This window comes from Pigmentiphaga litoralis (genome assembly GCF_013408655.1).
In the GTDB taxonomy this organism is placed as follows: Bacteria; Pseudomonadota; Gammaproteobacteria; order Burkholderiales; family Burkholderiaceae_B; genus Pigmentiphaga; species Pigmentiphaga litoralis_A.
This window is the reverse complement of sequence record NZ_JACCBP010000001.1, coordinates 2,342,538-2,398,511: the sequence shown is the minus strand read 5'-3', so window position 1 is coordinate 2,398,511 and position 55,974 is coordinate 2,342,538. Positions and strand designations below refer to the sequence as shown.

The following is a 55,974-nucleotide window of genomic DNA, read 5'->3' as shown; positions in this document are numbered from 1 at the left end:
GCTGCGGGCCAGGCCGTCGGCCACGAAGCCAGACGCCTTCATCTCTTCGACAAACGCATGCACATACGCGAACGCTTCCGGACGGCCCTTGGGCACGGCCATGGCCTGCTCGATCGCCGTGAAGCGGCCTTCGATCACACGCCAGCCCGGGTGCGCCGCAGCGTACTTGATCAGCGGCTGTTTTACCCCGGCGACGGCCTCGAGCTTGTCCGCCACGAACAGGTCGATGGCATCGGCCGACGTCGCCGCACGCACGATTTCGGCGTGCTTCAGCGTCCGGCTCAGGAACAGGTCGTACGCCGCGCCCTTGCCGACGGCCACGCGCACGCCGCTGGCATCCACATCGGCAATCGTCTGCAGCGGCGAATCGGCCGGCACCAGGTAGCTGCCCTCGATGATGACGTAGGGCGCCGTGAACGAGATGCCCGTGGCCCGTGCGGGATCGCGCGCCATGAAGCCGATGTCCCACACGCCATCCTGCGCCTGATCCGCGACCACGCCCGCCGATTCATACGACAGGAAATCGACTTCGAGGCCGAGGCGGCGCGCCAGTTCACGCGCCAGATCCACCGTCACGCCGGCAGGCTGGCCTTGCGCGTCACGCTGCGCCAGGACGATGTTGCCGAAGTTGAGCGCGGCGCGCAGGCGGCCGGTTGGGGCCAGTTCACGGATGAGATCGGGGGATGCGGTCATGGAGTCTCCTTGAGCGGTGGAAAGTGCTTGTCAGCGTCACTGTACCCGCTGTCGGTTGCTGGCGGCCACCGGGTGGATCCAGAAGCGGCGGCGTCCGGCGCGTTCCGATGTGCAAGGGTTACCCCGCGAGGCCTCATCAGGGAGGTATCCGAATGGTTCACGATTAGTCACCGCTGCCGTCCGTGATTCGCGTCTATGACGTATCGCGCGCGATCGAATAGACCGGTACGCTGGGTGCCTTCTCTGTCGCTTTGCCGACACCGTCATCGATCGCCCTGCGACGCCACTTGTTACCTTGCTCGCCCCGGCGCGTTGCGTGTTGCCCCACGTTGCGAACCCGATCTTGTGACCTGCACGCCCTGTCCGTACCTTGGTCTTGGTGTCTTAACCGGAAGTGCCATGAAACAACACCCCGTCGAACACTACGGCGGCGACTCGTACGTCATGCTCGTCTACCGCTGCGCTGCCGGCTACGCCGTCGATTGCTGGATCACCGAAGGTGACTCGGGCGTGTCCCAACGCAACCCCTGGTTCGGGGGCAAGGGCGTGTCCGTGTTCAGGAAGGAACCCGAAGCGGAAGAGGGCGGCCGCGCGCTCGCAAAGCGCTGGATCGATCGGCACCGGCGCAAGCCTGCCTTTGTGAATGTGGTGACCGTGTCAGCTCAAGCCAACGCCTAGGTCCAGCCGGCCACATCGGGTGGTGATCGACCGCCACCTGATGTGGCCGCGCACCGCTATTGCGCCGGCTGCAGCTGCCGCAGTGCCGACTCGATGCGTTCCTGGTGAAGATTGGTCATCTGTATCTTGGCCGAGATCTCGGCCAGCGACGATGCCATTCCCTTGCCTGAATCGAAACTGGCGACCATGTTCGACAGCAGCGTGGCATTGAAGGCCGCAAGCCCCAGCAGGATCGTCAGCGTCGCCCCGATCGCCGTCACGATGATCGTCATCTGCACGTTCCGGAGTGCCGTCCGCATTTCGCGGATGGACTCGATCATGAACGACATGGAATCCTCCCCCCGCCGCATCCGCCCATCGACGCGCGCGTCGATCGTCTCCAACCTGGCGTTCATCTCATCTCGCGCAAGCGCTGTTGTCCCCTGCGCGTCGTTGGCGCGTTGGCGGTGGGTCTGGCGTTGACGGCGTAGGGATGGGGCAAAACGCAGGCGCATTGCGGGTCCTTGAAGCGTGCAGTCACGCAAGGTGACTGGATCAAGGTCATTCTATCGTCGGCCGGTGGGATGTTGCGTCGGGGGTATGCCGCATTTGTCCTCGTGCTGAGGGTGAACGACCCACGACATCTTGGCAGGGCGGATACGAGCGAACCAGCGTGCCAGACGCAAAAAAGCCACCATTGCTGGTGGCTTTTTTACCTGCCTGCATCACCCCACTTTCGTGGACCAACGCATAACAAAAATACTGGTGGGTCGTGCGGGGATCGAACCCACGACAAACGGATTAAAAGTCCGCTGCTCTACCAGCTGAGCTAACGACCCGAAGCCATAGATTATGGCAAAGGTAGATGCGCCTGTCAAATCGAAACAGGCGCTGCTACCTAATTACTTCAGCAACTCAAGCCTGTCCTTGGCCGTCTGGGCCGCGGGCACGCCGGGGTAGTCCTTCACGATGCGTTCGAGCGTGGTCCGCGCGCCGCGCCGGTCGTTCAGTTCGACCTGGCTGCCGGCAATGACCAGCAACGCGTCGGGGGCCCGCACGTTGGTCGGGAAGTTCTTGACCAGCGCCTGCTGCTGCGCGATTGCGGCCTTGTAGTCCTTGAGCGCGTACTGGCTGCTGCCGATGTAGAACTGGGCGGCGGGCGTGTACGGGCTTTGCGGGTACTGGCGCACGAAGGCGGACAGCGCGGGGATCGCATCGGCGTAGGCGCCGCTTCGGAACATGTCGATCGCAGCGTCGTACGACCGTTTTTCACCCGGATCGACCATCGCCTGCTGGCCGTCGATCGACGCGGCTTGCGGCTCGAGCCGCTTCAGCCGGGTATCGACGTCCAGGTAGATGTCTTTCTGGGCTTGCTGCGTGTCGGCAACCTGCTTCGTCAGGATTTCGATCTGCCCGCGCAAACGGGCGATCTCTTGCTGCTGCGATTCGATCTGACCGGCGAGCTGCAATTGCGCGCGCTGGTTGTTTTCGAGGCGCGACAGGGCATCCTGAAGCTGCTGGGCCTGCTGGTCTGATCGGTCGCGCGCTTCCTTGCGCAGGTCGATGATGGCCTGGCGCGCGTCGTCATCGGAAAACAGCGCAGCGTGGGCCGGGACACTCGACAGCGCGGCGCTCAAGAGCACGGCTGCCAAGACCTGATTGCGGGAAGCGCGAAACATCATTGCGGCAGATCCTTAACGGTAAACGATATCGGCACGGCGGTTTTCGGCGCGCGACGAGTCATCGCTGCCGGTGGACTTGGGCTTTTCCTTGCCGAACGACACGGCTTCGACCTGGTCGTCACGGACGCCCAACAATACCATCATGCGGCGCACGGCTTCCGAACGGCGCTGGCCCAGGGCCAGGTTGTATTCGCTGCCACCCAGATCATCGGTGTTGCCTTCGATGACGATCTTGCGGTTGCGGTTGGAGTTCAGGAAACGCGCATGGTTTTCGACCAGCGGCTTGAACTTGTCGCTGACGGCGTAGCTGTCGAAGTCGAAGTAGACCGAACGCTGGGCCAGCACGCCCTTCGGGTCGTTCAGGGGATCGAGGCCGCCTTGGGTAGTGTCGACACGAGCAACGCCACGTGGGTCGGCGCCGGACTGCGAGCCTGCGGTACGGTCTTCAACCGGCACGTTCGAGCTTTCATCGAGCTTGACCGGGCTGGAGCAAGCGGTGATGACGGCAGCGAGGCCGGCAACCATAAACATCTTTAATGCACGAGTAGACATGATCGATTCCTTGGGTTTTTTCAGAGATGAAAGCGTGGGTAGAAAACGAATTGCCGGATTAATCCAACCCGTTACGTGGCAGTGTCACATGGACTACGCGCCGCCGCTCGTTGCAAGGCGTGACAACGATGCGGCGGCGCGACATTTCGCCAAGGTGGGTGGTATCAGTTGGTGAGGAAAGGCCCCCAGGTAGGTTCGCGCACGTCGCCGCTCAGAACCGAAAGCGTCTGCGTGATGCGGCCGTCGGATGACACGGCGGCAAGCACGCCACGGCCGCCTTGGGACGTTGCATACAGAATCATTTTTCCGTTGGGAGCAAAACTTGGTGACTCGTCCTTGCCGCTGCTGGTCAGCAGCATTTCGTTGCCGGAGGCAAGGTCGAGCGATGCGATCTGGTAACCGGCACGGCGGGTGACATACACCAAGGTTTTGCCATCAGGCGACAACTGGGGAGAGATATTGTAAGTGCCTTTGAAGCTCACGCGCTCGGCAGAACCGCTGTCGATGCTCAAACGATAGATTTGTGGCGCGCCGCCGCGATCGCTGGTAAAGAGCAGCGACTTGCCATCGGGTGTGAACACTGGCTCAGTGTCGATCCCGGGGGATTGCGTCAGGCGGCGCAGGCCGGAACCGTCGGCGCCCATCAGGTAGATCTGCGACAGGCCGTCCCGGGTCAGCACGACCGCCAGCTGGTTGCCGTTGGGCGACCAGGCCGGGGCGCTGTTGTTGCCCTTGAAGTTGGCGACCGGCACGCGCTGGCCGGTCTGGATGCTGTGCACGTACACGACCGGCTTGCGCGATTCGAAGCTGACGTAGGCCAGGCGCGAGCCGTCGGGCGACCAGGCGGGCGAGATGATCGGCTCGCGCGAGCGCAGGGCGGTCTGGGCGTTCTGGCCGTCGGCATCGGCGATCTGCAGTTCGAACAGCGGACCTTGCTTGAGCACGTAGGCGATACGTGTCGAGAACACGCCGCGATCACCGGTCAGCTTTTCGTAGATACGATCGGCGATCTGGTGCGCGGTGCGGCGAATTTCGTTGGGGTTGTTGCCGGCGGCGAAGGCCACGCCGTCGATCTGGGCCTGCTTGACGGTGTCGACCAGGCGATAGCGGATGTCATAGCGGCCATCGGCGCCGCGCTGCACGCTGCCGACCGACAGCGCGTCGGCGCCGCGGGTCTTCCAGGCGGCAAAGCCGATCGTGGACGAGTCCGACAGGTTGGCGCCGGTGGCGTCGATCAGCTTGAACAGGCCGGTGCGGCCCAGGTCGGCACGGATCACGTCGGCGATCGCCTTGCCCTGGGGGTCGGACGATTCGAAGTCGGCGATGGCGATCGGATACTGGTTGGCGCCGGCGCCCGAGATCTGCACCGTCAATTGGGCATGGGCGGCGTTGGCGGCCAGCCCGATGGCAGCGGTCATCATCGACAGGACGGCCGTCCGCAGACGGCGTTTCAGGGACAGGCCGAGGCCGTGGCGGCGCGCCGCGCTGGGCGGTGGCGTGAGGGCGAGGGTATGTGCAAGGGTCATTAGTCGAACATCCGATATTGAACTTCTATGTTGGACTCGAACCGGCCGGAAGGCGGGCGCGGGAACGGATCGCAGCGCCGGATGCCGTTCTCGACGGCGCGGTCGAACGCGGGTACGCCTGAGCTGCGAATCAGGCGTGGGGCTCCGGCCTGGTCGCCGGAAGGTAGTAACTGGACTCGGAACACGGCCGTCGGGTTCCCGTTGGCCGAGCTGCCGGTCGCGGCGTAGATCACGCCCGGACGCACGCACGACCGGATCAGGTCGGCGTATCCGGGGTTGCCACTGGCGCCGGCTGCCTGGTTGCGATCGGCGTTGCCGCCTTCACGCCCACCCTCGCGGCCACCTTCGCGTCCGCCTTCCAGGCCGGCTGCGCGCGCGGTGTCGCTACGGAAGGCTTCGCGCAACTTGCGGTCGCGTTCGTCGGACGCACGCTTTTCGGCAGCGGCCTTCTTGTCGGCGGCGACCTTCTCAGCGGCAGCCTTTTCGGCAGCCGCCTTGTCGGCGATGGCTTTCTGGGCCTTCTCGGCCGCCAGGCGATCGGCTTCCTTCTTGTCAGCCAGCTTCTTGTCCGCTTCTTTCTTGTCCTGGTCGCGGCGTGCCTGTTCGGCCTGCTGACGATCGGCTTCTTTCTTGTCGGCCGCTTTCTTGTCGGCCAGCTTGCGATCGGCTTCCTTGCGGTCGCGTTCGCGCTGCTCGGCGGCGTCCTGGTCGGCCTGGCGTTTCTTTTCGGCTTCGCGGCGCTTCTTTTCCTGCTCGATGGCGATATCGGGCTTTTCCGGCGTCACGCGCGTTTCGGGCGGTGGCGGCGGAGGAGGAAGCGGCTTGGGCGTGGGGGCAGGCGTAGGACGAGGCGCCGGCGCGGGCGTCGGATCCGGCGTCGGGTCGGGTTCAGGCCGGTTCGGGGGCGGCAAGGCCGTCCACAGTTCGGCCTGCACCGGGCCCGGCGCCGTCGTGTTCCACGACAGGCCGAAGATGAAGGCGAGCGCCAGCATCAGGTGCATGAGCACCGCCAGGCCTATCGCGGGCCACTTCCCGGGCTCGGGCGGGACCGGCAGGGGACGGCGTGAATTGTCGTTCGGCACCATAGACGATCAGGAACCTTGCTTCACGAGCAGTCCGACGCGCGCCACGCCTTGTTTCTGGAGGTCGTCCATGACGGTCAGCACGGATTCGTACTGCGACTTGCGGTCGGCGGAAATCACGACCGGCTGGTTGGGATGCTCGGTCTGGCGTTCGCGGGCGATGCGCGCCAGATCGGTACGCGCCACCGTTTGCGGACGGCTGTCGCCGCGTTCGCGGTCGCGGATCTGCACGGTGCCGTCGGCGTTGAGCAGCACTTCGAGTGGCTTGACCGGCATTTGCGCGGCGCGGCCGACCGTGGGCAGGTCGATGACGCCCGGGGGCGCCATCGGTGCAGTGACCATGAAGATCACCAGCAGCACCAGCATGACGTCGATGTAGGGAACGACATTGATGTCGGTCATCGCGCGACGGCCGCGACGGCTTCCGGAGCGGACGGACGGCATCAGCGCACCTGTCTTTGCAGGATGTTCAGGAACTCGTCGATGAAGCTGTCGAAGCGGATGGCGATCCGGTCGATGTCATGCGAGTAGCGGTTGTAGGCCACCACCGCCGGGATGGCGGCGAACAGGCCGATCGCGGTGGCGACCAGCGCCTCGGCAATCCCTGGCGCCACGCTGGCCAGCGTGGCCTGCTGCACATTGGCCAGGCCGCGGAAGGCGTGCATGATGCCCCACACCGTGCCGAACAGGCCGACGTACGGGCTGACCGAACCGGTCGAGGCCAGGAAGTTCAGGTGCGATTCAAGCGCGTCCATTTCCCGCTGGTAGGCCGCACGCATGGCGCGGCGCGAGCCGTCGAGCAGCGTGTTGGTGTCGGCCATCTTGACCTGGCGGCCCTTGACGAATTCGGCCATGCCGGCTTCGAAGATACGTGCCAGCGCGCCATGTTCGGTACGCCGCGTGGCCACGGACTGATGCAGCATGTTCAAGTCGCCGCCCGACCAGAAGTCGGATTCGAACCGGTCGGTCTGTGCCTTGGCCTGCTTGAGCGCGATGGCCTTGCGGAAGATAAACGTCCAGGACATCAAAGAAACAACCGCCAGGATGCCCATCACGATTTGCACCGTGAAGCTGGCCTGGGTAATCAGAGACAGGATCGACATGTCCTGGGTGGCGTTCATGCAAAGTCCTTGTAGATATTCGAAAGAAGATGACGGATCAAATCGGGGCAACCGGGGATTCTAGCCGGGCCAGCGCCGCAGCGATGCCAATCGGCATGGCGGTGGGGCGCAGGCTGTGGCGGTCCACGCACCCTACCTGGACCTGACCGGACGCGAGCAGTTCACCGTCACGCAGGCAGGTCTGTGAAAAATCCATGGAAGCCTTGCCGAGCCGCGACACGCGGCTGGCGATGACGAGGTGGTCGTCGAGCCGGGCCGGTTTTCTGTATTGCATGTCGAGGCCGCGGACGATGAAGATGCAGCCCGTGCTTTCGGCCAGCGCAGTCTGGCCAAAGCCCAGGGACCTCAGCCATTCGGTGCGCGCGCGCTCGAAGAACTTGAGGTAGTTGGCGTAGTAGACCACTCCTCCGGCATCCGTGTCTTCGTAATAGACGCGGACGGGGAAGTGAAATTCGCCGGAAGGGGAGGCGGGTTGCGCTGCGGACACGGCGGGCACTGCTGCGGACACGTTATCGAAAGCCTTGCTCAGGTCGGACCGGCGACGGGCCGGGACGCGAAATTGTAAACAACCCGGACGGCGTCCGCATTGGCGCATGCACTTCATGCACGAGTAAATGTGACGGCGTGTAAAGCAGCGAACTTTGGCGCAACGGGGCCGTCTGACATTCAGGAAGCGTTGATTTTGCGCCTGTACGGCTTCGGGTGCGTGGGTGGCGCCGTCCGGGTCTGTTGACGCTTCCGCCTCTTTACGAGTGCTTGCTTTCTGTCACCGCGGTGTCACGCGGCGTCGATATCATTCACTTCGCAGTGTTCACAGTCACTGCACCAGTCAACTGCGCTTGTCGCAGCGAGCACGTGACCTGGGGGATGCCCAGGCACGGCGCTCACATACACCGACGGCCGGATCGTGATGATCCGGCCGTTTTTCTTTGGGCGGGCGCTTGTTCGGGCCGCCGCGTTGGGCGGCGCGTTTACAGCAACAGCTCGCCCGTGCCGCCGCTCGACGGCGCCGCCAGTCCAAGATGCCGGTAGGTGCTGAGCGTGGCCACGCGGCCGCGCGCTGTGCGCTGGATGTAGCCGTTCTGGATCAGGTAGGGCTCGATCACGTCTTCGATCGTGTCGCGTTCTTCGCCCACCGCGGCGGCCAGGCTGTCCAGGCCCACCGGCCCGCCATCGAACTTGTGCACGATGGCTTCAAGAATCTTGCGGTCCATGACGTCCAGGCCTTCCGGGTCCACATCAAGCATGGCCAATGCCGCCTTGGCCACATCGCCCGTGATGATCCCTTTTGCCTTGACCTCGGCATAGTCGCGCACCCGCCGCAGCAGCCGGTTGGCGATCCGCGGCGTGCCTCGTGAGCGCCGCGCGATTTCATGCGCGCCGTCTTCCGAAATCTGCGCGTTCAGCAACCCGGCGCTGCGCGTCACGATCTTGGTCAGTTCCGCGGCCGTGTAGAACTCGAGTCGCGCGATGATCCCGAAGCGGTCGCGAAGCGGATTGGTCAGCATGCCCGCGCGCGTGGTGGCGCCGACCAGGGTGAAGGGCTGCAGGTCGAGCTTGACGCTGCGGGCCGACGGGCCTTCACCGATCAGGATGTCGATCTGGAAATCTTCCAGCGCCGGATACAGGATTTCTTCGACGACCGGCGACAGCCGGTGGATCTCGTCGATGAACAGCACGTCGTTGCGTTCCAGATTGGTCAGCAGCGCGGCCAGGTCACCGGCGCGCTCCAGCACCGGGCCCGAGGTGTGGCGCAACTGCACGCCCATCTCGCGCGCGACGATGTGCGCCAGGGTCGTCTTGCCCAGGCCCGGGGGGCCGAACAGCAGCACATGGTCCAGCGATTCGCTGCGCTGGCGGGCGGCGGTGATGAAGATTTCGAGCTGTTCGCGGATCCGCTGCTGGCCGACGTATTCGTCCAACGCCTTGGGCCGCAGCGCGCGTTCGATCGCCTCTTCATTGGGCGAGGCCGGCCGCGGCGAGATGATGCGCGCGTCGGCGACCGGGTCCCGCTTGGGGTCCTCGCGAACGGAAAGTTTGTCTGACTGGATCGCCATAAAAGGATTCGCCTAGTGAAGAGGGCGCCGGGCCGGAGGCCTAGCGCGCGAGCGCTTTCAGGGCCAGCTTGATGCCGTCCGAGACACCCACGCCGGCCGGCAAGGTCTTGAGGGCCGCGACGGCCTCGCGATCAGAGTACCCCAGTGCGATCAATGCGTTCAGGATGTCGGCCTGGCTGTCGGGCACGGACGTGGGCGTCGTGCCCAGGTCGGCGCCGAGCTTGCCCCGCAATTCCAGCAGCAGGCGTTCGGCGGTCTTCTTGCCGATGCCCGGCACGCGGGTCAGGCGGCCGGCTTCCTGCAGCGTGATCGCCTGCGACAGTTCGGTCACGGTCATGCCGGACAGCACGGCCAGCGCAATCCGCGCGCCCACGCCGCTGATCTTGATCAGTTCGCGAAACGCGCTGCGTTCATTCGCAGTGGCAAAGCCATACAGCACATGCGCGTCTTCGCGGATGGCAAGGTGGGTCAGCAGCGTCGTCTTCGCGCCGACATCGGGCAGCGAATAGAAGGTGCTCATGGGCACGTCAATTTCGTAGCCCACGCCTTGCACGTCCAGGCACACCAGGGGCGGAAACTTTTCGACGAGCGTTCCGGTAAGACGTCCAATCATGGTCAGGGATTTCCAATCATCCGGCCGTTGCGCATGCGGGTGCCGCGACGGCCGAAGGCGGGTTGGTCGAGCACGCCCGCGGCCCGCAGGCGATCCGCCAGTGGCGCGGCATGGGCGTGACAGATGGCGCAGGCCAGGGCATCGGCCGCATCGGAAGCCGGCGCGCCATCCAGCGCCAGCAGGTGCTGCACCATGGACTGCACCTGCTCCTTGGCGGCGCGTCCGGTGCCCACCACCGATTTCTTGATCTGCAGCGCGGTGTATTCCTGCACGCCCAATCCGCAGTCCACCAGGGCGCAGAAGGCCGCGCCGCGCGCCTGCCCGAGCAACAGGGTGGAAGTGGGATTGCTGTTCACGAAAACTTTTTCGATGGCCGAGGTCTGCGGCGCGTATTCACGAATGATCTCGCGCAGGCTATCGAGTATGACCTTCAGGCGCGGCCCGAGTTCGTCGTCGGTGGGAACGACGATCGTGCCGCTGGCCACATACCGCATGCGTGGACCGTCGACATCGATCACACCGAAGCCGGTGCGCCGCAAGCCGGGATCCACGCCAAGGATACGCATCCGGTCAGTGGCGGAAATGACGCGTGGCGGTCAGCACCATCGCGATGCCACGTTCGTCGGCGGCGGCAATGACTTCGGCGTCGCGCATGCTGCCACCCGGCTGGATGACGCAGGTGGCGCCGGCGTCGGCCACGACATCCAGGCCGTCACGGAACGGGAAGAACGCGTCGGACGCCACGGCCGAACCGGCCAGGCTCAGGCCGGCATTGGCCGCCTTGATGCTGGCGATGCGGGCCGAGTCGATACGGCTCATCTGGCCCGCGCCCACGCCCAGGGTCATGCCGTTGCCCGTAAACACGATGGCGTTCGACTTGACGTACTTGGCCACTTTCCAGGCAAACAGCAGGTCGTCCATCTGCGCGGCGGTTGGCGCGATCTTGGTGACGACCTTGATCTGGTCGCGCGGCACATTGAAGTTGTCGGGCTGCTGCACGAGCCAGCCGCCACCGACGCGCTTCACTTCGAAATCATTGGCGCCGTCGCCCATCGGCACTTCGAGCAGGCGTACGTTCTGCTTGGCGGCAAAGATGGCGCGCGCGCCTTCGTCGTACGACGGGGCCAGCATCACTTCGACGAACTGCTTGCTGACTTCCTGCGCCGTGGCGGCGTCGACCGGGCGGTTGAAGGCGATGATGCCGCCAAAGGCCGAGCTGGGGTCGGTCTTGAACGCTTTCTGGTAGGCGGCGAGCGGGCTGTCGGCCACGGCCACCCCACATGGGTTCGCATGCTTGACGATGACGCAGGTGGGCGCATCGAACGTGCGCACGCATTCCCAGGCCGCGTCGGCATCGGCGATGTTGTTGAACGACAGTTCCTTGCCCTGCAGCTGCGTGTAGTTGGCGAGCAGGCCGGCGGCTGGCGCCGCGTCGGTATAGAACGCCGCGGACTGGTGCGGGTTTTCGCCGTAGCGCATTTCCTGGGTCTTGCGGACCTGGAAGGTCAGCACGTTCGGGTAGGCGGCGCGTTCGGGCACGGCCGTCTGTTCCGGGTCGGCCGTCATGCTGGTCAGGTAGTTGGCGATCGCGCCGTCGTACGCCGCGGTGTGCGCGTACACCTTCTTGGCCAGGTCCAGCCGCAGGCCGAACGACGTGACGCCGTCACGCGTGTCCATCTCGTTCAGCACACGGTCGTAGTCGCTCGGGTCGATCACGACCGTGACGCCACCGGCTTCGGTACCGTGGTTCTTGGCGGCCGCGCGCAGCATGGCCGGGCCGCCGATGTCGATGTTTTCCACGGCGTCTTCAAACGCGCAGTCCGGCTTGGCGACCGTTTCGACGAATGGGTACAGGTTCACGACCAGCAGGTCGATGCGGCCGATGCCGTGCTCGGCGATCGCAGACAGGTGCGACTCGGCATCGCGGCGCGCCAGCAGGCCGCCATGAATCTTCGGATGCAGCGTCTTGACGCGGCCGTCCATCATTTCGGGAAAGCCGGTGTAGTCGGACACTTCCTGCACGGGCAGGCCGGCCTGGGCGAGCAGCTTTGCCGTGCCACCGGTGGACAGCAGTTGCACCCCGCGTTGGTTCAACGCCTGGGCAAATTCAACGATGCCGGATTTATCGGAGACGGAAAGCAGCGCGCGTTCGATTTTCATGGTCAGCTAAGCAAAGGTGCCGCGCGGGAAGCGGCGGTGAACGGAATGGCGGAGACGGGCACGAGGCCGCGGAGCCGGACCGGAAGCGGGCGCTTCGGGGGTCAGGCCTTGATCTGGTAGTGGTCGAGCTTCTTGCGCAGTGTATTGCGGTTGATGCCGAGGATCTCGGCCGCCCGCGACTGGTTGCCCTGCGCGCGGCCGAGCACCACTTCGAGCATGGGGCGCTCGACGGCCGACAGCACCATCTCCCAGACACCGCTGGTGGTCTCGCCTTCCAGGTCCTTGAAGTAGCGTTCCAGCGTCTGGCGCACGCATTCTTCAAGCGTATGTTCTTTCATTTTTTTATCCTTGATGCGGGGTTCAGGCAGCGAGCAGCCGGTCGGACGCGTGGGCTATCGCGTGATCGAACCAGTCCGCGACGGCCTGCCACTGCTCGCGCGTGTTTTCTATCAGGTTCATGCGTGCGCAGAACGCCGGGCCGCCCTCAAGCGATCCCAGGTACCAGCCGATGTGCTTGCGCGCCGTCCGGACCCCGGTGAATTCGCCGTAGAACCGGTAGTGATCGTCAAGATGCTCGAGCAGCAGGTCGCGGATCTCGGTCGGGGTGGGCGGCGCGTGGTGGCTTCCGGTGCGCAGGTAGGTGTCGATTTCGCGGAACAGCCAGGGCCGTCCCTGGGCAGCCCGGCCGATCATGACGGCATCGGCACCGGTCACGTCCAGCACATGGCGCGCGTCTTCGGGGGTGCAGATATCGCCATTGGCGATGATCGGAATTGTCAGTTCGGCCTTGACCATCGCGATGGTCTCGTACTCGGCCGTGCCGGTGTACAGGTCTTCGCGCGTGCGGCCGTGCAGCGCCAGCGCCGCGATGCCGATGTCCTGCGCCCGGCGCGCGACGCGCAGCACGTTGCGGTTGGCGCGGTTCCAGCCGGTGCGGGTCTTGAGCGTGACCGGCACGCCATGCGGCGTGCAGGCGGTGACGACAGCGTCAAGAATGCGGGCGACCAGGTCTTCGTCGCGCAGCAGGGCCGAGCCTGCCAGCACGTTGCAGACCTTCTTGGCCGGACAGCCCATGTTGATGTCGATGATGCGCGCGCCCTTGCCGATGTTGAACACGGCGGCTTCGGCCATCATGGCCGGATCGCTGCCGGCGATCTGCACGGCGATCGGTTCGCTTTCGCCATCATGGTCCAGCCGTCGCGCGGTTTTCACGCTGTGCCAGAGCTGCGGATTGCTGGCGGCCATTTCCGAGACGGCATGCCCCGCGCCCAGGCGTTTGCACAACTGCCGGAAAGGCCGGTCCGTCACGCCAGCCATGGGCGCGACAAACACATTGTTGGGCAGATCGTAGGGACCGATACGCATGACGTGTGGCGCCACGTTCCCGCAGGGTGGGGAAGGGCGCGCCGGAGGAAAGTTGGAAATGGGGGTGGATTGTACCGCTACGCGCCGGCAGGTGGTTGTAGCGATGCCCCATGGCGCCGCCGGGTTACCACCGCCGGTTACGCCCGGGCGCCTTCCATCATCTGGCGGGCAAGCGGCGTGCGAACCGTGCGCGACAGGTCCAGCGTCAGCAGAGCCAGGCCGCAGGCATGCTCGATGGGCGAAAAGCCCGTGGCGAAGATGCGCGGCATCAGGTCGGTCAGGCCGGCTGTCAGCCATCGGTCGGCACGCCGCGCCAGGGCATACTGCGCCAGCAGCGGGCGCGGGTCGCCGCCAGTCTGCCGCAGCGCCGGGGCCAGCGCCTGGGCCAGCCTTGCCGCGTCGCGCAGGCCCAGGTTCAGGCCTTGGCCGGCCACCGGGTGCAGGGTCTGAGCGGCGTTGCCGATCACCGCGAGACGGCGGTCGACGATCTGCTTCTTGACATTGATGCCCAGCGGGTAGCTGTGGCGCGGGCCCGCAACGGACAGCGTGCCAAGCCGCGTGCCAAAGGTGGCATTCAGTTCGGCGGCAAAGGCAGCGTCGTCCATGGCTGCAAGCGCGGCGGCACGGTCTGGCTGGCAGCACCAGACCAGGGCGTAGCGGCCGGATGCGGTTGCGCCCCCGCCTGCGCCCGGGTGGCCCGGATGGCTTTGATGGTTCAGATGGCTCGGGAAAGGCAGCAGCGCCAGTGGACCTTCGCGGGTGAAACGCTCGAATGCCCACCCCTGGCGCGGACGTTCCGCCGTGACAATGGCCAGGACCGCATGCTGGTCGTATTTCCGGTGGACGTCCTTGGCTTCCTGCTGGTCGAACGTGCCGCCTTCGGCTTGCACGACGGCCGCGCTTGTCCAGGCGAGATCGCCCTGGATCAGGTGGACGGCGGAGTCGTCCTGCGAAACGATGCTGGCCGCGCCGGCCCGCACCGTCACGCCCGACGCAGCCAGCGGGTCGGCCAGCGCCTGCATGATGGCGGCGTAGGACTGGACGGTGCCCAGGGCGTCCACGCCAAAGTCGGCGTGCGAGATGTGCGTGCGCCCCAGCCGTCCGCGTTGCGACACGTGGATGTCGGCGATGTCTGCGCCGCCTTCCGGCCAGGCGCCCAGGCTCTGCAGCAACACGCGGCTGCCATGGTTCAGCGCCATCACACGGGGGTCCGGGCTGGAGGTGTCGGCCACTGCAGGGCCGGGTCCGACCGCCCGTTCCGGCCGGCACAGCACGATGCGTTCGGGCCGGGGCGTGAGCCGGGCCAGCAGCAGCGCAAGCGTGGTGCCGACCGGGCCGCCGCCCAGGATCGTGATGTCGCTGTCGGGAACCATGGCCATCACCCGCGCATCAGCGCTTCGATCTCGCCGGCGTCAACGGGCACACCGCGCGTGATCAGCTCGCAACCGTCCTTCGTCACGACCGCATCGTCTTCGGTGCGGATCCCGATGTTCCAGAAAGCCTCAGGCACGTCGTCGCCAGGCCGGACATAGATGCCCGGTTCGATCGTCAGCACCATGCCCGCTTCCAGCTTGCGCCAGGGGCGAGGGGTCTCGGCAGAATGCGGTGCGCCGGGCTCGCGGTAGTCGCCCACGTCATGCACATCCATCCCGAGCCAGTGGCCGGTGCGGTGCATGTAGAAGCGGGTGTATTGCTGCGATTCGATCACGCCATCAAGCGTGCCGGTCAGCAGGCCTTCATCGATCATGCCCTGGGCCAGCACGCGCACCGCAGCCTCGTGGCCTTCGTTCCAGTGCGCGCCTGGCCGGGTCAACGCCGCGGCCGCTTCTTGCGCGGCCACGGTCAGGTCGTACAGGGCGCGCTGCGGGCCAGTGAACCGGCCGTTGACCGGATAGGTGCGGGTGATGTCGGACGCATAGCTGTCCAGTTCGCACCCGGCGTCGATCAGCAGCAGGTCGCCGTCTTGCAGCACGGCGTCGCCTGCGCGGTAATGCAGCACGCAGGCATTGGCGCCCGTCGCGACGATGGAGTTGTAGGCCACGGCCTGGGCCCCATGGCGGCGGAATTCATGCAGCAGTTCGGCTTCGACTTCGTATTCGTGCATGCCGACGCGCGTGCGCTGCATGGCCCGCACATGGGCGCCGGCAGAGATCTGCGCGGCGCGTTTCATGATGGCGATTTCGGATGCGTCCTTGAACAGGCGCATTTCGGCCAGCAGGCTGCGCAGGTCCAGCGTGCGCAGCGGGATCAGCGTGCCCGAACGGCCCAGGCCGCGCACGGCGTCGAGCCACGTGCGCAGGCGGCGGTCGAACGCGGCGTCGCTGGCCAGCGGCGTGCACAGCAGTGGCTGGTTGGCGATCAGCTTGGGCAGTTCGGCGTCCAGCTGGTCCACGGGATACGCGGCGTCAAAGCCGTAGACTTCCTTGGCGGCATCGGGGCCGACGCGATAGCCGTCCCAGATTTCGCGTTCCAGGTTCTTGCTGCGGCAGAACAGGATGCTGCGGTCGGTGTCGCCGGCAATCAGCACCAGCCAAGCCTGCGGCTCGTGAAAGCCGGTCAGGTAATAGAAGTCGCTGTCATGCCGGTAGTCGTACTCGGCATCGCGGTTGCGGACCACTTCGGGCGACGTTGCCAGGATGGCGATCCCGCCCCCCTGCGATCGCAAGGTGTCGAGCACGCGCGCGCGGCGTGCGGCGAAAGGCGAGAAATCTTGCGCGGGAATGCTCATGGGGCAGGTTCCGGTAATCGGGGACTATCTTGATTGTAGGCGGGTGCCGGGCGGCATGCAGCGCAGAGCCAGGACAATTCCAGCCAGGCCGCCAGGCCGTTCGCCTTCAGAGGCTGGCGTCCAGCGCAGCCAGCCGCTCAGGCGTACCGACATCGACCCACCGGCCGTCATGCCGCGCGCCATGCACCCGGTTGTCGTCCATGGCAGCCAGCAGCACTGGCGCCAGGCGCGCGCCGTGGCCGGGTTCGACGCCATCGAACAAGGACGGCGCGTAGATGCCGATGCCCGAAAAGGTCAGCGCGGCGTCATTCCCCCGCGGCAGCACGGAGCCGTCCCGGCGCAGCACGAAGTCGCCGTCGGGATGGTGTTCGGGGTTGTCCACCAGCAGCAGCCAGGCCTGATCCTGCCTGGCCGTCAGATCGGCTGCGATGGCCTGGGCCTGCTCGGGCGACCAGTCGCACCAGACATCGCCATTGATCACCAGGAAGGGCTGATTCCCCAGCAGCGGCAAGGCATTCTTGATGCCCCCGGCCGTTTCCAGCGCGGTCGCCTCGGGCGAATACCGCAGGCGCACGTGCCACCGGGCGCCATCGCCCAGGGCGGCTTCGATCCTGTCGCCCAGCCACGCATGGTTGATGACGATGTCCTGGATCCCGGCCGCCGCCAGCCGTTCAATGTGCCAGACGATCAGCGGCTTGCCGCCCACCGTCAGCAGCGGCTTGGGAAGGGTGTCGGTCAGGGGCCGCATGCGCTCGCCGCGGCCCGCCGCGAGGATCATGGCGTGCATCAGAACGTGTACCCCGTCGTGATCTGCGTCTGGTCCAGCTTGTCGAGCAGGCGGATCAGCGGCTTGAAGGCGATGTAGCGCTGCGCCACCTGGCGCACGTAGCCGTTCACGCGCGGAATGTGGGCCAGATAGGCTTCCTTGCCATCCCGATGCGCCAGGCGCGCGAACACGCCCAGAATGCGCAGGTTCCGCTGCAGGCCCATCCATTCATAGGCTTGATGGAATTCGGCAAAGTCGTTCGGCACGGGCAGGCCGGCCGCGCGGGCCATTTCCCAATAGCGGATGCCCCAATCCAGCTGCTGCGGCTCGTCCCAGGTGGTGCGGGCGTCGGTCAGCAAGGAGGCCAGGTCGTACGTGATCGGGCCGACGACGGCATCCTGGAAGTCGATCACGCCCGGGTTGGGGCCGAAGTCGGCGCCCGCGCCCAGGGCTTCGGTGATCATCAGGTTGGGCGAGTGGAAGTCGCGGTGCACCAGCACGGTTGGCTGGGCCAGGTTGGCTTCGATCAGGGTGGCAAAGACGGTTTCCAGGTCGGCACGGGTCTTCTCGTCCAGCTCGAACTTGCAGTGGGTGCCCACATACCATTCGGGAAAGAGGCCCAGTTCGGCGTGAAAGCGGTCGTAATCGTAATGATCGAGGCCGGTTGTCGCGCTTTGTTGTATCTTTACCAGCGCGCGCAAGGCGTCCAGATAGAGACGATGCGTGTCCTGTGCCGACGGCGATGCCTGCAGATAGTTGTAGTAGGTGGTGTATCCCAGGTCGGACAGCAGCAGGAAACCCTGTGCCAGGTCCTGCGCCAGGATGTCGGGCACGTTCAGCCCGCCGTCTTTCAGCAGGCCGGCCACGTGCAGGAAGGGGCGGCAGTCTTCCTTGTCGGGCGGCGCGTCCATGACGACCAGCGTGCGGTTGGCGGCGTCGACCCGGAAATAGCGGCGGAAGCTGGCGTCGCTGGACGCGGGCCGCAGGCTGTCGGCATCGATGCCAAGGTCGGCGGGCAGGGTGCCCAGCCACGTGATGAGTTGCCCGATACGCGGGTCTTGGCCGGGCTGACCGGCACGGGGAGAAGTAACAGGTTCCATGCCTCCTATAATACCGAGCGATACCGTTTCCGAGGTATCTAGTTTGTAGCCGCGCGCGTCCCTCAGTCGCGTATCCTTCCGTTTCGATTTTTGTGTTCTCCCGATACCCGTGCGATTGATCCGGTGGTTCAGCCTATTTACCGCAGTGACTGCGACCCCTTTTGCCTATGGGCAATCGCCGACGTATGGGCAGTCGGCCACTTACGGGCAGATGCCTTCGTATGGGGGATCGCCCTTCGGGCAGGAAAGCCTGTTCGGCCAGGATGATCCGCCGGTCCGCGAGATCCCGGTGACGCCCGAGCAGCAGCGCACCAATGCGTCCGCGCCCGAAGCCGCGCAGGGGCAGGCGCAAGGGCAGGTGAGCGGCCCGGGCCTGCGCCTGTCGCCGGCGTTGCAGCCCCGTCCGCTGCGTGATCCCGATGATCTTCCTGTCTATCTGGAAGCCGACAGCCTGACGGGCGACGGCGAAAGCAATCTGCGGCTGGACGGCAATGCCCAGATCCGCCGCACCGACACGGTATTGAAGGGCGACAGCATCGAATACCGCCAGGTGGAAGGCGAGGTCGAGGCGACCGGCGGCGTGCGCCTGGCGCGCGACGGCAATGTGGTCAGCGGACCCCGGCTGAAGCTGAACCTGAACACCGGCGTCGGCGAACTCGACAATGCCCGTTTCTTTTTTGGCTTGAACGGGGGCCGCGGCACGGCCGACCACGTCGAACTGCTGGGCCAGGGCCGTGTCCGGGCCGACAACGTCAGCTATACGGGTTGCGACTGCGAAGAACCGTCGTGGGAAATGCGCGCGCGCCGCATCGATTTCGATTACGACGCCGGTGAAGCCACCAGCTACGGCAGCACCCTGTACTTCAAGAGCCTGCCCATTCTGGGCGCGCCCAAGATGTCGTTCCCGATCAGCGACGCCCGCAAGTCCGGCTTCATTTCGCCCACGTTCGGCATCACCAGCAAGAGCGGTCCCCAGCTGCTGACACCGTACTACTTCAACATCGCGCCCAACCGCGATGCGACGATTTCGCCGCGCTACATGGAACGCCGCGGCTTGCAGCTGGGCGGCGAATTCCGCTACCTGGAACCGAACTACAGCGGTGAAGCGCGCGCCACGTACCTGAGCAACGACCGGGTCACGCAAACCGACCGCTACTTGTATTCGTTTGCGCACCGTCAGCGCCTGACCGACACGCTGGGCCTGAATTTCAACATCAACGGCGCGTCCGACGACAACTACTTCCGCGACTTTTCCGTGGCCGGAACGGGCCTGGCGTCGACCGCCACGCTGGAACGGTCGGCCGCGCTGACCTGGAAGAGCGGGTACTGGGACGCCTTTGGCCGCGTGGTCAAGTTCCAGACCCTGCAGGATCCGCTGCTGCCCATCATCCCGCCCTACGATCGTGAACCGCAACTGCGCCTGAATGGCGCGCGCTACGACTGGAACGGGTTTGACGCGCGGGTCGAAGTCGACACCACCCGATTCAAGAACAGCCGCCTGATTTCGGGCACCCGCAGCTACGCCTATCCGTCGGTCGCCTATCCGATCATCCGGCCGGGCGGCTTCCTGATCCCCAAGATCGGGATCAACACGACGCGGTATGACGTGGATGCCTTCCAGGGCGCCGATGCCTACCGGGCCAACCGCACGACGCCGATCGTGTCGCTGGACACCGGTCTGATCTTCGAGCGCGACGGCCGCATGCTGGGCCAGGACGTCACCCAGACCCTGGAACCGCGCCTGTACTACCTGCGCGTGCCCTATCGCGACCAGTCGCGCCTGCCCGTGTTCGACACGGCGCTGGCCGACTTCAACTTTGCGCAGATCTTTTCTGAAAACATCTACGCGGGGAATGACCGGATCGCCGAAGCCAACCAGGTGACGGCGGCGCTGACCTCGCGCTGGCTCGATCCCAAGACCGGCGTGGAACGCGCCCGCGTGACCGGCGCCCAGCGCCTGTACTTCAGCGACCAGCGCGTGACGCTGCCGGGCGACGCGGTGCGGTCCGACGGCCGGTCGGATTATCTGGCCTCGGTCTATGGCGCGCTGACCTCCAGTCTGAGCGGCGAGACCACGGTGCAATACAATCCCCAGATCAGCCGGGTCTCGCGCTCGACCGTGGGCGCGCGTTTCAGCCCCGCCCGCGCAAGCACGGTGGCCCTGTCCTACCGCTATCAGCGCGAGTCGGTCAGCGTGCTGGGCCGGGAACAGATCGACCTGGCCTTCCAGTGGCCGCTGGCGCCACGCTGGTTCGGCGTGGGCCGCTTCGACTATTCGCTGCTGCAGAACCGGATTGCCGAAGTGGTGGCGGGTGTCGAGTACAACTCGGCCTGCTGTTTTGCCGTCCGTGCGGTGGTCCAGCGCTATGCGGTTGCGACGCGGGATACGACCACGGCGTTTTTCCTGCAACTCGAACTAAACGGCTTCGCACGGGTCGGTACAAGTCCCATCAACACACTGCGCCGGAGTATTCCGGGGTATCAGGTGATCAACCCGCCGCCTGAGAAAGGCACGGGTTTCGAAAGGTACGAATAAATGCATTCCATGGTTACGCCTCATCCTCTTCGCCTGGCCCGTCGCGCCGTGATGTCCTCTCTGCTGGCTGCCTTGCTGGCCAGCAGTGTGGGCGCCCACGCGCAGGGCCTGCGCCTTCCCGGTGGCATGTCGGGCGGCGGGGACAGTGGCATGTCGTCAGGCAGCGGATCGATGATCACGCCGCAGGTGACCGAGCCTCAGAGCCCGCTGCCGCAATCGCCGACGATGACGACCAATCCGCGCAATGCGCAGCAGCCGCTGCGGTCGGCCCCGGCGCCAGGCAGCGCGCCGCGTAAAAGCGGCACGCAGGCTGGCGACTCGATCGCCGCCGTGGTGAACAGCGAGGCCATCACGCGCCGCGAGCTGGAACAGCGGGTGCAGGCCGCGATCGCGACGCTGTCGCGCCAGGGCATTCCGCAGCCGGACCCCGAGTCGCTGGAACGCCAGGTGCTGGAGCGCATGATCGTGGAACGCACGCAGATGCAGGAAGCCGCGCAGACCGGCATCCGCATCGACGACTTCCAGCTGGACCGCGCGATCAGCCGCATTGCCGAACAGAACAAGGTCTCGGTCACCGAAATGCGTGACCAGATCGAAAAGGAAGGCCTGCCTTTCGCGCTGTACCGCGAAGACCTCCGCCAGGAAATCACGCTGGTGCGCCTGCGTGAACGCGCCGTGGACAGCCAGGTGCAGGTGTCCGAATCCGAGATCGACAACTTCCTGACCGACCAGAACCAGACGACGCCGTCGCAACTGACGCTGGCGCAGATCCTGGTGCGCGTGCCGGAAGGCTCGTCGTCGGAACGGGTGGCTGAACTGCGCCGCAAGGCCGAAACGCTGCTGAACCAGGCGCGTGGCCCATCCGACTTTGCGCGGCTGGCGGCATCGGCGTCCGACGGCGAAGAAGCGCTGCGGGGCGGCGATCTGGGCACCCGGCCTACCGACCGCTGGCCCGGCATCTTCATTGAAGCCGTCGCCAAGCTGCAGCCGGGTCAGATCAGCGGCATCGTGCAAAGCGGCAACGGTTTCCACATCGTCAAGCTGATCGACCGCAAGACCGGCACCGCCGCAGGCGAAGCATCGGCCGTGCCGATCCAGCAGACGCAGGCCCGCCATATCCTGATCCGCACGTCGGAAATCATGCCGAATGAATTGGCCCGCCAGCGCCTGAGCGATATCCGCAACCGGGTCGTGGCCGGTAACGTCACGTTTGCCGACATGGCGCGCCAGTATTCGAACGACGCATCGGCGCCCCAGGGCGGCGATCTGGGCTGGCTGTCGCCCAGCGAAACCGTGCCGGCGTTCGAGCAGGCGATGGATGCGCTCAAGCCGGGCGAAATCAGCCAGCCCGTGCAGTCGCCCTTCGGCTGGCACCTGATCCAGGTCACGGGCCGCCGCACGCAAGACGTTGGCCGCGAGCGCCAGCGCGCCGCTGCCCGCCAGGCGATCTACCAGCGCAAGGTGGACCAGCAGTACGAAGACTGGGCCCGCCAGCTGCGCGACCGCGCTTATGTGGAAGTGCGCCTGGGTCCCAACACGGACGCGCCCCTCAATTGATCCCGTCGGCCGCCACGCTCGCCCTGACCACCGGTGAACCCGCCGGGGTCGGACCGGAACTGTCGGTCGCGGCCGCGGCGTGGTTCGCGGGGTTGCGCACGGGCGCCGTGTCGACCGAAGGCTGGTCGGACGCCGATCTGGCCGTGTTGCCCCGCTTGCGTGCCGCGCAACTGGTGCTGATCGGCGACCCGGCCTTGCTGGCGTCCCGGGCGCCGCACATCGACATCGGCGCGCTGGATGGCGTGTCGATCGCCGCCGTGCCGCTGCGCGCGCCGTCGGAAGCAGGTGTCCTGGCGGTCGACAACGGCCGCTACGTGCTCGATACGCTGGATGCCGCCATTGCCATGATCGAGGGCGGCAAGGCCGCGGCGATCGTGACGGCGCCGGTGCACAAGGGCGTGATCAACGATGCCGGCGTGGCGTTTTCCGGCCACACCGAGTATTTCCAGGAGCATGCCGGCGTCGACAAGGTGGTCATGATGCTGGCGGGCGGGGGACTGCGCGTGGCGCTGGCCACCACCCACCTGCCGCTGCGTGACGTGCCGGATGCCGTCACGCACGACACCCTGATGCAGGTCATGACGATCCTGGATGCCGACCTGCGGTCACGTTGGGGCCTGGACAGGCCGCGCATCGCCATTTGCGGGCTGAACCCGCATGCGGGCGAAGGTGGCCACCTGGGTCATGAAGAGATCGACGTCATCATCCCGGCCGTTGCCGCGGCCCGCGCCGCCGGCATTGACGTGACCGGACCGTTCCCCGCCGACACGCTGTTCGTGCCCAGCCATGTGGCCGGTTACGACGCGACCTTGGCCATGTTCCATGACCAGGGGCTGCCGGTGCTCAAGCACGCCAGCTTCGGGCAGGGCGTCAACATTACCCTTGGCCTGCCGTATGTGCGCACGTCAGTCGACCACGGCACTGCCCTGGATCTGGCCGGCACCGGCCGGGCCGACGCCGGCAGCATGCAGCACGCCATTCTTACTGCGTTACAGATGATCCCCGCCACCGACTTCGAATTGCCTTCCCAGGCCGCCGCGCCGTCCCCCGCCACCCGCGGAGCCGCGGCATGAAGCACCAGGCGCGCAAGCGCTTTGGCCAGCACTTCCTGATCGACGACAGCATTCCCGACGCCATCGTGCGCGCCGCAGCCTTGCGCCGCACCGACAACGTCGTGGAAATCGGTCCGGGCCTGTCGGCCCTGACCAGGCCGCTGCTGGAAAAACTGGACCGTCTGCAAGTCATTGAAATTGACCGGGACCTGGCTGCCCGGCTGCGCAAGCAGCATACCGAAGACCGCCTGCAGATCACCGAAGCCGACGTGCTGACGGTGGACTTTGCGCAGTTTGGCGATCGTCTGCGTATCGTGGGCAACCTGCCGTACAACATTTCCAGCCCGCTGCTGTTTCACCTGATGCCGTTTGCCGATCAGGTGTTCGACCAGCATTTCATGCTGCAGCGGGAAGTGATCGACCGCATGGTCGCGCGGCCGGGTGATTCGGACTATGGCCGCCTGTCGGTCATGCTGCAGTCGCGCTACGACATGGAAAAATTGTTCGATGTGCCCCCCGAAGCGTTTGATCCGCCACCGCGCGTGGTGTCGGCGGTGGTGCGCATGATCCCGCTGCCGCAGGATCGTCCACGTCCGGTCAGCGACGAAGCCCTGTCGTTGACGGTGCAGAAGTCGTTCGCGCAGCGCCGCAAGATGCTGCGGCGGGGACTCGGCGAATGGGCGGCGCTGGTGCCGTGGGAAGAACTCGGCATTGCCGACAGTTCACGTGCCGAAGAGCTGTCGGTGGCGCAGTTCATAGCGCTGTCGGACGTGCTGCACAAGGCTGGCGTGGTCTGAGTCCCTGGCCGCCAGCCCGTCACCCAAAAAACCAGTAACACACCAGCACCGACGCCACGACACCGGCCACGTCGGCGATCAGCGCGCAGCTGACCGCGTGGCGCGTGCGCTGGATGCCGATCGCGCCAAAGTACACGGCCAGCACGTAAAAGGTCGTCTCGGTGCTGCCCTGCACGGTGGCGGACACGAGGGCCGGAAAGCTGTCCACGCCAAAGTTCTGCATGGTCTCGATCATCATGGCGCGCGCCGCGCTGCCGGAAAACGGCTTGACCAGCGCCGTGGGCATGGCATCGACAAAACGGGTGTCCAGGCCCATTCCGCTTACCAGCCAGCGCAGCCCGTCCAGCGCAAGATCCAGCGCGCCTGACGCCCGCAGCACGCCGACTGCGCACAGCATGGCCACCAGATAGGGCAGCAGGCTCTTGGTGACGTCAAACCCTTCCTTGGCGCCGTCAATAAAGCTTTCGTAGACCGGCACCTTCTTGATCGCGCCCGCGATCAGGAACAGCAGGATCAGCCCGAACAGCGTCACGTTACCCAGCAAGGACGACAGCGCGCTCAGGGCGGTGACCGACAAGGTGGCCAGCAGCGCCATGAAGCCGCCCATCAGCAGCACTGACGAGCCTATCCACGCGATCACGACCGGGTCCCACAGCTTGAGCCGCTGCACCAGCGCCACGCTGATGAAGCCGGCCAGGGTCGACGCGCTGGTGGCCAGCAATATCGGCAAAAAGACCAGGGTGGGGTCGGACGCGCCTTGCTGCGCGCGGTACATGAAGATGGTCACCGGGATCAGCGTGAGCGCCGAGGCATTCAGCACCAGGAAGAAGATCTGCGCGTTACTGGCGGTGGTCGTACTGGGATTAAGGGTCTGCAGCGACTTCATTGCCCGCAGTCCGATCGGCGTGGCGGCATTGTCCAGGCCCAGCGCATTGGCGGCAAAGTTGAGCGTGATCAGGCCGATGGACGGATGGCCGCGCGGCACATCGGGCATCAGGCGCGCGAACAGCGGTCCGAGCAAGCGCGCCAGCGCATCCACCAGGCCGGCCTGCTCGGCAATGCGCAGGAAACCCAGCCACAAGGTGATGGTGCCGAACAGCAGCACCATGACCTCGACCGACAGCTTGGCCATGGCGAACAGGGCGGTGACGATGGCGGGGAATACCGACGGGTCGCCGGCAATGGCCCAGCGGCCAAAGGCCGCCACCGCCGCGGTCAGGAAGAATCCGAACCAGAGTTTGTTGAGCATGAAGGGCCCGTCGTGGCGTCACGCCGCGCCGCGCGGCGGGCAAGGAAGATGAAAAAAAGGCGCCGAGGATGCCACCCGGCGCCTGCGGTGCACGCAGCGATCAGTCGCTGGCGCCCTTGCGCGATCCGCGCTGGATGAATTCGATCTTGTAGCCGTCCGGATCTTCGACAAAAGCAATCACGGTGGTGCCGTGCTTCATGGGGCCGGCTTCGCGAACCACCTTGCCGCCCAGTTCGCGCACCTTGTCACAGGTTTCGGCCGCGTTGTCGACTTCCAGCGCGATGTGGCCGTAGGCCGTGCCCAGTTCGTACGACGACGTGTCCCAGTTGTGCGTCAGTTCCAGCACGGCGCCGTCTTTCTCGTCCTGGTAGCCGACAAACGCCAGCGTGAATTTGCCTTCCGGATAGTCGCTTTTGCGCAGCAGGCGCATGCCCAGCACGTTGGTGTAGAAGTCGATGGAACGCTGCATGTCGCCGACGCGCAGCATGGTGTGGAGAAGTCGCATGATAGGGTCCTTGGAAGAGAACGCCGGCCGCTAGACGAACTGCGGCAGGCTGGTCGGGTCGTGGCGGCGCAGGGCTTCCCGCGCGCTTTCGAAGCCCGGAAGCAGATGGCCGACTTCGGCCCAGAAGTCGGCGCTGTGGTTCATTTCGCGCAGATGCGCCAGTTCGTGCGCGATCACGTAATCGATCACGTTCATGGGGAAGTGGATCAGGCGCCAGTTGAGCCGGATGTTGCCGGCGCTGGTGCAGGAACCCCAGCGCGTGGCGGCCGACGACAGGCTCCACCGGTTGATGGTCAGGCCAGTGCGGTCCAGGAAGTCCTTCAGGCGCACGTCAAAGATTGCGCGGGCCCGCGATTGCAGCCAGGCCTGGACCGAGTCGCGCACCCGCGCGGCGCCGGCATCGTGCGGCAGTGGCAGCCACAACACGTCGCCATCCTGCGGCGCCAGGGCGTCGCCTTCCAGCAGCAGGCTGCGATGCGCGTCCAGCCGGATGGTGATGCGTTTGCCCAGGTACGGCAATTCGCCACCGTCTTCCCACTTGGTCTGATTCAGCGCCAGGCGTTCCTTGCGGTTTTGCCAGTCGTTGAGCTTGGACAGGATCCAGCGCGACTTTTCCAGCACGGCCGTGTCAATGTCGGCCAGCACCACCCAGCGGGGCGCCGTGACACGCAGGCCGTCGTCGCCGATCACGAAGCCGATGCTGCGGCGGCGCGAGCGTTGCAGCACGAAGCGGATCACCTGGCCGTCGGCCGTCACTTCGCGCCAGCGCGCGCCCGGGGGCAGTTGCACGGCCGGATCGGGCGGTGCAACCGGCGGCGTCGATGCCACCGGGGTCGGGGACGGCGGGTTCAGCAGCAATTCGAGCTGGGGCGGCGGGTCACTTTTGCCCGGCGCACGTGCGGCCGCCGCGCTCGCCGGACGGACGCGCGGGCGGGACGGATCAGGATGCACGGAATCGGGACGACGGGAACCAGCCATGTTCAGCGACAGGACTACCTGGGCGACGGGCGCTCGGACGGGCGACCATCCTTGTAGCGCTCGGGGTTGAGAACACGCATTTCGCCTTCGATCCAGGCTTCGACCTGCCGGTTCAATGCGTCGGCGGTGAGCCCTTCGGAATTGATGGCCGGTCCGATGGACACCGTGATCACACCGGGGCGTTTCACGAATGCGTTGCGCGGCCAGCATTCGCCGGCGTTGTGCGCGATCGGCACCACCCAGGCGCCGGTCCGCACGGCCACGCGAGCACCACCGCTTTTGTACTTGCCTGCCTTGCCCGGAGCAATCCGCGTGCCTTCCGGGAACATGATCATCCAGCGGCCAGCCGCCAGTTTTTCACGTCCTTGGGCCACGACCTGTTCAAACGAATCGCTGCCTTTCTTGCGGTTGATCGCGATCATCTTGAGCAGCGCCAGGCCCCAGCCAAAGAAGGGCACCCAGTGCAGTTCGCGCTTGTAGACAAAGCACAGTTCGCGCGGCATCCACGCGATCAGGAACATGGTTTCCCATGCCGACTGATGCTTGGACAGGATGACCACCGGCTTGTCGGGCAGGTTTTCCCAGCCCTTGATCTGCCAGCGGATGCCCACGATGAACCGTGCGCCCCAGACGGCCAGCCGTGGCCAGCCGACGGTCAGGCGATAGCGCCACGACAGCGGCAACGGAGACCAGAGCACGCTGCCCAGGGCAAACGGAATGACGGTAACCAGCAGGAAAACCGCATACAACGCCGAGCGTAACCACGCCATATCAGTGTTCCTCCGCCAGGTTGGCGGTTTCCAGCGCTTCGGCCACGGCCGTCAGCGATTCCCAGACCACCGTAGTGGGGGGCAGGTTGCCCTGCGCCTGGGTCTTGAGTCCATTGCCCGTCAGCACCAGCCACGGGGTGCAGCCAGCGGTATAGGCCGCCTGCAAGTCACGCGCCGAATCGCCCACGGCGGGCAGGCCCGCCAGGTCGATGTCGAAGCGCTGCGCGATCGAATAGAACAGGCCGGGCAGGGGCTTGCGGCAGTCGCATTCATCGTCAGGCGCATGCGGGCAGATAAAAATGGCGTCCACCGTACCGCCCACCTTGGCCAGCTGCGTTTTCAGCTTGATGTGGATGGCGTTGAGCGTGGCGGCGTCGAACAGCCCGCGGCCCAGGCCCGACTGATTGGTGGCGATCACCACCCGGTAGCCGGCCTGGTTCATGCGCGCGATGGCCTCGAGCGCGCCCGGCAGGGGGATCCACTCGTCGGGCGACTTTACGAACTCGGGGCTGTCCTGGTTGATGACCCCATCACGGTCCAGGATGATCAGCCGGTTGCGCGGCATGCCGCTGCTGGCGCCGGTCTTGCCCGCGGGCTTGCCAGCCGGTTTGTTGGAGACGGGCTTGATCACGCGGCCGCCAGACGGGAAAGGTCCGCCACGCGGTTCATCACCCCGTGCAGATCGGCCAGAAGCGCCAGGCGGTTGGCGCGCAGCGCCGGGTCTTCTGCCATGACCATCACATCCGCAAAGAAGGCATCCACCGGGCCGCGCGCTTCGGACAGCACCGTCAGCGCACCCGAAAAATCGCCTGCCGCAAAACGCGATTCGGCTTCGGGCCGCAGGCGTTCCACCGTGGCCGCCAGGGCCTGCTCGGCCGGATCCACCAGGCGGGCCGGATCAACCTTGCCGATCTTGCCTTCACCTTCGTTCTTTTTCAGGATATTGCCGATCCGCTTGTTGGCGGCCGCCAGGCTGGCGGCTTCGGGCAGGGCGCCGAAGGCCACGACGGCGCGCACGCGGGCGGGCACTTCTTCCAGCGGCGGCGTGACGGCAATGACCGCGTCCACGGCCGACCGGTCGTACGTCGCGGCCAGCTGGTTGCGATAACGCTCGAACACAAAGGCGCGCACTTCAGTCACGATGACAGCCGCTGCCGACGTGCCAAAGGTGGCCGCCGCGCGTTCCAGCAGCAGGTCCAGCGTAAACGGTTCGCCGCCCGTGCCCAGGCGATCCCCGGCGGCCAGCTGTTCAAAGGCGCTGATCAGGCCAAGCGCCGCGCGGCGCAGACCAAACGGATCCTTGTCGCCGGTGGGCACCAGGCCAATGCTCCAGATCCCGACCAGCGTCTCGGCGCGGTCGGCAATGAACAGCGCCGCCGCCACGGCGGTTTCGTCTTCCACCGCATCATCGAAACGGATGCGGTACTGATCGCGGATCGCGGCCACCACGGCCGGGTCTTCCCCATCGGCCACGGCGTAGTAGGAACCCATCAGGCCCTGCAGTTCCGGAAATTCGCCCACCATGCCGGTGACCAGATCGGTCTTGGCCAGCAGCGCGGCGCGGTCCGCCAGCTTAGGGTCGGTGCCGATGCGTTCGGCCACCCACGAGGCCAGTTGGCGCACGCGCTGTACACGGTCCAGCTGCGAACCCAGCTTGTTGTGATAGACGATGGTGCCAAGCTGATCGACCCGCGAGGCCAGCGACGTCTTTTTGTCGGTTTCGAAAAAGAAGCGCGCGTCGGCCAGGCGTGGGCGCACGACCCGCTGATTGCCGTCAACGATGTTGGCCGGATCGGTCAGCGCCATGTTGCTGACGATCAGGAAACGGTTGGTCAGCTTCCTGCCGTCCGATTCGAACAGCGGAAAGTACTTCTGGTTCAGGCGCATGGTGAGGATCAGGCATTCCTGCGGCACGGCCAGGAATTCCGGTTCGAACTCGCCCACGTACACGGTGGGGTACTCGACCAAGGCATTCACTTCGTCCAGCAGGGGGCCGACGTCACTTTCGTCACCCAGCGATGCGTTCAGGCGCGCGGCATGGTCGCGCAGCTGCTTTTCAATATTGTCGCGGCGCGCGTCGAACGCGGCGATCACGCGGCCCTGGCCGGCCAGCTTGTCTTCATAGCTGTCGGCCGACGGCAGGTCGATCGTGCCGCTGGACTGGAAGCGGTGACCGGTCGTGCTGCGGCCCGACTTCAGGCCCAGAATGGAAATGTCGACCACGTCGTTGCCGTACAGCGCGACCAGGCCATGGGCCGGGCGCACGAACTTGACGGTGGTTTCACCATCGGCCAGCTGATAGCTCATGACCTTCGGGATCGGCAACTTGGTCAGCGCGTCTTCGACGATGCCTTGCAGCACTGCCGTCAGCGCCGCGCCGGGCGCCACACCGCGATAGACCAGGTTCTCGTTTTTGCCATCGGACTCGCGCGCGAGGGTCGACACGTCCAGGTCATGCAGGCCCTTGGCGGCCAGCTTCTTGAGCAGGGCGGGCGATGCCTTGCCGTCGGCCGTCAGGCCCACGCTGGCAGGCATCAGCTTTTCGGCAAAGGCGGCGTCAGCGCCTTGCGCCAGCACGGCCGACAGGCGCACGGCCAGGCGGCGCGGCGACGCAAACGGCGTGACGGTATTGCCGTCAGCCAGCAGGCCGCGGGCCGACAGGCCGGCCGCCACGCCATCGGCAAACGCATGACCCAGGCGGTTCAGCGCCTTGGGGGGCAGCTCTTCGGTAAACAGTTCGATCAGCAGGGGCTGGGAAGCGTGCGCCATTTATGCAGCCTCCTTGCGCGCCAGCATCGGGAAGCCCAGGCGTTCGCGGGACTCGTAATAGCTCTGCGCAACGGCGCGCGACAGATTGCGGATGCGGCCGATGTAGGCGGCGCGCTCGGTGACGCTGATCGCGCCGCGCGCATCCAGCAGGTTGAACGTGTGGGCGGCTTTCAGGACCATCTCGTAGGCGGGCAAAGCCAGGGGCACCTCGACAAGGTGCTTGGCCTGGGTTTCGTAATCGGTAAAGTGCTGGAACAGGATATCGGGCGACGAGTGCTCGAAGTTATAGGTCGACTGTTCCACTTCGTTCTGGTGATACACATCACGGTAGGTCAGCTTGCCGTGCGGGCTGTCGGTCCAGACCAGGTCGTACAGGCTTTCAACGCCCTGCAGATACATGGCCAGGCGTTCGATCCCGTAGGTGATCTCGCCGGTGGTCGGCTTGCAGTCGATGCCGCCGACCTGCTGGAAGTACGTGAACTGGGTCACTTCCATGCCGTTGAGCCAGACTTCCCAGCCCAGGCCCCAGGCGCCCAGCGTGGGGTTTTCCCAGTCATCTTCCACGAAGCGGACGTCGTGCTGCTGCGGGTCGATGCCAAGCGCCTTGAGCGAGCCGATGTACAGCTCGAGGATGTCGGTGGGCGCCGGCTTGAGCACGACCTGGAACTGATAGTAGTGCTGCAAGCGGTTGGGGTTCTCGCCGTACCGGCCGTCGCTGGGGCGCCGCGAGGGCTGCACATACGCCGCACGCCAGGGCTCGGGGCCAAGTGCACGCAGGAAGGTCGCGGTATGGGACGTGCCCGCGCCGACTTCCATGTCGTACGGCTGCAGCAGCGCGCAGCCTTGTTGGGCCCAGTATTCCTGGAGTCGAAGAATGATCTGTTGAAATGTCAGCATGGTGTTCGCGGTGAATTCGGCGCTTGCTTGCCGAGGGTACGTCCGGTCCTGCCCGGCGAGGGCGGACCGCAAGACGAAAGGGGGGATTTTAACTGCGCCGGGCCGATCGCGCCGTCTTTGTCTGGGCGGGGGCCTTGCGGCGCTTGCGGTGCCATGTCAAAAAGGCCAGCAGGGCAAGCAGCACGCCCAGCACCGGGGCGTTGCCGGTGCGCGCATACGGCGTCAATCCGGTCGTGCCCTGCACGGTTGCATCAAGCGCGCCGACGGTCAGCGGACGCAGCTGCGACTGCACGTTGCCGGTGGCGTCGATGACGGCGGTCATGCCGGTATTGGTCGCGCGCAGCATGGGCCGTTCGGTCTCGCGCACCCGCATCCGCGACATCTGCAGATGCTGCGGCAAGGCGAGCGAATCGCCGAACCACGCCAGGTTGCTGACGTTGGCCAGAATGGTGGCGCCGGCTTCCAGATCGGCGTCGTCGTCGGGCGCCTGTTCGGGCGCATCGTCGTCATCGCCACTCCACGGCCGGATGGCGGGCAGCAGTTCTTCACCGAACACGTCTTCGTAGCAGATGTTCATGGCGACGTGCTGACCCGCGATCGCGAACGGCCGCTGGCGTGGCGCGCCGCGGTCGAAATCGCCCAGCGGCATCACCATGGCATTGACGAACCACTTGAAGCCGGGTGGCACGAATTCGCCAAAGGGCACCAGGTGGTTCTTGCTGTAGCGATGTCCGGGGCGGCCGGCCACCAGCGCGTCTTCGGACGTATTGCCGTCCAGTTCCACGACCCCGTTGTAGAAGTATTCGCGGTCAGGCCGCACGTCGCGCAGCGCCACGCCCAGCACGAAGGTGCTCTTGGCGGTGGCCGCGCTGCCGACCCATTCGCCCCAGGCGGCGGGCGTCAGCTGGTCCTGGAACACCGGCACGGCGGTTTCGGGCAGCAAAGTCAGGTCGATGGGGCGGCCATTGGCCGTCGGCATCTCGGCCAGGCGGCGGTGGGCGTCCATGCCTTGCCAGATGAAGGCCGGATCGAATTTGTCGTCGAGCGGAATATTGGCCTGCACCAGGCGCACGGTGATGGGGTCGCCATGGGGCGTGACCCACGAAATCCGCCCCGCGCCCGCGCCCAAGAGACAGATCAGCACGGCCAGCGCCAGCGGCAGGCCCGCGCCGCGCTGCGTCTTGGCGTGCATCACGAACGCAGCAATGCCCGCCGCGGTCAGGGTCGCCAGGAAGGCCACGCCGTACACGCCGACCAGCGATGCCCAGCCGTGCAACGGCCCGTCGACATGCGCGTAGCCCGCGTTGAGCCACGGAAACCCGGTGAACAGCACGCCGCGTACCCATTCGGCCGCGGTCCAGGCCGTGGCCATCGCGACGGTGGACAGCAGGGCAGTCCAGCGCGTGGGAACCCCGGCAGGAGCATCCGGCCCCCGCGACACCCAGCGCGCGAAGGACGTGGCCGCCGCCGTGAACATCGACAGGTAGGCGGACAGCAGCACCACGCCCATGATGGCCAGGGGCGCGACCATGTGCGCGTACACATGCAGGCTGGTGTAGATCCAGGAAATGCCGACGCCAAAGTGCCCCATGCCGAACACGAAGCCCAGCACCGTGGCGCGCGGTACGGAGGCCGAGCGCCACGTCAGAACGCAGAGACCCGCGAACGCGGCGATCTGGACGAAAGGCAGGAGCCAGGCAGGGAACGGAACAGGCGCAAAGGCCAGGCCGTGGAGCGCGCCCAGCAGCAGGGCGCCCACGAGCGACGCGGAAGGACGACGCACGGCGGCCGGCCTATCGCTCGTCGATCGGCGTCGGCTCGGACCCGTCGTTGGGCAGCCGCGCCACACGCAGCCACAACGCGCGGCGCGCGTCGGCCCGGATCACGTCGAGCTTGAGGTTGTCGCGTTCGATATGGTCGCCGCGGCGGGGGATGCGGCCCAGATTGCCGGCCATCCAGCCACCCACGGTGTCGTATTCGTCGTCGTCCAGCGAAGACCCGAAGGTCTCGTTGAACCGGCGGATGCTGGTCGTGGCCATCACGCGCCAGCGGTTCTTGCCGTCGGGCAGGATGGACTGTTCGACGTCGATGTCGTCGTACTCATCTTCGATCTCGCCAACGATCTGTTCCAGCACGTCTTCGATCGTGATCAGCCCGGCGGTACCGCCATGCTCATCCACCACGATCGCGATGTGGTTGCGGTTGCTGCGGAATTCACGCAGCAGCACGTTCAGTTTCTTGGATTCGGGAATGAACACCGCCGGACGCAAGAGCGTGCGCAGTTCGAGGTGGCGGTCCACCACGCAGCGCAGCAGGTCTTTGGCCAGCAGGATGCCGATCACGTTATCGCGGCTTTCTTCATATACCGGAAAGCGCGAGTGGGCGGTTTCGATGACGCCCGGCAGCAGGGCTTCGATGGGTTCGCTGACTTCCAGCATGTCCATGCGCGACCGCGGGATCATGATGTCGCCGGCGGCCAGTTCGGACACGGCCAGCACGCCTTCGATCATCGACAGCGCTTCGGCGTCGAGGAGGTCGCGACCATAGGCCGCTTCCAGCACCGCCTTCAAGTCTTCGCGGTCTTCCGGCTCGCGATGGATCAGCGCCGAGAGTCGCTCGAAGAAGGTTTTGGGAGGATGTTTGGGCGCACGCGATGCGTACGCCGGACTAGGGGAGGAGTCTGACATCGTCCTGACAGGACAGTTTGTGAAGGTCTCAGGATACCCGATACGGGTCGGGTATTGCCAATTCGGCCAAAATGCGGGTTTCCAGACGCTCCATGCGTGTGGCTTCCCGCGCGTTCAAATGATCGTAACCCAATGCGTGTAGGACGCCGTGAATCACCAGATGCGCGGCGTGATTCAGGAAGGGCTTTTTCTGTTCGCGTGCTTCTTTGACCAGCACCGGCAGGCACAGCACGATGTCACCGCTGGTGGTGCCCGACGGATCGTCGCCGTATTCGAAGGTCAGCACGTTGGTGGCGTAGTCGCGCTCGCGAAAGTCGCGGTTCAATCGACGCCCTTCGGCCGCGCCCACGATCCGCAGGGTCAGGTGGACGGCGGTCGGCGCCGACTTCGACGTGCGCAGATGCTTGAGCGTCAGCGCCACCCAGCGGCGCACGCGCCACCGGGGCAGGCGGTCGTCGTCGACGGCGTACTGCACGGACAGGCTGAGCGGCGTGACAGTGGGCGAAGCCTCGGTCATGTCAACCGCGGCCTGCGGTGTCGTCACTTTCTTCGTTGCCGCCTGCTTTGCCGCCACCTTACTTGCCACTGCTGCTCGCGCCATGCTTTTCATACGCATCGACGATCCGCGCCACCAGCGGATGGCGGACCACGTCGCTGCTTGTGAACTGCGTGAACGAAATGCCTTTGACCGCCGACAGGATGTTCGCAGCGTCCACCAGACCGCTGCGATGGCCCTTGGGCAGGTCGACCTGCGACGGGTCGCCGGTAATCACCGCGCGGCTGCCAAAGCCGATCCGGGTCAGGAACATCTTCATCTGTTCCGGCGTCGTGTTCTGCGCTTCGTCCAGGATCACGAATGCGTTGTTCAGGGTGCGGCCGCGCATGTAGGCCAGCGGCGCGATTTCGATCGCCTGCTTTTCAAACAGCTTGCCGACCTTCTCGAAGCCCAGCAGGTCATACAGCGCGTCGTACAGCGGACGCAGATAAGGGTCGACCTTTTGCGACAGGTCGCCCGGCAGGAAGCCCAGACGTTCGCCGGCTTCCACTGCCGGACGCGTCAGCACGATGCGTTTGACCGATTCGCGTTCCATCGCGTCCACCGCGCAGGCCACGGCCAGATAGGTCTTGCCGGTACCGGCCGGACCCATGCCGAACGAAATGTCGTGCGACAGGATGTTGCGCAGGTAATCGCGCTGGCGCGGCGTACGGCCCTTCAGGTCCTGCCGGCGCGGAATGCGCAGCACGATCTCGGATTCGTTGCCGGTGCCGGGCACCAGGGCGGGCACGTCGCGCGGATCGTGCTGCGTGTCCATGGCGCCCAGTTCGACCAGGGTCAATTGCAGGTCGTCGATGGAAATGGGTTCCTGCGCGCGCTGGTGCAGGAACAGCACGGCTGCGGCGGCATCGTCGGCACGGTCGCCGTCGAAGGTCAGCCGCGTGCCCCGCCGCGTCAGTTCGACGCCATAGGCCGCCGCCAGCTGGCGCAGATTTTCGTCGAGCGGACCGCACAGGTTCGCAAGACGGACATTGTCTTCATCCAGCGTCAGGACGACGGGCAGGTTGCGGCGGGCAGGGGAAGCGGAACGGGGATCTGTCATGCGTGCGAGGGACTCGATTCGGTCATGGCGCCGGAGTGGGCGCCGGGGCTGACGGGGTCGTGCGTCACGACCTCGCCGCGCAGGGTGTGGGACATGGCCGCCGTGATGCGGATGTCGGCCAGGGTTCCGAGCAGCCGCGCGGGCGCCGGGAAGTTGACGATGCGGTTGTTTTCGGTGCGGCCCATGAGTTCGTCGGCGCGCTTGCGCGACACGCCTTCGACCACCACGCGCTGGATCGAACCGACCATGGCTTCGCTGATCGCGGCCGCCTGCTGGTTGATCAGGGCTTGCAGCCGCTGCAGCCGTTCGAGCTTGACCTCTTGCGCCACTTCGTCGTGCAGGTCGGCGGCGGGCGTGCCCGGGCGGCGCGAATACACGAACGAGAACGAGGCATCGAAGTTCACGTCTTCGATCAGCTTCAGGGTCTTGCCGAAATCTTCTTCGGTCTCGCCAGGAAACCCGACGATGAAGTCCGACGACATGACGAGGTCGGGCCGCACGGCGCGCAGGCGTCGCACGATGGACTTGAATTCCAGCGCGGTGTAGCCACGCTTCATGGCCATCAGGATGCGATCGCTGCCGGCCTGCACAGGCAGGTGCAGGAAGGACGTGAGCTTGGGCAACTTGCCGTAGGCGTCGATCAGCCGCTGCGACATCTCTTTGGGATGCGACGTCGTGAAGCGGATGCGTTCGATGCCCGGGATGTCGTGCACGTATTCCAGCAGCAGGGCAAAGTCGGCGATTTCCGCCGTGTCGCCCATCTGGCCGCGGTACGCGTTCACGTTCTGGCCCAGCAACGTGACTTCCTTGACGCCCTGGTCCGCCAGGTCGGAAATTTCGGTCAGCACGTCTTCGAACGGGCGCGACACTTCTTCGCCACGGGTATAGGGCACCACACAGAAGCTGCAGTACTTGCTGCAGCCTTCCATGATCGACACGAAGGCCGACGGGCCGTCAATCCGCGCGGGCGGCAAGTGGTCGAACTTTTCGATTTCGGGGAAACTGATGTCGACCTGCGACTGGCCGGTCACGCGGCGCTTTTCCATCAGCTGGGGCAGGCGGTGCAGCGTTTGCGGGCCGAAGACCACATCGACATACGGCGCGCGCGCCACGATGGCCGCGCCTTCCTGGCTGGCGACGCAGCCGCCCACGCCGATCACCAGGCCAGGCTTGTTGCGTTTGAGCTGCTTGACGCGGCCCAGGTCCGAGAAGACTTTTTCCTGCGCCTTCTCGCGCACCGAACAGGTGTTGAATAGAATCACGTCGGCGTCTTCCGGCGTGTCGGTCAAGACGAGCGGGGAGTCGGCATTGAGCACATCGACCATCTTGTCCGAGTCATACTCGTTCATCTGGCAGCCGAAAGTGCGGATATAGAGTTTGCGGGGTTCGGTCATTGAAGGTGCCGTAACGGGAATTAGCCCGGGGGCAAGCCGGCCAGTTTATCACGCGACCCCGCATGGGCATTGGGGATGGCGGCATCACGAAGCCAGCAATGGCATACAACTTGCGTCGCCGGAAGCGACGGGGAACAACATGCTCAATGTGGTACTGATTAACGACGGATCGGGCAGGGCGGTGTCGCTGCGGAAGACACTGGCCGAAGCGGGCGTCAATGTGATTGCCGAGATCGAGGCCAGCGTCGGAATGGCGAGCGTCATCGCCAAGCTCAAGCCCGATGTCGTGCTGATCGATTCGGACGCGCCCTCGCGCGACACGCTGGAAGACGTCTGTGTGGCAAGCGAACACAGCGCGCGTCCGGTCGTCATGTTCACGGGAGACGGCGGCCGCAATACGATCCGGCTGGCGCTGGAAGTCGGCGTGGCGGCCTATGTCGTCGGTGAAGTGCCCGCCACACGTATCCAGACCTTGCTGGACGTGGCGATCGAACGCTTCAGTGTCGAACGTGAACTGCGCGAAGAGCTGCAGGACGCCAAGAAGAAGCTGGCCGAACGGCAGTGGGTCGACAAGGCCAAGGGCCTGTTGATGCAGCTGCGCGGCGTGTCCGAAGACGAAGCCTACAAGCTGCTGCGCGAACGGGCGATGCAAAGCCAGCGGCGCATCGGTGACGTGGCGCGCGAAATGGTGGAAGTGGCGGGGTGGCTCAAGCCGTGATGCGGCGGCGGCCGGCGCCTTGCGTTGACCGTTTCTGGTGCCTGTATGCATGGGTTTGGTGCACGGCGACCGGAAGCCGCCCTTCGCAGATCGCCTGGCCAACCCAGGAAGGCGGCCAGGCTCCGGCCCGGGTCCCCGCCCTTGCTGGCCAGCCAGCTCAACCGCCGCACACTGGCACGCGCTTTGCATGATGATCAACGAGCGTGGCTCGATGCACCAATGACGGCGCATCGTGACAGCCGCGTCACGGACAACGGCGTCCGTTCAGGTCAGGAAGGTTTCCTGGCGTGGACGGGCGCTTTTTCATTCCGGAACCGAGTGAGCAAGGCATGACATCCCCTCTTTCCCGGCGCGCCGATGGCGACGCCCCAGAACTCGACACCGTCCGGCTAGGCTTCATCCCGCTGGTGGACTGCGCGACCGTTGTCATGGCCGCCGAACTCGGGTTCGACCGGCGCTACGGCATCCGCATCGAACCGGTCCGTCAGGCCTCCTGGTCGATGGTGCGCGACGGTCTGGCCAATGGATCGCTGGACGCATCGCACGCGCTGTACGGCATGGTGTACGGCGCGCATCTGGGCATCGGGTCGGCCGCCACGCCCATGTCGATATTGATGGGCCTGAACCACAACGGCCAGGGCATCACGATCGGCAAAAGCCTGGCGGAGCAGGGTGTGCGGGATGGCTGGTCCATGGCGCGCGCAGTGCGCGACGGCGCCGGCCTGACGTTGGCGCATACCTTTGCCACGGGCACGCATGCAATGTGGCTGGCCTACTGGCTGGCGGCGCACGGCATCGATCCGGCGCGCGATGTGGACCGCGTGGTGGTGCCGCCGCCGCGCATGGTGGCTGCCGCGCAGGAAGGACTGGTACATGCCTTCTGCGTGGGCGAGCCGTGGAACACCCTGGCCGCGCAGCGCAACGAAGGAATCATTGCGTGCACCAGCCAGGCCATCTGGCCGGACCATCCCGAAAAAGTCCTGGCCGCGACCGACGACTGGGTCACGCGCCATCCGAACACCGCGCGCGCCCTGGTCGCCGCGCTGCTGGACACCGCCCGCTATCTGGACACGATGCGCGCCCGCGACGGCGTGGCCCGCCGCCTGGCCGCGGCCGATGCCATCGACCAGCCCTACACGCTGCTGGCCGATTGCCTGCAGGGCATGTCCAGCGATGCGCAGGGCCGCCGCTGGCGCGATACGCACCCGCTGACCTTTTTCAATGACGGGGAAGTGACCTATCCCTTCGTGTCGGACGGCATGTGGTTCCTGACGCAGTTCGTGCGCTGGGGCCTGCTGCGCGACGTGCCGGACTACGAGGCGGTCGCCCGCGCCGTGCATCGGATCGATGTGTACCAGGATGCCGCGGCCATGGCCGGGGTGGCCGTGCCGGCAAGCCCGTGGCGCAGCGCGGTGCTGCTGGACGGCGTCACGTGGGACGCGCGCCATGCCGATACGTATCTGAGCCAGTTTGCCGCTGCTGCATCGACGCCCGCATCGACTTCCAACGAGGTGACGTCATGACATCCGCCCTGATCACGGATCTGCCTGTGTCCGCACTGCCAGCGACGGCGGTGGTGTCTGACGCCTTGTCGTTCAACCCGCTGCCGTCGTCGACGTTTTCGTCCGAGCCCGTGCGGTCCGTGCCCTGCCGCGGCAAGGTCTGGCTGGTCGGCGCGGGCCCGGGGGATCCGGACCTGTTGACCGTGCGTGCCGTCAAGACGCTGGCTGCCTGCACCGTATGGCTGGTCGATGATCTGGTTGGCCCGGGCGTGCTGGAGTTGGCAGCGCCCGGAACCCGCATCGTGCGCGTCGGCAAACGCGGTGGCTGCAAATCGACGCCGCAACCCTTCATCTTGCGGCTGATGCTGCGCTACGCCCGCCAGGGCGAAACCGTGGCGCGCGTGAAGGGCGGCGATGCCTTCATCTTTGGCCGGGGCGGCGAAGAATGGGCGTGGCTGGCCGAACGCGGCGTGCAGGTCGAAGCGGTGGCCGGCCTGACGGCCGGGCTCGCGATCGGCGCGCAGATGGGATTGCCCATCACCCACCGCCAGGTCGCGCGTGGCGTGGCCCTGGTCACGGCGCACACGGTGGACGAAACCGGGGCAGGGTCCCAACCGTATTGGAAGGCCCTGGCGCAAAGCGGCCTGACGATCGTTTGCTACATGGGCATGAGCGACCCGGGCCGCCTGGCGCGCATGCTGATGGCATCCGGCTTCCGGGCCGACCTGCCGGTCGCGGTCGTGCAACGCGCCACCTGTGCGGATCAGCGGCATCTGACGACGACCGTGGCGCACATGGCGGCCGATATCGAGACGCACGACATGGGCAGTCCGGCCGTGATCGTGCTGGGCGATGCAGTGTCCCATGCCATGGCGATGGCGAATGATGTGCTGGACCGCGCGCCGCTGGCTGAAGCGCGGTTGATGACGGCCGGCTGAGCCCGGCGCAGCCGATACAACGCGTGACATCGCGCTGCAGCAATGTTCAGGTTGATGTCAGAGGGTTGGATCTAGACTGCAAGCTCTGAGACGCGCACGGCGTCAAGGGCCATGGCGGAATCCGCAGATCCCCCGATTGGCTCGCTGTGCTGCGACTCTGACACCGATATCGCGCTTCCCCCGCGAGCATATTGAGGCGCGATATTGTGTGCTCCCTATTGGCCCGACAGCAATGTCGGGCCATTTTTTTTGCGGTGTTCCCGATGGGCAGTCGCGACATTCGCGCAGGCAAGCCAATTACTTTACGACGAAACCGGCACGAATTGCGCACGGCAAAAAAATTAGGTATAGTTCGGCCTCTGCATTTGGCGCATTAGCTCAGTCGGTTAGAGCGACGGAATCATAATCCGCAGGTCCGGGGTTCGAATCCCTGATGCGCCACCAAGAATACCGTTGTAAATCAAGCATTTAACGCCACCCTAGCCGGTGGCGTTTTTGCTTCTGGCGCTGGTTGTGCCCAAAACGTGACCGCGCCTGCGTACGCGGCCAGGTGTTCAGGGTTCAGGTGGGCGTACTTCTTGACCATCTCCAGCGTCTCCCAACCCCCAAGCTCCTTGAGTACAAACAGCGGCGTTCCTGCCTGGACATGCCAGCTTGCCCAGGTATGCCGAAGGTCGTGGAAGCGCAAATCCTCAATGCCTGCTCGGGCGCATGCCCGGCCGAACATCTTCGGGTCAATCTGCGGCTGCGGCCGCCCGTTGCGGGTGAACACCAGCGACGGATGAGTGCGCTTGCGCCGCTCGACGATTGCGACCGCCTCGTCATTGAGCGGCACGGCCCTGGCGCGACCTGACTTCGCGTCTGCAGCGGACACCCATGCCAGTCGCCGCGACAGGTCGACTTGGTTGAATCTCACGGTCAGGATTTCCGCAGCCCGCATGCCCGTGGCCAAGGCGCAGGCGCATGCGTCCTTCATCCAGTCCCAAGGGATGGCTTCGATCAAGGCGTCGGCTTGCGCCCGTGTCATCCACCGAACTCGCACGGCCGGCTTTGCCTACTATCTCAACAGCGGCAGCGAACAGTAATCTGGGCGATGACAATGTTAAAGGTTGGCATCACGCGCACCTTGCATACTGGTGCGCATCGTCAAGGCTGCATGGCTCCGAGCGACACCCTAGTAGTCCGAGGCTAGCGGATGTTGGCGACGACTGAGTAATGGCGGCCGGTAGACAGATTGGTATTCACGGGCTCGTTGATCGGATCACTGAATGATTGTCACAGTGCAAACGCTGGCGGTATTCGCTGTCGCAAAGCTACAAGGTGTGCCCCGGCGATCGCGGCTCTAGCATTTCGGGCCAAGTTCAACTTTGCGTTGGGTATGCCGGACGTTGGGACATTTGCCGATGGGCAGTCTGATGGCCACCGAAAAGTAGGGATCGGGGGCGAACGGGTCGGGGATGTCTGCGACGCCGCAACTACCACTGGCATCGGTTGGCAGCAATGCCGCAGTTCCGCCGCCGAGGTGACTTTGCCGCTATCGGAGCGGGCCACTATACCGAGGGATATAGAGACGGGTGCGCCAGGAAAGTTGTTCAATCGGTAGCTGAAAGTACCGTGCGCTAAAGAGGGCGGCATGGGCTAGGTTCGACTGAGTTGACCGCCGGGTTTAGGTGGGTGCCCTATGGCCAGGGACTCACCGGTAACCCTGTCGAGTCGTGCCGAAGTGTGCTTGCAGATTGCTGGGTCCGACCATTGGCAAGAGGGCGTTTTGAAGCCGAGGCGATCGTTATCTGGGAAGGTAGAGATCCTCCCCTTTGAGTATGTCGCTGAAATACCTTAGAACTCGCTTGCAGATATTCGCGTAGTACGCATATTTCCGTTGGCTACCTTGAAGAGAGTAAGGGTCAGATTGCTGTATTCAGTCCCGTTGTAGACTTCCCTTTCGTAAAGGTTGAAGGATTCCGTCTTTGAAAAGCCGCCGTCATCAAGGTTTTGATAACGAACGTCGTATCTGCCTGCCGTCACTGTATCAAGGGTGAAAGTTTGAAAGCCTGGGATATAGAAGTAGCGAACTGCAGTGTTCGAAAGTCCATCTAAAGCAAACAGTTTGCCGAATACAGGACTGCCATTGCGACTATTGTCCACCGTGACACTCGAAAGACCTTCACTTTTAAGCCGTGGGTAATCGACGACATAAGCGGCGGCCCGCGGCCAAGGGGAGCCGTTCGGAGCCAGCATCGGGGGCATGAACTTCAGACTTTCGATTGGCTCGCTAGCCTTGCTTGGCCTGTAAATGCGAGCTTCGATTGCTTGCTCCGGCCTTTTCGCAACCGCTGGCGCAGCGACAATATCTGACGGCGCCGCCGTTGCAAAGTCTGTGGGGCGCTCCTTCTGCAGTAAATATCCTGCCAAAAAGAGCAGTCCTATGACGCATACGGTCACGATCTCGCGATCATAGTTGGTAGTACTGGTCCTATTCGGCGTCGCATCTTCATCTTTCGCGGGCCCCGCGGTAGTGGCACTTGGCTGTACTGGTCCCGGTTGATGGGGTTGTTGAGATTCTTCTCGATGTACATTTGCGAATGGCCGCTCTTGCTCGACAATCCAGGCGTCGTGATCTGCCTTAAGTGCAGGATCCGACAGCACCTGATAGGCAGCATTAATAAACGCCATTGCTCGAGCAGAGGCCTGGTCTCCGGGATTACGATCTGGATGGTATTTTTGAGCTAACGACTTGTAGGCCGCACGTATGACTTCAGGCGGTGCCTCTCTTGACACTTTTAAATTATCGTAGTGCGTATGTACTCGGTCCACTCAGCCCCCGCTGCGTTGATTGAACTAGCCTCTGCTAGCTCCTGAAAATATCACGGCTGCAGAGAAAATGGCTTTATTGGTCACCTCATTAGTCGGCTTTCTATTTAAATCCAACAATAAGGAAGTCCTTGTCAGCCTCTCGCCGAACGCATGCGATGGGGCAATTTGACTTACGCACAAGCACGTCGGCGCCGGATGCTGTGTCACGCTTATACTTGTCGATCGGTACGATGTCTTTAGGGCAGCGGATCAAACTCTTATTCGTCTTGGCAACAGCGATTCTCGGGCAAAACCGGTAGGGGTTGATAGGGCCTATCAATCTCCATAGGTAAAGTCGCCTTATGCTTCAATAGCCCCTAATTGCGTCACTCCTCACGGTTTGGTTGGCATATTCGGCTAGCTGTAAGGAGCTTTAATCGCACATTTCAGCCGTTGACAGCAAAGGTGCACTCGCGATCGCCGGAAGGATCCGGGTCGCTGCAAGTGTGTAGATGAAGCCGTCGATGCTTCTGTCTACTTCTTTGAAGTTTGACGCGAAGAAGCTTTTTAGGTCCAGGGTTCGAATCCCTGATGCGCCACCAAGAATTCAGCCTTGCAGCAGGCATTGAAGTTCACTTCACGGCCCACTGCAAAGACGAAGCAAAAACGCCACCCTCGCCGGTGGCGTTTTTGTTTTTGCGAGCGATACTTGGCAACTCGCTCGGTCCTTGATGGTCCGGCGCAAACGGGGCAGCAGTCTGGAGTAGTCGAGATGGATCGCCGAACCTTTTTAGCCGCGGCCCCTGCGCTGCTGACATTACCTGCCGGGCCTGCGCATGCTGAACTCACGCCGCCGCACGCCGGCGTCGCGTCCTATACGCCCACCGGTTGGCCCGGGGACTTCGGCTACATCACCGATCCCGTCACAGCTCCCGCCATCGACCTCGGCACACTGCCCGACTGATCACTCGACGATCGTGCCATCCGCGCAGTAAGCGTCGAACTCGGCCGACGTTAGCCTCACCTGCACGACATCGATACCGCGGCGCCAGCTGAGTACGGTGTGGTCGGGTTCGGTTTCCAGCAGGCAGCAGCCTTCGGGCACGCTGGCGGTGTCGCGCTCGCCTTGGATCGGGCGGGTGACGACGGCGGCGCGGGGGTTGGTCCAGGGCCGGCAGGATCGCGCCTGCCAGAAGCCCGTCGCCGCGGTCCACTTCGGCTTGGCTGTGTCGCGCGCCATGTGTGCGTTGAAGCGGGCGCCCGCATCTTCCAGACGGCGGGCCATCGCGGCCCATTGATCGTCATGGCCGTCACGTTCGTGGGCGGCGCGGCGAGACGATCGGTGGCTCGGCTTGGATGCGAAGACGATCGCGTCGGCTGGCATGGCTTTGAGGTTCATCATCTTCCCCCGACCCGCCGCTGCCAGGCAGCCGTAGCGTGGCGGCGTGGGCGCAACGTGTCGATTACGTCAGGTTTGCAGTTCGGATTCTTCGATCGAAGTTTCTTCGTCCTGCACCTCACGCGTTTCATCTTGCGCGGCGTTCAGCGCGGCAATCCGTTTCGCCTGCCGTGCCGCCCGGCCTTTCGCGCCAGCCTGACGGGCTTCGTCTTCCGTGAACTGATGCGCGCGGCCATGGCGGTGGGCGGCGCGTCCACCCGCCGAAGCGAGTGCTTTTTGTTTATCGGGGTCCATGGCCGCAAATCCGCGCGGCCGTCGAGTTTTGAGTTGCTCGGTCATACTTGCTCCGTCCTGTCGAACTCAGCATGAGTTCAGCGACAGGTCAGAAATAGCGCGTTTCTTAGTGAGCTTTGGAGAGTATTGCAAACGCTTTCAAATTCACAGGAAACTAAGCATTTTTACTAGCACCAAGGATGAATCCGCGTTCGGCAGACCATGTTCATCCTTAACGACAGCGCCATTATTCGACGATCGTGCCGCTGTCCAGCAGACGCTGGTAAGTATCTTTGCTCAACAGCGCGGTATGACGGTTTGGACCATATCGCCAGGTGAGTTTTACCTGGTGGTCCGGGTCGTCTTCGACTAGGCAGCAGCCTTGCGGAATCAGGCGGTCAGCCGCCTCATCCCACACCGGTGCGGTCAGGATGGCAGCATGGGGATTGGCCGCTACCGACGGCTCGTCGGGCAGCCACAGACGTGACGGGTCGTGCGCGAAGTCGGCGTACCTGTCTTTGTGGGACACAACGGCGGCCTGCTCGGCGCAGGCCAGGTCCAGCAGACGGGACACGTCCTGGTCGATGGCCGCAGTGCTGCGAATGTTGCCGACGCAGCGGGGCGCGGCCCCGTCGAACGAGCCGACCGGGTCGGCCAAGGCGATCGTGGTGTCGAGTTTCAACATGGAAGCCCTCCATGAATGGATGGGCTGGATCATTACACCCGCCAATGACTTTATGTGCTGCTTGCGACGATCAAGTGACAGTGCTTCACGTTGTATGACAAGGCTTGAATGCTGGTCAAGCCGGTCAGGCCCTCGCACCTGCCAGTCGGGATGCCTTCAAAGCTCACTACAGTGAAAGTGCTTGTATCCGGCAAGCACGCAAGGGTACGTACCAAACACGCCGTCGGCGTCAGGTGGCGCACGGGGTTGCAGGCAGGCGGGCAAACGTTCTGCGCGATGCTTCGCGAGGGATCAAAGGTGAGAATAAGCACGGCATCCCCCGATGCGTGCCGTTACGAATTGAGCCGAACCCTTAGGTGTGCACGAAAGTCGCGGTGCTAGGATGGCCGCTCAAGTTTGGGGAATCGGCGCAAGATTCGATTCGTACTTTCAACGAAGTGAGGGGAAGCAATATGAACGGCATCATCTATATCGTTGGGCTGGTCGTCATCGTCATCGCAGTGCTGTCGTTCTTCGGCCTGCGCTGAGTCGCGCGACACGGCGGCGCTTGCGCCGGCCTCCTGCAAAGCCCGCGGCAATCTGCGGGCTTTGTTCATTCTGGGCACAGCACTTGCTCAAAGGTCTGCTCCAACCCGGTAGAGAGCAGCGACATGAATGCCACCACGCCCCCAGAAAAAGACACTGAAGACACGGCAGCCGAAGCGCTGAACCGCGCCCACGACAGCCGCACCACCGCATCCACCGAAAGCAACGACCAGGGCGGCCTGGCCGAGGGCGGCGGGTTGGGCGGCGAAGCCGGCGTGACGTCGCCGGGCAACGCGGCTGACGGCGGTCCGCCCGCCGATCCTGGTCATACCCACCCTGCCAAGTCCAGCGGATCGGGCAAGCCATGAGCCGCGATCTCGACACGTCACTCGCCCACCGCTACGAGCAGTACGTCAGTGGCGCCTTGCCTTCCGAACGCCACCAACGCTTCGAACTGGATGCCGCGCCTGACAGTTTCGATGATGCCGACATGCCGCCCGGTGGTCTGGACAGCATGTCGATGGACCGGGCCGACCGGTGGGGCGGACCTGCGTAAGCCTTACCGGATCGCGGCCAGAGTTGCCTGCGTCCCGATGTGATCCGAAGCGGCCTGACGGGCCGCTTTTTTCATGCCTGATTCATCTGTTTTCCAGATCGACCTATCTCGATTATTGATTTCAACAATAGTCTCGCGCCGATTAGATTAGGGCCCAGATCCGGTGGATATCCGGGCAGACAACGAGGAGACAGGCATGAAACGAACGATGTGGGCAGCCACTGCGGTCACGCTGGCGGGTACCCTGGCGGCGTGTGGCGGAAGCGATGGCGACGACGCGCCGTCGACGCCCAGCGTTACCCCGCGATTGACGATGACCGTCACGGCGACGGAAGACTTTCCGGGCACCTACGGATCGGTCGGCGCCTACGAGCGCGTGACCGGCACCATCGCCGGCGAGGTCGATCCCAAGGACAGCCGCAATGCCGTGATCCAGGATCTGGCGCTGGCGCCGGTCAATGCGCGCGGCATGGTCGATTATTCGGCTGACTTCGTCATGCTCAAGCCCAAGGACATGAGCAAGTCCAATGGGGTGCTGCGGTATGACGCCCCCAATCGCGGCAACATCCTGACCTATCTGAATCCGACCGCGACGCCCAGTGACGCTGTCTTCCTGGAACGGGGTTATGTCGTGCTGTATTCGGCATGGCAAGGCGATGTGCCCAAAAGCTCCGCGGCGCGCCTGACCGCGACCGTGCCGGTGGCGAAGAATGCCGATGGTTCGTCCATCACCGGCACCTATCGTGCGGAACTGGTCCCGAGCCGCGATGTGCTGTCGACCGCGCTGCCGGGCGGCGTGTTCAACGGGTCCATGATCCCCTACGCACCGGCCAGCCTGGACAACACCTTGCCGGGCTATTCGCTGACGCGTCGCCTGAACGAGACCGATCAGCGCGTCACGATCGCGCCCTCGGACTGGAAATTCGCCACCTGCGACGCCACCACGCCGTTTCCGGGCAAGCCCGACCCCGCCAGCATCTGCGTGAAGGGCGGGCTGCAGGGCAACTATCTGTATGAACTGGTCTACGTGGCCAAGGACCCGAAGGTCATGGGCGTCGGACTGGCCGCCTTGCGCGATACCGTCAGCTTCTTCCGCAGCAAGACGGCGGATGCGGCCGGTACGCCCAACCCCCTTGCCGGAAGGATCAAGTACACGATAGGCCAGGGCACGTCGCAGTCGGGCAATGCCATGAAGACCTTCCTGCATCTGGGCTTCAACCAGTCGCTGGAAGGCGGCAAGGTGTTCGACGGTATGTACGCCCATGTGGCCGCGCGCCAGACCAACATCAACACCCGGTTCGCCGTGCCGGGCGGTGGGGGCGGTCTGCGGACCGATCACACGGCCTTTGGCCAGACCGCGCCGCGGGCGCTCGGCAAGGATTATGTCGACCCGATCACCGGCCAGAAGGGCGGGGTGATGACGCGCTGCTCGGCCTCGTCGACCTGCCCCAAGTTCTTCCTGGGCCTGTCGGGCACCGAATTCTGGGTGCTGCAAGGCTCGCCTGTGCTGACGGACGCCTACGGGTTTACGGACCTCGTCCAGCCTGACAACGCGCGTATCTATTACTACGCCAGCACGCAGCACGGCGGCAATGGCGGCACGGGCAGCATCGGCTACAACCCTGCGTCCAACGTCTATCCGACCGGCACCGTGGCGCATCACACCGACACCTTCCGCGCATTGTTCCTGGACCTGGAAGACTGGGTGGTGGCCGACAAGGCGCCGCCGGCATCGCAAGTGCCCAAGGTGGCCGACGGCACGCTGACGCGTCCGGATCAATTGAAGTTCCCGGTCATGAAGGGGCTGACCTGGCCCGTGGGCGGCGTGCAGACCCCCGTGCCGACCTTCAATTACCTGGCTCGTGTGAACGGCTATTCGGTGCTGAACTACGGTCCGCAATACCGTCCGGAAGACGAATCGGGTATCGCGACGGTCCTGCCGCCCGCCTATTCGGGCAAGGACTACGCGATCCTGGTGCCGCAGGTGGATCCGTCCACCGGCATGGCCAAGACCGGCATCCGCAGCGTCGAGGCCCTGGCGCCGCTGGGCACCAGCCTGGAATTCAACTATGTGGCGATTCCGGGGATCATTGATCTGTCGGGCCTGTCGGGCGGCTACCTGCCGTTCCACGTGACCGAAGCCGCGCGCATTGCGGCCGGTGACACGCGTCCTTCATTGCAAAGCCTGTACGGCAACCAGGCGGGGTATGTTGCGGCCGTGACGGCGGCGGCCAACAGCCTGGTCACCCAGCGCTTCTTGCTGCAGCGGGATGCGGACCGGCTGATCCAGGAGGCCACGGCCCGCCAGATCTTCCCGTAAGGCGCGGCTGACGCATCTCTGCCCCGCGGCGTGACTTGCAAGCGACACAGCGCGACTTCGGTCGCGCTGTGTCGTTGTTGCGCTATGCTTTGGCGACCCCCCGAGATGCGAGCCATGTCCGCTGACCCGATTTTCCATCGCGTTGCCATTACCGCGTCATTGATCGACAGCGAACGTGCCGCCCTGCGCCGCATCGCCGCCGGCGATCCCTTGCGAGACGTGCTCGAATCCGTCGTGACCACCGTGGAATCGACGGCGCGCCATCCGGTGCGCGCATCGGTGCTGCTGATGGACCCCGACGGGGCGACCTTGCGCCACGGCGCCGCGCCCAGCCTGCCCGACAGCTATAACGCCATCGTGGACGGGCTGCCTATCGGGCCCTTCCAGGGATCGTGCGGCAGCGCGGCCTACAGCGGTGAACCCGCCTATGTGTCGGACATCGCCACCGACCCCCGCTGGGCCGCCTATGCGTCCATCGCTGCGGACTACGCCATGCGGGCATGTTGGTCGACGCCGCTGATCGGCGCCGATGGCATGCTGCTCGGCACCTTTGCCATCTATCTGGACGTGCCGGGGGGACCGACCCCGGAAGACCTGGAAGTCATCGTGCTGGTCACGCAGACCGTGGCGTTGACCATCGAACGTTGCCGTTCCGTCACGGCGCTGCGCGAAAGCGAGGATCACTACCGTCATACGGTGGCGCACAATCCCCAGATCGCCTGGACCGCCACGGCCGACGGGGTGGTGGATCAGGTCGCGCAGCGCTGGGAAGACTGGACGGGCGCGCCGGGCACGGGCTCGTCCTGGCAGGATGTGTTGCACCCGGTCGACGTGCGCCCCGCCATCGACCACTGGAATCGCTCGGTCGCCACCGGCGAGCCTTACGACATCGAATACCGGCTGCGCCTGCGCAGCGGCAGTTATCGCTGGGTGCGTTCGCGCGCGTCGGCCCGGTTCGATGCGTCGGGCCAGATCGTCAAGTGGTATGGGTCCACTGAAGACGTGGACGACCGCCGGCGTGCCGAAGACCGCCTGCGCGTCAATGAAGCCAAGCTGCGCCGCCTGAACCAGATCCTGGAAGGGCAGGTGGAAGACTCCAGCCGCGCCAGCGAACGGGTCTGGACGATGTCGCACGAAGTGCTGGCGTCGGCGTCGATCGACGGCTATCTGCTGCGGGTCAATCCGGCGTTCACCGCCGTGCTGGGCTGGCCTGAAGACGCTGTCATCGGCATGCCCTTGCGGGATTTCACGTCCAGCGAACACATGGCGGGTGCGGAGCCCTGGACGCAGGTCGGCGCGGGCGATGTCCCGCTGCGCCAGGACGTGGCCTTCCGGCACAAGGAAGGCGGCCATCGCTGGCTGTCGTTGACGGTGGTATCGGAAGGCGACGCGCTGTTCATGTTCGGCCGCGACATCACTGCCGAACGGGATGCGGCCGATGCCCTGCTCATTGCCGAAGAATCACTGCGGCAGGCGCAGAAAATGGAAGCCTTGGGCCAACTGACCGGTGGCATCGCGCATGATTTCAACAACCTGCTGCAGGGCATTACCGGGCCGCTGGAATTGATCGACCATGCGCTGCGGCGCAAGACGAACGTGGACCTGTCGCGCTACGTGGCGCTGGCCCGGACGTCCGCCGGGCGCGCGGCGGCATTGACGCACCGCCTGCTGGCGTTTTCGCGCCGTCAGCCGCTGGCGCCGGTTCCTTTGAATCCCAATGACTTGGTCGACAGCATGGCGGACCTGCTGCGCCGGACCATGGGCGAGGGGATCGAGACCCGCACCGTGACCGATCCCGACATCTGGATGGCCCGTTGCGACGCGAACCAGCTGGAAAACGCACTGCTGAACCTGGCGATCAATGCCCGGGATGCCATGCCCGATGGCGGCGCGCTGACAATCACCACGTCCAACACGGAACTGACGGCCGACGCCGCGCGGCGCTTGCCGGGCGTGGCCGCGGGCCAGTATGTGCTGATCCAGGTGGCCGACACGGGAACGGGGATGAGCCCGGACATTGTGCAACGCGCGTTCGAGCCGTTCTACACCACCAAGCCGATCGGGCAGGGCACCGGACTGGGATTGTCCATGGCCTACGGGTTCGCGCAGCAATCAGGCGGCACGGCCCGGATCGACAGCCGGGAAGGCGAGGGCACGTCGATCAGCCTGTACCTGCCGCGGCATCTGGCAACGGCGGTCGCGCTGGACGACCCGCAGGGCTTGCCCCTGGCCGCGGACGCCTGTGCGGGCGCCAATGTGCTGGTAGTCGAAGACGACGATACCGTGCGCGCCGTGGTGTGCGAAGTGCTGCGCAGCCTGGACTACCAGGTCAGCGAGGCCGCGGATGGTCCGTCCGGGCTCAAGATACTGAACAGTGAAGCGCCGCTGGACGTCCTGTTGACCGACGTCGGCCTGCCGGGCCTGAACGGACGCCAGTTGGCCGACGCCGCGCTGCAGACCCGGCCGGACTTGAAAGTGCTGTTCATGACGGGCTACGCCGAAGCGGCCACGCGGTCGGCCGGCTTTCTGACGGGCAATATGCAGATGATCACCAAGCCGTTCGAGCTGGACGATCTGACGACCCGTTTGTCAGCGATGCTGGCTCGACGAACGGCGGCATGATCACGGTGATTCAAGTTCCTTCCGAAGCTGACGCGAAACTGACATTTGTTTACCACTCCGGCATCCCGGCCCTGCCGCTGTCAGGGTAAATTCAGCTTGTCGACAGCCTGGCAACGCGTCCCGATAGCCGAACGCGCCAGGTGCCCGGTAACACTGAGAGGTGCCGTGATGAACAAACGAACGATTGCAATCCTGCTGACCAGCGCCGCGATGGCGGTGTCGTCGGTCATGTCCGTGGCCCAGGCCCGCGATGACCACGGCCATGGCCGCGGCCACGATCGGCATGGGCGCTATGACCGCCATGACCGGCACGATCGCCATGACTGGCGCGAACGCCGCGACGATCGCCGCCACTACAGCCACGGGTACGAGCGCGGCTATCGCGACGCCCAGCGCTTCAGCCCGCAGGTGCGCTACTACAGCCCGCCACATCGGTGGAGCCGGGGCGACCGCCTGCCCCGCGGGTATCACGAGCGGTATTACGTCGTGAACGATTGGCAAGGCCGCCGCCTGCACCGTCCAGGCCCGGGCTATCAGTGGGTGCAATCCGGATCGGAATTCCTGCTGGTCGCGATCGCTACCGGGGTGATCACCAGCGTGATCCTGTCACGATGACCGCCGTGTGCCTACCTGCGGCGCCGCGCCGGATGCCGTCATGACCCGCTGGCGTTCGCTGGGCCTGCGGGCCCAGGCGCTGGCGCTGGTCTGCACCGTCATGGCGGTGACGGCGTGCGCCGAGTCCAATACGTCGGTCATCCACACCGAAAAGTCGGCATTCGAAAACATTGTGGTCTACGAACAAGCCGGCGAACGCTGCATGAAGTTCGGCAGCGTCGAAGCCCCCGGCCGGCAAAGCTGCTACGCGATCGACGCGCCGCAGCGCCTGATCTTTGACTACACCCGCATGATGTTCGGCGCGCTGTACCTCAAGCCGGACCCGGCGCGGATCATGATCATCGGACTGGGCGGCGGCAGCATGCCCACCGCATTGCACACGGTGTTGCCACGCACTGTCATCGACACAGTCGAGATCGACCCGGCCGTGGTGTCGGTGGCCAAGAAATACTTCAACTTCAAACCGGACGGCACCTTGCGGGTGCACGTGGCCGACGGCCGCGCGTTTGTGCAGCAGGCGCTGAAGGAAGGGCGGCGGTATGACATCGTCATGCTCGACGCCTTCGACGAAGACTACATTCCGCCGCACCTGCTGACGCGCGAGTTCCTGCAGGAAGTGAAAGCCGTGCTGACGCCGGGTGGCGTGGTCGCCGCGAATACCTTTACCGCGAGCCGGGTGTACGACGACGAGTCGACTACCTATGCGGATGTCTTTGGCCCGTTCTACAACCTGCGGGCCAACAATCGGATCATCCTGGCGGGGCCCAGTCCCTTGCCGTCCGTGGACGCCATGCGCGCCACTGCAGCCAGGCTGGAACCTCGGCTGATCCCCCTGGGCGTGGACGCCAATGCCTTGCTGGCGCGGTTTTCGTCGCGCAAGGATTGGGCGGCTACCGGGAAAGTGCTGACCGATTGATCAGGAGCAAAGTCACGCCCTGAAGACGCGGGTTGCACGCCATCAGGCCCCGGGTGACACCACGTTGCCCGGGGCCTGATCGTTTACGCCGCGGCTTGCGCTTCTTGCACCCGCTGCGCGATGTGGTTCAGCGCCTCGTCCACCTGATCGATCAGGATCAGGCACAGATCGCCCGGCTGCAGGGCGGCCAGGGCGGTATCGATCGCCACGAACTCGCCACGGATTTCCTGGATGTTCCGGGTGCGTGACGCGTTCGACAGGCCATCCCGCAGCAAGCCCAGCACCTCGCCATCGGCGCGGCCGCGCTGGCACTGGTCTTCGTACAGCAGCACGTCGTCAAACGCTTCGCCCAGGATTTCGGTCTGGCGGCGGATGTCGATGTCCCGGCGATCGCCCGCACCGCTGATCACCACCGACCGGCGCGTGGCCGGCAGGTTGTCGATAGCCTTGACCAAGGCGCCGATCGCATCGGGGTTGTGGCCGTAATCGGCAATCACGGTGGCGCCCCGATAGGCATAGCGGTTGAAGCGGCCCGGCGCGGTGGCGGCATCGTTCACGAAGTTGGCCAGACCTGCCCGGACGCTGTCCGTATCGAGCCCCAACGCCCACGCCGCGGCAATCGCCGCCATCGCGTTTTCCACCTGGAAGTCGAGCGCGCCGTCGCACGTCAGCGGGATGTCGGCCAGCGGGTAGCGCTGCACGTCATCACCCTGGTCCGTGACCTGTTCGGTGACGATGTCGCCGCCCTCGCGATACACGATCCGCCGTTGTTTGGCGCGGTGCATGGCCAGCACGGGCTGTTGGCGATCGCGTGCAAAAAAGATCACGCCGCCGGGGCAGCTGTCGGCCATCTTCACGACGATCGGATCGTCGGCGTTCAGCACCGCCATGCCTTGCGGTTTGACGTTTTCGACGATCACGCGTTTGACCACCGCCAGGTCTTCGACCGTGCTGATGTAGTTCAGGCCCAGGTGATCGCCCATGCCGATGTTGGTCACGACGGCCACGTCGCAGCGATCGAAACCCAGGCCTTCCCGCAGCACACCGCCGCGTGCGGTCTCGAACACGGCCGCGTCCACATCGGGGTGCAGCAGCACGTTGCGGGCGCTGCGCGGACCGCTGCAGTCGCCGGTGTCGATACGTTGCGCGCCAATGTAGACGCCGTCGGAATTGGTCATGCCGACCGTGTCGCCACGTTGGCCGATCAGGTGCGCGATCAGGCGCACGGTGGTTGTCTTGCCGTTGGTGCCGGCCACGGCCACAAGGGGAATGCGTCCATCGTCACCGGCAGGGAACAGCGATGCCACGATGGCTTCCCCCACCTGCCGGCCCTTGCCGTAGGACGGGCTGATATGCATGCGCAGGCCGGGCGCGGCGTTGACTTCGACGATGCCGCCGCCCGTGGCTTCCAATGGCCGCTGCACGGTGTCGCAGACCATGTCGACGCCGGCAATGTCCAGCCCCACCATCTGCGCGGCGGCAATCGCGCGCGCGGCCAGGTCGGGGTGCACTTCGTCCGTCACATCGGTGGCGGTGCCGCCGGTGCTCAGGTTGGCGTTGTTGCGCAGCGCGACGCGCACGCCCTGGGCCGGGACCGATTCCGCATCCAGCCCCTGGCCTGCCAGGGTGGCCAGCGCCACCGCGTCGAAACGGATCTTGGTCAGGCTGGTGCCATGGCCTTCGCCGCGGGCCGGGTCCCGATTGACCTGATCGACCAGTTCGCGCACCGTCTGGCGGCCATCGCCGATCACCTGCGGCGGATCGCGGCGCGCGGCGGCGACCAGGGTGTCGTTGATCACGAGCAGGCGAAAATCGTGGCCAGGAATATAGCGTTCGACCAGCACGGTCGAACTGATCTTTGCGGCAACCTCATAGGCGGCCAGGATTTCGTCGCGGCCGGTAATGTTGACGGCCACGCCCTTGCCCTGGTTGCCATCGCGCGGCTTGATCACCACGGGGGCGGCGATGTCGGCGGCGGCGCGGCAGGCGTCTTCGGCATCTTCCACCGGACGGCCGGTCGGCACCGGCACGCCCGCGGCCTGCAGCAGGTTCTTGGTCAGTTCCTTGTCTTGCGCGATCGACTCGGCAATCGCGCCGCTCATGTCGGTCTCGGCGGCCTGGATCCGGCGCTGGCGGCGGCCCCAGCCAAACTGCAGCAGGCTGCCCGAGGTCAGGCGCCGGTACGGAATGCCGCGCGCCACCGCAGCCTGGGCGATCGCGCCCGTGCTGGGGCCCAGGCGCACGTCTTCATCCAGTTCCCGCAGGCGCGCCACGGCGGCGGCCAGGTCGAACGGGGTGTCGTCCAAGGCTGCCTGGCACAGTTGCTGGGCCAGCTCGAAGGCCAGGCGGCCCACGTCTTCTTCGGTGTACTCGACCACTACCTGGAACACGCCGCGTTCCAGGGTAGGAACGCTGCGCGCGAAGGTCACGGGGCAGCCCGCTTCGGACTGCAGCCCCAGCGCCGCCAGGCCCACGGCGCGCGCCATGGACACGGCGCGTTCATGGCCGGCGGGCTGGAAGGCGCCGATGGCGGGGAACCGCGCACGCAGCCCGGCTTCGAAGCCCGGGATGTCGCCGATCGCGCATTCGGCGTCGGTGCACGACACGATGGCCTCGAGCGCCGTGCGACGGCTCCAGAGGTTGGGCCCGCGCAGCGCCCGGATACGTGAAACTTCCATGAACGAATTCCTGTAGGACATGGGGCGCCGGACGGCTGGCGTCCGGCGTGGGCACTCGATGGGAAGAAGGCTAGGCGGCCAGCAGTTGCGCGTCGGTCGTGGTGCTGAGCGTGAAGCTTTCGATGCCGGCACGGATCGCCGGAATCGATACGCCCAGCGCCCAGGCGGCGGCCACGGCCGCCAGCACGTTGCCGGTCTGCTGCGCCGCGCCCCCGGCGGATCGTTCCTGCACGATGGCCGGCACGTCGGCCAGCGGCGTCAGCGCCAGCGATTCGCGACCGGTGGCAAGGACGACCTGGCCGTCTTCGACCACCACGGCGCGATGGCCTGCCGCGCGGTGCGTCGTGATCACGTCAAGATCGGCATTGGCGGCGAAGTAGATGACTTCGCCATCGCACAGCGGACCCATCTCGGCGATCAGCGGCTCGGCGGCGTTGAGCACGGCGCAGCCGCCTGGCAGCACCACATCGACCTGGGTGCGGAACACGGTGGCCAGTTGCTCGGGCGAGTCCATCGACAGGTCCGGCAAGGTCAGCGCCGGGT

Annotated in this window: 54 protein-coding genes, 2 tRNA genes and 1 pseudogene (2 of these 57 running past the window's edge); 18 read left to right on the top strand and 39 right to left on the bottom strand. The window is 65.1% G+C overall.

The annotated features are described in order from the left end of the window. Positions 1-693: the 5' portion of an ABC transporter substrate-binding protein gene (locus HD883_RS10715; RefSeq protein WP_179585699.1), read on the bottom strand. Its footprint begins 45 nt before the window's first position; the window shows 693 of its 738 coding nt (coding positions 1-693); its start codon is at positions 691-693; the stop codon falls past the left edge of the window. 399 nt (positions 694-1,092) lie between these two features. Here HD883_RS10715 and HD883_RS10710 point away from each other — a divergent pair, with 399 nt between their 5' ends. After that, positions 1,093-1,371 (top strand): hypothetical protein, encoded by a 279-nt coding sequence (locus HD883_RS10710; protein WP_179585701.1) that lies wholly within the window; start codon positions 1,093-1,095, stop codon positions 1,369-1,371. A gap of 56 nt (positions 1,372-1,427) precedes the next feature. On the opposite strand, the gene HD883_RS10705 is transcribed toward HD883_RS10710, so the two are convergent. The 4 genes from HD883_RS10705 to pal form a co-directional block, all read right to left on the bottom strand. Continuing rightward, on the bottom strand, positions 1,428-1,766 hold the full coding sequence (locus HD883_RS10705) for a hypothetical protein (RefSeq protein WP_179585703.1): 339 nt from the start codon (positions 1,764-1,766) through the stop codon (positions 1,428-1,430). 347 nt (positions 1,767-2,113) lie between these two features. After that, positions 2,114-2,189 (bottom strand) — tRNA-Lys (locus HD883_RS10700). Between the two features lie 63 nt (positions 2,190-2,252). Next, on the bottom strand, positions 2,253-3,032 hold the full coding sequence (ybgF, locus tag HD883_RS10695; protein ID WP_257022133.1) for a tol-pal system protein YbgF: 780 nt from the start codon (positions 3,030-3,032) through the stop codon (positions 2,253-2,255). Between the two features lie 12 nt (positions 3,033-3,044). Then, entirely contained in the window at positions 3,045-3,563 is a 519-nt protein-coding gene (gene pal / locus HD883_RS10690) for a peptidoglycan-associated lipoprotein Pal (protein WP_257022132.1), read from the bottom strand. A gap of 19 nt (positions 3,564-3,582) precedes the next feature. Between pal and HD883_RS10685 the strand changes: the two genes are divergently transcribed. Beyond that, a complete protein-coding gene (locus HD883_RS10685; RefSeq protein WP_179585707.1) occupies positions 3,583-3,759 on the top strand; it encodes a hypothetical protein in 177 nt (58 codons plus the stop codon). Here HD883_RS10685 and tolB read toward each other — a convergent pair. The 15 genes from tolB to HD883_RS10610 all read right to left on the bottom strand — a co-directional run bounded on the left by tolB (position 3,749) and on the right by HD883_RS10610 (position 18,102). Next, a complete protein-coding gene (tolB, locus tag HD883_RS10680; RefSeq protein WP_179588618.1) occupies positions 3,749-5,005 on the bottom strand; it encodes a Tol-Pal system beta propeller repeat protein TolB in 1,257 nt (418 codons plus the stop codon). The two genes, HD883_RS10685 and tolB, sit on opposite strands and share 11 nt — an antisense overlap. 104 nt (positions 5,006-5,109) lie before the next feature. Further along, positions 5,110-6,195, bottom strand: coding sequence for a cell envelope integrity protein TolA (tolA, locus tag HD883_RS10675; RefSeq protein WP_257022131.1), 1,086 nt, complete (start codon positions 6,193-6,195; stop codon positions 5,110-5,112). A 6-nt stretch (positions 6,196-6,201) separates the two neighbouring features. Next, a complete protein-coding gene (locus HD883_RS10670; protein ID WP_179585711.1) occupies positions 6,202-6,636 on the bottom strand; it encodes an ExbD/TolR family protein in 435 nt (144 codons plus the stop codon). Then, complete coding sequence (gene tolQ, locus HD883_RS10665; protein WP_179585713.1) at positions 6,636-7,313, bottom strand: protein TolQ; 678 nt, start codon at positions 7,311-7,313, stop codon at positions 6,636-6,638. Before tolQ ends, HD883_RS10670 begins: the two co-directional genes overlap by 1 nt. A gap of 37 nt (positions 7,314-7,350) precedes the next feature. After that, complete coding sequence (ybgC, locus tag HD883_RS10660; RefSeq protein ID WP_373563345.1) at positions 7,351-7,800, bottom strand: tol-pal system-associated acyl-CoA thioesterase; 450 nt, start codon at positions 7,798-7,800, stop codon at positions 7,351-7,353. 484 nt (positions 7,801-8,284) lie between these two features. Beyond that, positions 8,285-9,370, bottom strand: a complete 1,086-nt coding sequence (gene ruvB / locus HD883_RS10655; protein ID WP_179585717.1) for a Holliday junction branch migration DNA helicase RuvB — start codon at positions 9,368-9,370, stop codon at positions 8,285-8,287. A gap of 40 nt (positions 9,371-9,410) precedes the next feature. After that, a complete protein-coding gene (gene ruvA, locus HD883_RS10650) occupies positions 9,411-9,983 on the bottom strand; it encodes a Holliday junction branch migration protein RuvA (protein WP_179585719.1) in 573 nt (190 codons plus the stop codon). A 2-nt stretch (positions 9,984-9,985) separates the two neighbouring features. Next, the gene (gene ruvC / locus HD883_RS10645) at positions 9,986-10,549 is read right to left on the bottom strand and encodes a crossover junction endodeoxyribonuclease RuvC (RefSeq protein ID WP_179585721.1); all 564 of its coding nucleotides are present in this window, start codon (positions 10,547-10,549) and stop codon (positions 9,986-9,988) included. A gap of 4 nt (positions 10,550-10,553) precedes the next feature. Beyond that, positions 10,554-12,143 carry a bifunctional phosphoribosylaminoimidazolecarboxamide formyltransferase/IMP cyclohydrolase gene (gene purH / locus HD883_RS10640; protein WP_179585723.1) on the bottom strand — a complete coding sequence of 530 codons (1,590 nt, stop codon included), beginning with the start codon at positions 12,141-12,143 and terminating at the stop codon, positions 10,554-10,556. A gap of 101 nt (positions 12,144-12,244) precedes the next feature. Further along, on the bottom strand, positions 12,245-12,481 hold the full coding sequence (locus HD883_RS10635; RefSeq protein WP_179585725.1) for a helix-turn-helix domain-containing protein: 237 nt from the start codon (positions 12,479-12,481) through the stop codon (positions 12,245-12,247). A 22-nt stretch (positions 12,482-12,503) separates the two neighbouring features. After that, positions 12,504-13,508: a tRNA dihydrouridine synthase DusB gene (gene dusB / locus HD883_RS10630; protein ID WP_179585727.1), complete on the bottom strand. Its 1,005-nt coding sequence runs from the start codon at positions 13,506-13,508 to the stop codon at positions 12,504-12,506. A 137-nt stretch (positions 13,509-13,645) separates the two neighbouring features. Further along, entirely contained in the window at positions 13,646-14,881 is a 1,236-nt protein-coding gene (locus HD883_RS10625) for an FAD-dependent monooxygenase (RefSeq protein ID WP_179585729.1), read from the bottom strand. A 5-nt stretch (positions 14,882-14,886) separates the two neighbouring features. Continuing rightward, the gene (locus HD883_RS10620) at positions 14,887-16,236 is read right to left on the bottom strand and encodes an aminopeptidase P N-terminal domain-containing protein (protein ID WP_179585730.1); all 1,350 of its coding nucleotides are present in this window, start codon (positions 16,234-16,236) and stop codon (positions 14,887-14,889) included. A gap of 106 nt (positions 16,237-16,342) precedes the next feature. Next, a complete protein-coding gene (murU, locus tag HD883_RS10615; protein WP_179585732.1) occupies positions 16,343-17,023 on the bottom strand; it encodes an N-acetylmuramate alpha-1-phosphate uridylyltransferase MurU in 681 nt (226 codons plus the stop codon). Continuing rightward, the gene (locus HD883_RS10610; RefSeq protein ID WP_179585734.1) at positions 17,023-18,102 is read right to left on the bottom strand and encodes an aminoglycoside phosphotransferase family protein; all 1,080 of its coding nucleotides are present in this window, start codon (positions 18,100-18,102) and stop codon (positions 17,023-17,025) included. The genes murU and HD883_RS10610 overlap by 1 nt, the downstream gene beginning before the upstream one ends. 145 nt (positions 18,103-18,247) lie before the next feature. On the opposite strand from HD883_RS10610, the gene HD883_RS10605 reads away from it, so the two are divergent. The 4 genes from HD883_RS10605 to rsmA are packed head-to-tail and all read left to right on the top strand — an operon-like array spanning position 18,248 to position 24,044. Continuing rightward, positions 18,248-20,638, top strand: coding sequence for an LPS-assembly protein LptD (locus tag HD883_RS10605; protein ID WP_373563344.1), 2,391 nt, complete (start codon positions 18,248-18,250; stop codon positions 20,636-20,638). 51 nt (positions 20,639-20,689) lie between these two features. Beyond that, entirely contained in the window at positions 20,690-22,195 is a 1,506-nt protein-coding gene (locus tag HD883_RS10600; RefSeq protein WP_179585736.1) for a peptidylprolyl isomerase, read from the top strand. Further along, entirely contained in the window at positions 22,192-23,268 is a 1,077-nt protein-coding gene (gene pdxA / locus HD883_RS10595; RefSeq protein ID WP_179585738.1) for a 4-hydroxythreonine-4-phosphate dehydrogenase PdxA, read from the top strand. Before HD883_RS10600 ends, pdxA begins: the two co-directional genes overlap by 4 nt. Further along, the gene (rsmA, locus tag HD883_RS10590; RefSeq protein ID WP_179585740.1) at positions 23,265-24,044 is read left to right on the top strand and encodes a 16S rRNA (adenine(1518)-N(6)/adenine(1519)-N(6))-dimethyltransferase RsmA; all 780 of its coding nucleotides are present in this window, start codon (positions 23,265-23,267) and stop codon (positions 24,042-24,044) included. Before pdxA ends, rsmA begins: the two co-directional genes overlap by 4 nt. Positions 24,045-24,063: 19 nt before the next feature. Here the strand turns inward: rsmA and HD883_RS10585 are convergent, their stop codons facing one another. The 12 genes from HD883_RS10585 to miaB form a co-directional block, all read right to left on the bottom strand. Further along, complete coding sequence (locus HD883_RS10585; RefSeq protein WP_179585742.1) at positions 24,064-25,293, bottom strand: nucleoside recognition domain-containing protein; 1,230 nt, start codon at positions 25,291-25,293, stop codon at positions 24,064-24,066. Between the two features lie 100 nt (positions 25,294-25,393). Continuing rightward, positions 25,394-25,798: a lactoylglutathione lyase gene (gloA, locus tag HD883_RS10580; RefSeq protein WP_179585744.1), complete on the bottom strand. Its 405-nt coding sequence runs from the start codon at positions 25,796-25,798 to the stop codon at positions 25,394-25,396. A gap of 30 nt (positions 25,799-25,828) precedes the next feature. Next, positions 25,829-26,776: a M48 family metallopeptidase gene (locus HD883_RS10575; RefSeq protein ID WP_179585746.1), complete on the bottom strand. Its 948-nt coding sequence runs from the start codon at positions 26,774-26,776 to the stop codon at positions 25,829-25,831. A 14-nt stretch (positions 26,777-26,790) separates the two neighbouring features. After that, the gene (locus HD883_RS10570) at positions 26,791-27,546 is read right to left on the bottom strand and encodes a lysophospholipid acyltransferase family protein (protein WP_179585748.1); all 756 of its coding nucleotides are present in this window, start codon (positions 27,544-27,546) and stop codon (positions 26,791-26,793) included. Between the two features lies 1 nt (position 27,547). Continuing rightward, entirely contained in the window at positions 27,548-28,111 is a 564-nt protein-coding gene (gene gmhB / locus HD883_RS10565; protein WP_179588620.1) for a D-glycero-beta-D-manno-heptose 1,7-bisphosphate 7-phosphatase, read from the bottom strand. Between the two features lie 62 nt (positions 28,112-28,173). Further along, the gene (gene glyS, locus HD883_RS10560; RefSeq protein ID WP_179585750.1) at positions 28,174-30,315 is read right to left on the bottom strand and encodes a glycine--tRNA ligase subunit beta; all 2,142 of its coding nucleotides are present in this window, start codon (positions 30,313-30,315) and stop codon (positions 28,174-28,176) included. Beyond that, a complete protein-coding gene (glyQ, locus tag HD883_RS10555) occupies positions 30,316-31,212 on the bottom strand; it encodes a glycine--tRNA ligase subunit alpha (RefSeq protein ID WP_179585752.1) in 897 nt (298 codons plus the stop codon). It lies immediately after the preceding gene. 88 nt (positions 31,213-31,300) lie between these two features. Then, positions 31,301-32,995, bottom strand: coding sequence for an apolipoprotein N-acyltransferase (gene lnt / locus HD883_RS10550; protein ID WP_179585754.1), 1,695 nt, complete (start codon positions 32,993-32,995; stop codon positions 31,301-31,303). Between the two features lie 10 nt (positions 32,996-33,005). Then, on the bottom strand, positions 33,006-33,899 hold the full coding sequence (locus HD883_RS10545) for an HlyC/CorC family transporter (protein WP_179585756.1): 894 nt from the start codon (positions 33,897-33,899) through the stop codon (positions 33,006-33,008). A gap of 28 nt (positions 33,900-33,927) precedes the next feature. Then, positions 33,928-34,416 carry an rRNA maturation RNase YbeY gene (gene ybeY / locus HD883_RS10540; RefSeq protein ID WP_179585758.1) on the bottom strand — a complete coding sequence of 163 codons (489 nt, stop codon included), beginning with the start codon at positions 34,414-34,416 and terminating at the stop codon, positions 33,928-33,930. A 58-nt stretch (positions 34,417-34,474) separates the two neighbouring features. Beyond that, positions 34,475-35,497, bottom strand: coding sequence for a PhoH family protein (locus HD883_RS10535; RefSeq protein WP_179585760.1), 1,023 nt, complete (start codon positions 35,495-35,497; stop codon positions 34,475-34,477). Then, positions 35,494-36,891, bottom strand: coding sequence for a tRNA (N6-isopentenyl adenosine(37)-C2)-methylthiotransferase MiaB (gene miaB, locus HD883_RS10530; RefSeq protein WP_179585762.1), 1,398 nt, complete (start codon positions 36,889-36,891; stop codon positions 35,494-35,496). Before miaB ends, HD883_RS10535 begins: the two co-directional genes overlap by 4 nt. Positions 36,892-37,030: 139 nt before the next feature. Here miaB and HD883_RS10525 point away from each other — a divergent pair, with 139 nt between their 5' ends. From HD883_RS10525 to HD883_RS10510, 4 genes are all read left to right on the top strand, one after another. Then, positions 37,031-37,609 carry an ANTAR domain-containing response regulator gene (locus HD883_RS10525; protein ID WP_179585764.1) on the top strand — a complete coding sequence of 193 codons (579 nt, stop codon included), beginning with the start codon at positions 37,031-37,033 and terminating at the stop codon, positions 37,607-37,609. A 329-nt stretch (positions 37,610-37,938) separates the two neighbouring features. After that, positions 37,939-39,132, top strand: coding sequence for a CmpA/NrtA family ABC transporter substrate-binding protein (locus HD883_RS10520; RefSeq protein ID WP_179585766.1), 1,194 nt, complete (start codon positions 37,939-37,941; stop codon positions 39,130-39,132). Further along, the gene (gene cobA, locus HD883_RS10515) at positions 39,129-40,049 is read left to right on the top strand and encodes a uroporphyrinogen-III C-methyltransferase (RefSeq protein WP_179585768.1); all 921 of its coding nucleotides are present in this window, start codon (positions 39,129-39,131) and stop codon (positions 40,047-40,049) included. Before HD883_RS10520 ends, cobA begins: the two co-directional genes overlap by 4 nt. Before the next feature lie 367 nt (positions 40,050-40,416). Further along, positions 40,417-40,493, top strand: a tRNA-Met gene (locus HD883_RS10510). 16 nt (positions 40,494-40,509) lie between these two features. Here the strand turns inward: HD883_RS10510 and HD883_RS10505 are convergent. Next, entirely contained in the window at positions 40,510-41,076 is a 567-nt protein-coding gene (locus tag HD883_RS10505; RefSeq protein ID WP_179585770.1) for a site-specific integrase, read from the bottom strand. Positions 41,077-41,885: 809 nt separating this feature from the next. Then, entirely contained in the window at positions 41,886-42,863 is a 978-nt protein-coding gene (locus HD883_RS10500) for a J domain-containing protein (RefSeq protein WP_179585772.1), read from the bottom strand. Between the two features lie 751 nt (positions 42,864-43,614). On the opposite strand from HD883_RS10500, the gene HD883_RS10495 reads away from it, so the two are divergent. Then, positions 43,615-43,806, top strand: coding sequence for a hypothetical protein (locus tag HD883_RS10495; protein ID WP_179585774.1), 192 nt, complete (start codon positions 43,615-43,617; stop codon positions 43,804-43,806). Here HD883_RS10495 and HD883_RS10490 read toward each other — a convergent pair whose 3' ends face one another. The 3 genes from HD883_RS10490 to HD883_RS10480 form a co-directional block, all read right to left on the bottom strand. Continuing rightward, positions 43,807-44,244: a hypothetical protein gene (locus tag HD883_RS10490; RefSeq protein WP_179585776.1), complete on the bottom strand. Its 438-nt coding sequence runs from the start codon at positions 44,242-44,244 to the stop codon at positions 43,807-43,809. A gap of 66 nt (positions 44,245-44,310) precedes the next feature. Continuing rightward, positions 44,311-44,580: a KGG domain-containing protein gene (locus HD883_RS10485; RefSeq protein ID WP_179585778.1), complete on the bottom strand. Its 270-nt coding sequence runs from the start codon at positions 44,578-44,580 to the stop codon at positions 44,311-44,313. Between the two features lie 181 nt (positions 44,581-44,761). Beyond that, positions 44,762-45,199, bottom strand: coding sequence for a hypothetical protein (locus HD883_RS10480; RefSeq protein ID WP_179585780.1), 438 nt, complete (start codon positions 45,197-45,199; stop codon positions 44,762-44,764). Between the two features lie 356 nt (positions 45,200-45,555). On the opposite strand from HD883_RS10480, the gene HD883_RS10475 reads away from it, so the two are divergent. From HD883_RS10475 to HD883_RS10445, 7 genes are all read left to right on the top strand, one after another. Beyond that, positions 45,556-45,726, top strand: a complete 171-nt coding sequence (locus HD883_RS10475; RefSeq protein WP_179582103.1) for a hypothetical protein — start codon at positions 45,556-45,558, stop codon at positions 45,724-45,726. A 123-nt stretch (positions 45,727-45,849) separates the two neighbouring features. Further along, a complete protein-coding gene (locus HD883_RS10470; protein WP_179585782.1) occupies positions 45,850-46,092 on the top strand; it encodes a hypothetical protein in 243 nt (80 codons plus the stop codon). Then, positions 46,089-46,280 (top strand): hypothetical protein, encoded by a 192-nt coding sequence (locus HD883_RS10465; protein WP_179585784.1) that lies wholly within the window; start codon positions 46,089-46,091, stop codon positions 46,278-46,280. Before HD883_RS10470 ends, HD883_RS10465 begins: the two co-directional genes overlap by 4 nt. A gap of 196 nt (positions 46,281-46,476) precedes the next feature. Beyond that, the gene (locus tag HD883_RS10460; RefSeq protein WP_179585786.1) at positions 46,477-48,600 is read left to right on the top strand and encodes an alpha/beta hydrolase domain-containing protein; all 2,124 of its coding nucleotides are present in this window, start codon (positions 46,477-46,479) and stop codon (positions 48,598-48,600) included. Between the two features lie 114 nt (positions 48,601-48,714). Beyond that, on the top strand, positions 48,715-51,222 hold the full coding sequence (locus HD883_RS10455) for a PAS domain-containing protein (protein WP_179585788.1): 2,508 nt from the start codon (positions 48,715-48,717) through the stop codon (positions 51,220-51,222). A gap of 168 nt (positions 51,223-51,390) precedes the next feature. Further along, on the top strand, positions 51,391-51,837 hold the full coding sequence (locus HD883_RS10450; protein WP_179585789.1) for an RcnB family protein: 447 nt from the start codon (positions 51,391-51,393) through the stop codon (positions 51,835-51,837). Positions 51,838-51,877: 40 nt separating this feature from the next. Continuing rightward, a complete protein-coding gene (locus tag HD883_RS10445; protein ID WP_179585792.1) occupies positions 51,878-52,753 on the top strand; it encodes a spermidine synthase in 876 nt (291 codons plus the stop codon). A gap of 83 nt (positions 52,754-52,836) precedes the next feature. Here HD883_RS10445 and cphA read toward each other — a convergent pair whose 3' ends face one another. Together cphA and HD883_RS10435 are read right to left on the bottom strand one after the other, a co-directional pair. Further along, positions 52,837-55,431 (bottom strand): cyanophycin synthetase, encoded by a 2,595-nt coding sequence (gene cphA, locus HD883_RS10440; protein ID WP_179585793.1) that lies wholly within the window; start codon positions 55,429-55,431, stop codon positions 52,837-52,839. 112 nt (positions 55,432-55,543) lie between these two features. Then, positions 55,544-55,974 (bottom strand): annotated as a pseudogene (locus tag HD883_RS10435) (cyanophycin synthetase); its annotated part runs 1,726 nt beyond the window's last position; the annotation flags it as partial.

What these genes read in the sequence shown, in the direction of transcription:
- HD883_RS10710 (WP_179585701.1), top strand. Translation starts at nt 1,093, where the DNA reads ATGAAACAACACCCCGTCGAACACTACGGCGGCGACTCGTACGTCATG.
- HD883_RS10705 (WP_179585703.1), bottom strand. Translation starts at nt 1,766, where the DNA reads ATGAACGCCAGGTTGGAGACGATCGACGCGCGCGTCGATGGGCGGATG.
- ybgF (WP_257022133.1), bottom strand. Translation starts at nt 3,032, where the DNA reads ATGATGTTTCGCGCTTCCCGCAATCAGGTCTTGGCAGCCGTGCTCTTG.
- pal (WP_257022132.1), bottom strand. Translation starts at nt 3,563, where the DNA reads ATGTTTATGGTTGCCGGCCTCGCTGCCGTCATCACCGCTTGCTCCAGC.
- HD883_RS10685 (WP_179585707.1), top strand. Translation starts at nt 3,583, where the DNA reads ATGATCGATTCCTTGGGTTTTTTCAGAGATGAAAGCGTGGGTAGAAAA.
- tolB (WP_179588618.1), bottom strand. Translation starts at nt 5,005, where the DNA reads ATGATGACCGCTGCCATCGGGCTGGCCGCCAACGCCGCCCATGCCCAA.
- tolA (WP_257022131.1), bottom strand. Translation starts at nt 6,195, where the DNA reads ATGGTGCCGAACGACAATTCACGCCGTCCCCTGCCGGTCCCGCCCGAG.
- HD883_RS10670 (WP_179585711.1), bottom strand. Translation starts at nt 6,636, where the DNA reads ATGCCGTCCGTCCGCTCCGGAAGCCGTCGCGGCCGTCGCGCGATGACC.
- tolQ (WP_179585713.1), bottom strand. Translation starts at nt 7,313, where the DNA reads ATGAACGCCACCCAGGACATGTCGATCCTGTCTCTGATTACCCAGGCC.
- ruvB (WP_179585717.1), bottom strand. Translation starts at nt 9,370, where the DNA reads ATGGCGATCCAGTCAGACAAACTTTCCGTTCGCGAGGACCCCAAGCGG.
- ruvA (WP_179585719.1), bottom strand. Translation starts at nt 9,983, where the DNA reads ATGATTGGACGTCTTACCGGAACGCTCGTCGAAAAGTTTCCGCCCCTG.
- ruvC (WP_179585721.1), bottom strand. Translation starts at nt 10,549, where the DNA reads ATGCGTATCCTTGGCGTGGATCCCGGCTTGCGGCGCACCGGCTTCGGT.
- purH (WP_179585723.1), bottom strand. Translation starts at nt 12,143, where the DNA reads ATGAAAATCGAACGCGCGCTGCTTTCCGTCTCCGATAAATCCGGCATC.
- HD883_RS10635 (WP_179585725.1), bottom strand. Translation starts at nt 12,481, where the DNA reads ATGAAAGAACATACGCTTGAAGAATGCGTGCGCCAGACGCTGGAACGC.
- dusB (WP_179585727.1), bottom strand. Translation starts at nt 13,508, where the DNA reads ATGCGTATCGGTCCCTACGATCTGCCCAACAATGTGTTTGTCGCGCCC.
- HD883_RS10625 (WP_179585729.1), bottom strand. Translation starts at nt 14,881, where the DNA reads ATGGTTCCCGACAGCGACATCACGATCCTGGGCGGCGGCCCGGTCGGC.
- HD883_RS10620 (WP_179585730.1), bottom strand. Translation starts at nt 16,236, where the DNA reads ATGAGCATTCCCGCGCAAGATTTCTCGCCTTTCGCCGCACGCCGCGCG.
- murU (WP_179585732.1), bottom strand. Translation starts at nt 17,023, where the DNA reads ATGCACGCCATGATCCTCGCGGCGGGCCGCGGCGAGCGCATGCGGCCC.
- HD883_RS10610 (WP_179585734.1), bottom strand. Translation starts at nt 18,102, where the DNA reads ATGGAACCTGTTACTTCTCCCCGTGCCGGTCAGCCCGGCCAAGACCCG.
- HD883_RS10600 (WP_179585736.1), top strand. Translation starts at nt 20,690, where the DNA reads ATGTCCTCTCTGCTGGCTGCCTTGCTGGCCAGCAGTGTGGGCGCCCAC.
- rsmA (WP_179585740.1), top strand. Translation starts at nt 23,265, where the DNA reads ATGAAGCACCAGGCGCGCAAGCGCTTTGGCCAGCACTTCCTGATCGAC.
- HD883_RS10585 (WP_179585742.1), bottom strand. Translation starts at nt 25,293, where the DNA reads ATGCTCAACAAACTCTGGTTCGGATTCTTCCTGACCGCGGCGGTGGCG.
- gloA (WP_179585744.1), bottom strand. Translation starts at nt 25,798, where the DNA reads ATGCGACTTCTCCACACCATGCTGCGCGTCGGCGACATGCAGCGTTCC.
- HD883_RS10575 (WP_179585746.1), bottom strand. Translation starts at nt 26,776, where the DNA reads ATGGCTGGTTCCCGTCGTCCCGATTCCGTGCATCCTGATCCGTCCCGC.
- HD883_RS10570 (WP_179585748.1), bottom strand. Translation starts at nt 27,546, where the DNA reads ATGGCGTGGTTACGCTCGGCGTTGTATGCGGTTTTCCTGCTGGTTACC.
- gmhB (WP_179588620.1), bottom strand. Translation starts at nt 28,111, where the DNA reads ATGCCGCGCAACCGGCTGATCATCCTGGACCGTGATGGGGTCATCAAC.
- glyS (WP_179585750.1), bottom strand. Translation starts at nt 30,315, where the DNA reads ATGGCGCACGCTTCCCAGCCCCTGCTGATCGAACTGTTTACCGAAGAG.
- glyQ (WP_179585752.1), bottom strand. Translation starts at nt 31,212, where the DNA reads ATGCTGACATTTCAACAGATCATTCTTCGACTCCAGGAATACTGGGCC.
- HD883_RS10545 (WP_179585756.1), bottom strand. Translation starts at nt 33,899, where the DNA reads ATGTCAGACTCCTCCCCTAGTCCGGCGTACGCATCGCGTGCGCCCAAA.
- ybeY (WP_179585758.1), bottom strand. Translation starts at nt 34,416, where the DNA reads ATGACCGAGGCTTCGCCCACTGTCACGCCGCTCAGCCTGTCCGTGCAG.
- HD883_RS10535 (WP_179585760.1), bottom strand. Translation starts at nt 35,497, where the DNA reads ATGACAGATCCCCGTTCCGCTTCCCCTGCCCGCCGCAACCTGCCCGTC.
- miaB (WP_179585762.1), bottom strand. Translation starts at nt 36,891, where the DNA reads ATGACCGAACCCCGCAAACTCTATATCCGCACTTTCGGCTGCCAGATG.
- HD883_RS10525 (WP_179585764.1), top strand. Translation starts at nt 37,031, where the DNA reads ATGCTCAATGTGGTACTGATTAACGACGGATCGGGCAGGGCGGTGTCG.
- HD883_RS10520 (WP_179585766.1), top strand. Translation starts at nt 37,939, where the DNA reads ATGACATCCCCTCTTTCCCGGCGCGCCGATGGCGACGCCCCAGAACTC.
- cobA (WP_179585768.1), top strand. Translation starts at nt 39,129, where the DNA reads ATGACATCCGCCCTGATCACGGATCTGCCTGTGTCCGCACTGCCAGCG.
- HD883_RS10505 (WP_179585770.1), bottom strand. Translation starts at nt 41,076, where the DNA reads ATGACACGGGCGCAAGCCGACGCCTTGATCGAAGCCATCCCTTGGGAC.
- HD883_RS10495 (WP_179585774.1), top strand. Translation starts at nt 43,615, where the DNA reads ATGGATCGCCGAACCTTTTTAGCCGCGGCCCCTGCGCTGCTGACATTA.
- HD883_RS10490 (WP_179585776.1), bottom strand. Translation starts at nt 44,244, where the DNA reads ATGATGAACCTCAAAGCCATGCCAGCCGACGCGATCGTCTTCGCATCC.
- HD883_RS10485 (WP_179585778.1), bottom strand. Translation starts at nt 44,580, where the DNA reads ATGACCGAGCAACTCAAAACTCGACGGCCGCGCGGATTTGCGGCCATG.
- HD883_RS10480 (WP_179585780.1), bottom strand. Translation starts at nt 45,199, where the DNA reads ATGTTGAAACTCGACACCACGATCGCCTTGGCCGACCCGGTCGGCTCG.
- HD883_RS10470 (WP_179585782.1), top strand. Translation starts at nt 45,850, where the DNA reads ATGAATGCCACCACGCCCCCAGAAAAAGACACTGAAGACACGGCAGCC.
- HD883_RS10465 (WP_179585784.1), top strand. Translation starts at nt 46,089, where the DNA reads ATGAGCCGCGATCTCGACACGTCACTCGCCCACCGCTACGAGCAGTAC.
- HD883_RS10460 (WP_179585786.1), top strand. Translation starts at nt 46,477, where the DNA reads ATGAAACGAACGATGTGGGCAGCCACTGCGGTCACGCTGGCGGGTACC.
- HD883_RS10455 (WP_179585788.1), top strand. Translation starts at nt 48,715, where the DNA reads ATGTCCGCTGACCCGATTTTCCATCGCGTTGCCATTACCGCGTCATTG.
- HD883_RS10450 (WP_179585789.1), top strand. Translation starts at nt 51,391, where the DNA reads ATGAACAAACGAACGATTGCAATCCTGCTGACCAGCGCCGCGATGGCG.
- HD883_RS10445 (WP_179585792.1), top strand. Translation starts at nt 51,878, where the DNA reads ATGACCCGCTGGCGTTCGCTGGGCCTGCGGGCCCAGGCGCTGGCGCTG.
- cphA (WP_179585793.1), bottom strand. Translation starts at nt 55,431, where the DNA reads ATGGAAGTTTCACGTATCCGGGCGCTGCGCGGGCCCAACCTCTGGAGC.